General features: G+C 70.8%; 53 protein-coding genes, 1 pseudogene and 1 riboswitch (1 of these 55 cut by a window edge). Of the genes and pseudogenes, 34 read left to right on the top strand and 20 right to left on the bottom strand.

What is annotated here, in order from left to right; translation table 11 throughout:
- From argF to DS837_RS21040, 4 genes are all read left to right on the top strand, one after another.
- Positions 1-811: the 3' portion of an ornithine carbamoyltransferase gene (gene argF / locus DS837_RS21055; protein WP_149166541.1), read on the top strand. Its footprint begins 104 nt before the window's first position; 811 of the gene's 915 nt are visible here — the last part of the coding sequence; the start codon falls outside the window, past its left edge; it ends in the stop codon at positions 809-811.
- Positions 812-922: 111 nt separating this feature from the next.
- Positions 923-1,870: an Hsp33 family molecular chaperone gene (locus DS837_RS21050; RefSeq protein WP_247890055.1), complete on the top strand. Its 948-nt coding sequence runs from the start codon at positions 923-925 to the stop codon at positions 1,868-1,870.
- Positions 1,871-1,949: 79 nt separating this feature from the next.
- Positions 1,950-2,537, top strand: a complete 588-nt coding sequence (locus tag DS837_RS21045) for a hypothetical protein (protein WP_149166539.1) — start codon at positions 1,950-1,952, stop codon at positions 2,535-2,537.
- Positions 2,538-3,041: 504 nt separating this feature from the next.
- The gene (locus DS837_RS21040; protein WP_149166538.1) at positions 3,042-3,713 is read left to right on the top strand and encodes a hypothetical protein; all 672 of its coding nucleotides are present in this window, start codon (positions 3,042-3,044) and stop codon (positions 3,711-3,713) included.
- 128 nt (positions 3,714-3,841) lie between these two features.
- Here DS837_RS21040 and ahcY read toward each other — a convergent pair whose 3' ends face one another.
- Positions 3,842-5,146, bottom strand: a complete 1,305-nt coding sequence (ahcY, locus tag DS837_RS21035; RefSeq protein WP_137104541.1) for an adenosylhomocysteinase — start codon at positions 5,144-5,146, stop codon at positions 3,842-3,844.
- Between the two features lie 219 nt (positions 5,147-5,365).
- Between ahcY and DS837_RS21030 the strand changes: the two genes are divergently transcribed.
- The 8 genes from DS837_RS21030 to DS837_RS20995 all read left to right on the top strand — a co-directional run bounded on the left by DS837_RS21030 (position 5,366) and on the right by DS837_RS20995 (position 14,199).
- Positions 5,366-6,124 carry a phosphatase PAP2 family protein gene (locus DS837_RS21030; RefSeq protein WP_149166537.1) on the top strand — a complete coding sequence of 253 codons (759 nt, stop codon included), beginning with the start codon at positions 5,366-5,368 and terminating at the stop codon, positions 6,122-6,124.
- A 53-nt stretch (positions 6,125-6,177) separates the two neighbouring features.
- Positions 6,178-6,768, top strand: a complete 591-nt coding sequence (locus DS837_RS21025; protein ID WP_247890054.1) for a hypothetical protein — start codon at positions 6,178-6,180, stop codon at positions 6,766-6,768.
- 22 nt (positions 6,769-6,790) lie between these two features.
- Positions 6,791-7,162 carry a hypothetical protein gene (locus tag DS837_RS21020; protein ID WP_149166536.1) on the top strand — a complete coding sequence of 124 codons (372 nt, stop codon included), beginning with the start codon at positions 6,791-6,793 and terminating at the stop codon, positions 7,160-7,162.
- Positions 7,163-7,301: 139 nt separating this feature from the next.
- Complete coding sequence (locus DS837_RS21015) at positions 7,302-8,828, top strand: glycosyl transferase family protein (protein ID WP_149166535.1); 1,527 nt, start codon at positions 7,302-7,304, stop codon at positions 8,826-8,828.
- A 370-nt stretch (positions 8,829-9,198) separates the two neighbouring features.
- Positions 9,199-11,502 (top strand): TonB-dependent receptor, encoded by a 2,304-nt coding sequence (locus DS837_RS21010; RefSeq protein WP_149166534.1) that lies wholly within the window; start codon positions 9,199-9,201, stop codon positions 11,500-11,502.
- Positions 11,503-11,583: 81 nt separating this feature from the next.
- Positions 11,584-12,270: a Fe2+-dependent dioxygenase gene (locus DS837_RS21005; RefSeq protein WP_119509850.1), complete on the top strand. Its 687-nt coding sequence runs from the start codon at positions 11,584-11,586 to the stop codon at positions 12,268-12,270.
- Positions 12,270-12,989 (top strand): tetratricopeptide repeat protein, encoded by a 720-nt coding sequence (locus DS837_RS21000; RefSeq protein ID WP_149166533.1) that lies wholly within the window; start codon positions 12,270-12,272, stop codon positions 12,987-12,989. Before DS837_RS21005 ends, DS837_RS21000 begins: the two co-directional genes overlap by 1 nt.
- 121 nt (positions 12,990-13,110) lie before the next feature.
- The gene (locus tag DS837_RS20995) at positions 13,111-14,199 is read left to right on the top strand and encodes an alpha-hydroxy acid oxidase (protein ID WP_149166532.1); all 1,089 of its coding nucleotides are present in this window, start codon (positions 13,111-13,113) and stop codon (positions 14,197-14,199) included.
- Positions 14,200-14,359: 160 nt separating this feature from the next.
- Here DS837_RS20995 and DS837_RS20990 read toward each other — a convergent pair whose 3' ends face one another.
- The 4 genes from DS837_RS20990 to DS837_RS20975 are packed head-to-tail and all read right to left on the bottom strand — an operon-like array spanning position 14,360 to position 17,995.
- Positions 14,360-15,118, bottom strand: a complete 759-nt coding sequence (locus tag DS837_RS20990; protein ID WP_149166531.1) for an iron ABC transporter ATP-binding protein — start codon at positions 15,116-15,118, stop codon at positions 14,360-14,362.
- On the bottom strand, positions 15,115-16,098 hold the full coding sequence (locus DS837_RS20985; RefSeq protein WP_170295934.1) for an iron chelate uptake ABC transporter family permease subunit: 984 nt from the start codon (positions 16,096-16,098) through the stop codon (positions 15,115-15,117). Before DS837_RS20985 ends, DS837_RS20990 begins: the two co-directional genes overlap by 4 nt.
- A complete protein-coding gene (locus tag DS837_RS20980; RefSeq protein WP_211102370.1) occupies positions 16,088-17,062 on the bottom strand; it encodes an ABC transporter permease in 975 nt (324 codons plus the stop codon). The genes DS837_RS20985 and DS837_RS20980 overlap by 11 nt, the downstream gene beginning before the upstream one ends.
- Positions 17,063-17,065: 3 nt before the next feature.
- Positions 17,066-17,995, bottom strand: coding sequence for a siderophore ABC transporter substrate-binding protein (locus DS837_RS20975; RefSeq protein ID WP_149166530.1), 930 nt, complete (start codon positions 17,993-17,995; stop codon positions 17,066-17,068).
- Positions 17,996-18,353: 358 nt separating this feature from the next.
- On the opposite strand from DS837_RS20975, the gene DS837_RS20970 reads away from it, so the two are divergent.
- The 6 genes from DS837_RS20970 to DS837_RS20945 all read left to right on the top strand — a co-directional run bounded on the left by DS837_RS20970 (position 18,354) and on the right by DS837_RS20945 (position 26,167).
- Complete coding sequence (locus DS837_RS20970) at positions 18,354-18,983, top strand: PadR family transcriptional regulator (RefSeq protein WP_247890053.1); 630 nt, start codon at positions 18,354-18,356, stop codon at positions 18,981-18,983.
- Between the two features lie 54 nt (positions 18,984-19,037).
- Positions 19,038-19,364: a DUF2218 domain-containing protein gene (locus DS837_RS20965; RefSeq protein ID WP_149166529.1), complete on the top strand. Its 327-nt coding sequence runs from the start codon at positions 19,038-19,040 to the stop codon at positions 19,362-19,364.
- 145 nt (positions 19,365-19,509) lie between these two features.
- On the top strand, positions 19,510-21,036 hold the full coding sequence (locus DS837_RS20960) for a bifunctional metallophosphatase/5'-nucleotidase (RefSeq protein WP_149166528.1): 1,527 nt from the start codon (positions 19,510-19,512) through the stop codon (positions 21,034-21,036).
- Positions 21,036-24,071: a hybrid sensor histidine kinase/response regulator gene (locus tag DS837_RS20955; RefSeq protein WP_247890052.1), complete on the top strand. Its 3,036-nt coding sequence runs from the start codon at positions 21,036-21,038 to the stop codon at positions 24,069-24,071. The genes DS837_RS20960 and DS837_RS20955 overlap by 1 nt, the downstream gene beginning before the upstream one ends.
- Complete coding sequence (locus DS837_RS20950) at positions 24,068-25,267, top strand: sensor histidine kinase (RefSeq protein WP_170295933.1); 1,200 nt, start codon at positions 24,068-24,070, stop codon at positions 25,265-25,267. Before DS837_RS20955 ends, DS837_RS20950 begins: the two co-directional genes overlap by 4 nt.
- A gap of 60 nt (positions 25,268-25,327) precedes the next feature.
- A complete protein-coding gene (locus tag DS837_RS20945) occupies positions 25,328-26,167 on the top strand; it encodes an isocitrate lyase/PEP mutase family protein (RefSeq protein WP_149166525.1) in 840 nt (279 codons plus the stop codon).
- A 51-nt stretch (positions 26,168-26,218) separates the two neighbouring features.
- Here the strand turns inward: DS837_RS20945 and DS837_RS20940 are convergent, their stop codons facing one another.
- The 3 genes from DS837_RS20940 to DS837_RS20930 form a co-directional block, all read right to left on the bottom strand.
- Complete coding sequence (locus tag DS837_RS20940) at positions 26,219-27,466, bottom strand: extracellular catalytic domain type 1 short-chain-length polyhydroxyalkanoate depolymerase (RefSeq protein WP_149166524.1); 1,248 nt, start codon at positions 27,464-27,466, stop codon at positions 26,219-26,221.
- A 77-nt stretch (positions 27,467-27,543) separates the two neighbouring features.
- Positions 27,544-27,963 (bottom strand): CopG family transcriptional regulator, encoded by a 420-nt coding sequence (locus DS837_RS20935; protein ID WP_149166523.1) that lies wholly within the window; start codon positions 27,961-27,963, stop codon positions 27,544-27,546.
- A gap of 187 nt (positions 27,964-28,150) precedes the next feature.
- The gene (locus tag DS837_RS20930; protein WP_247890066.1) at positions 28,151-29,179 is read right to left on the bottom strand and encodes a TerC family protein; all 1,029 of its coding nucleotides are present in this window, start codon (positions 29,177-29,179) and stop codon (positions 28,151-28,153) included.
- A 557-nt stretch (positions 29,180-29,736) separates the two neighbouring features.
- Positions 29,737-29,955, top strand: a riboswitch (cobalamin riboswitch).
- Positions 29,956-30,071: 116 nt separating this feature from the next.
- Between DS837_RS20930 and DS837_RS20925 the strand changes: the two genes are divergently transcribed.
- From DS837_RS20925 to DS837_RS20870, 13 genes are all read left to right on the top strand, one after another.
- Positions 30,072-32,000: a TonB-dependent receptor plug domain-containing protein gene (locus tag DS837_RS20925; protein WP_149166521.1), complete on the top strand. Its 1,929-nt coding sequence runs from the start codon at positions 30,072-30,074 to the stop codon at positions 31,998-32,000.
- A complete protein-coding gene (locus DS837_RS20920; protein ID WP_149166520.1) occupies positions 31,997-32,845 on the top strand; it encodes an ABC transporter substrate-binding protein in 849 nt (282 codons plus the stop codon). The genes DS837_RS20925 and DS837_RS20920 overlap by 4 nt, the downstream gene beginning before the upstream one ends.
- On the top strand, positions 32,842-33,849 hold the full coding sequence (locus DS837_RS20915) for a FecCD family ABC transporter permease (protein WP_149166519.1): 1,008 nt from the start codon (positions 32,842-32,844) through the stop codon (positions 33,847-33,849). Before DS837_RS20920 ends, DS837_RS20915 begins: the two co-directional genes overlap by 4 nt.
- Positions 33,849-34,652 (top strand): ABC transporter ATP-binding protein, encoded by an 804-nt coding sequence (locus DS837_RS20910; RefSeq protein WP_149166518.1) that lies wholly within the window; start codon positions 33,849-33,851, stop codon positions 34,650-34,652. Before DS837_RS20915 ends, DS837_RS20910 begins: the two co-directional genes overlap by 1 nt.
- Entirely contained in the window at positions 34,649-35,362 is a 714-nt protein-coding gene (locus DS837_RS20905; RefSeq protein ID WP_149166517.1) for a DUF6925 family protein, read from the top strand. Before DS837_RS20910 ends, DS837_RS20905 begins: the two co-directional genes overlap by 4 nt.
- Before the next feature lie 210 nt (positions 35,363-35,572).
- The gene (locus DS837_RS32135; protein ID WP_170295932.1) at positions 35,573-35,737 is read left to right on the top strand and encodes a hypothetical protein; all 165 of its coding nucleotides are present in this window, start codon (positions 35,573-35,575) and stop codon (positions 35,735-35,737) included.
- Between the two features lie 49 nt (positions 35,738-35,786).
- Positions 35,787-36,266 carry an HMA2 domain-containing protein gene (locus tag DS837_RS20900; protein ID WP_149166516.1) on the top strand — a complete coding sequence of 160 codons (480 nt, stop codon included), beginning with the start codon at positions 35,787-35,789 and terminating at the stop codon, positions 36,264-36,266.
- A 17-nt stretch (positions 36,267-36,283) separates the two neighbouring features.
- On the top strand, positions 36,284-36,625 hold the full coding sequence (locus tag DS837_RS20895) for a cation transporter (RefSeq protein ID WP_149166515.1): 342 nt from the start codon (positions 36,284-36,286) through the stop codon (positions 36,623-36,625).
- Positions 36,622-37,017, top strand: a complete 396-nt coding sequence (locus tag DS837_RS20890) for a hypothetical protein (protein ID WP_211102366.1) — start codon at positions 36,622-36,624, stop codon at positions 37,015-37,017. Before DS837_RS20895 ends, DS837_RS20890 begins: the two co-directional genes overlap by 4 nt.
- Positions 37,014-37,358 carry a hypothetical protein gene (locus DS837_RS20885; protein ID WP_149166514.1) on the top strand — a complete coding sequence of 115 codons (345 nt, stop codon included), beginning with the start codon at positions 37,014-37,016 and terminating at the stop codon, positions 37,356-37,358. The genes DS837_RS20890 and DS837_RS20885 overlap by 4 nt, the downstream gene beginning before the upstream one ends.
- Positions 37,351-37,713 (top strand): YtxH domain-containing protein, encoded by a 363-nt coding sequence (locus DS837_RS20880; protein ID WP_149166513.1) that lies wholly within the window; start codon positions 37,351-37,353, stop codon positions 37,711-37,713. Before DS837_RS20885 ends, DS837_RS20880 begins: the two co-directional genes overlap by 8 nt.
- The gene (locus DS837_RS20875) at positions 37,710-39,815 is read left to right on the top strand and encodes a heavy metal translocating P-type ATPase (RefSeq protein ID WP_149166512.1); all 2,106 of its coding nucleotides are present in this window, start codon (positions 37,710-37,712) and stop codon (positions 39,813-39,815) included. Before DS837_RS20880 ends, DS837_RS20875 begins: the two co-directional genes overlap by 4 nt.
- 145 nt (positions 39,816-39,960) lie before the next feature.
- A complete protein-coding gene (locus DS837_RS20870; RefSeq protein WP_149166511.1) occupies positions 39,961-40,503 on the top strand; it encodes a glycine zipper 2TM domain-containing protein in 543 nt (180 codons plus the stop codon).
- A 4-nt stretch (positions 40,504-40,507) separates the two neighbouring features.
- Here DS837_RS20870 and DS837_RS20865 read toward each other — a convergent pair whose 3' ends face one another.
- The 6 genes from DS837_RS20865 to DS837_RS20840 all read right to left on the bottom strand — a co-directional run bounded on the left by DS837_RS20865 (position 40,508) and on the right by DS837_RS20840 (position 48,390).
- A complete protein-coding gene (locus tag DS837_RS20865; RefSeq protein WP_149166510.1) occupies positions 40,508-41,536 on the bottom strand; it encodes a 4-(cytidine 5'-diphospho)-2-C-methyl-D-erythritol kinase in 1,029 nt (342 codons plus the stop codon).
- Positions 41,537-41,637: 101 nt separating this feature from the next.
- Positions 41,638-43,332 carry a tetratricopeptide repeat protein gene (locus tag DS837_RS20860; RefSeq protein WP_247890051.1) on the bottom strand — a complete coding sequence of 565 codons (1,695 nt, stop codon included), beginning with the start codon at positions 43,330-43,332 and terminating at the stop codon, positions 41,638-41,640.
- 190 nt (positions 43,333-43,522) lie between these two features.
- Positions 43,523-44,518, bottom strand: coding sequence for an aminoglycoside phosphotransferase family protein (locus DS837_RS20855; RefSeq protein WP_149166509.1), 996 nt, complete (start codon positions 44,516-44,518; stop codon positions 43,523-43,525).
- Positions 44,519-44,568: 50 nt separating this feature from the next.
- Complete coding sequence (moaB, locus tag DS837_RS20850) at positions 44,569-45,105, bottom strand: molybdenum cofactor biosynthesis protein B (protein ID WP_149166508.1); 537 nt, start codon at positions 45,103-45,105, stop codon at positions 44,569-44,571.
- Complete coding sequence (locus tag DS837_RS20845; RefSeq protein ID WP_149166507.1) at positions 45,092-47,062, bottom strand: lytic transglycosylase domain-containing protein; 1,971 nt, start codon at positions 47,060-47,062, stop codon at positions 45,092-45,094. The genes moaB and DS837_RS20845 overlap by 14 nt, the downstream gene beginning before the upstream one ends.
- Before the next feature lie 461 nt (positions 47,063-47,523).
- Entirely contained in the window at positions 47,524-48,390 is an 867-nt protein-coding gene (locus tag DS837_RS20840; RefSeq protein WP_149166506.1) for a uracil-DNA glycosylase, read from the bottom strand.
- 145 nt (positions 48,391-48,535) lie between these two features.
- Between DS837_RS20840 and DS837_RS20835 the strand changes: the two genes are divergently transcribed.
- Positions 48,536-50,185, top strand: a complete 1,650-nt coding sequence (locus tag DS837_RS20835) for an electron transfer flavoprotein-ubiquinone oxidoreductase (RefSeq protein ID WP_149166505.1) — start codon at positions 48,536-48,538, stop codon at positions 50,183-50,185.
- Between the two features lie 20 nt (positions 50,186-50,205).
- On the opposite strand, the gene DS837_RS20830 is transcribed toward DS837_RS20835, so the two are convergent.
- Positions 50,206-52,452, bottom strand: a complete 2,247-nt coding sequence (locus tag DS837_RS20830; protein WP_247890050.1) for a helicase-related protein — start codon at positions 52,450-52,452, stop codon at positions 50,206-50,208.
- A gap of 113 nt (positions 52,453-52,565) precedes the next feature.
- Here DS837_RS20830 and DS837_RS32795 point away from each other — a divergent pair, with 113 nt between their 5' ends.
- Positions 52,566-53,015 carry a hypothetical protein gene (locus tag DS837_RS32795; RefSeq protein ID WP_247889694.1) on the top strand — a complete coding sequence of 150 codons (450 nt, stop codon included), beginning with the start codon at positions 52,566-52,568 and terminating at the stop codon, positions 53,013-53,015.
- A gap of 25 nt (positions 53,016-53,040) precedes the next feature.
- Here the strand turns inward: DS837_RS32795 and DS837_RS33130 are convergent, their stop codons facing one another.
- Complete coding sequence (locus DS837_RS33130) at positions 53,041-53,169, bottom strand: hypothetical protein (RefSeq protein ID WP_014197696.1); 129 nt, start codon at positions 53,167-53,169, stop codon at positions 53,041-53,043.
- 153 nt (positions 53,170-53,322) lie between these two features.
- Here DS837_RS33130 and DS837_RS20820 point away from each other — a divergent pair, with 153 nt between their 5' ends.
- Positions 53,323-53,823: a hypothetical protein gene (locus DS837_RS20820; protein WP_149166504.1), complete on the top strand. Its 501-nt coding sequence runs from the start codon at positions 53,323-53,325 to the stop codon at positions 53,821-53,823.
- 19 nt (positions 53,824-53,842) lie between these two features.
- On the opposite strand, the gene DS837_RS20815 is transcribed toward DS837_RS20820, so the two are convergent.
- The 4 genes and pseudogenes from DS837_RS20815 to DS837_RS32410 all read right to left on the bottom strand — a co-directional run.
- Positions 53,843-54,607 (bottom strand): Crp/Fnr family transcriptional regulator, encoded by a 765-nt coding sequence (locus DS837_RS20815; RefSeq protein ID WP_149166503.1) that lies wholly within the window; start codon positions 54,605-54,607, stop codon positions 53,843-53,845.
- Positions 54,608-54,844: 237 nt separating this feature from the next.
- Entirely contained in the window at positions 54,845-55,186 is a 342-nt protein-coding gene (locus DS837_RS20810) for a Gas vesicle protein V (RefSeq protein WP_149166502.1), read from the bottom strand.
- Between the two features lie 120 nt (positions 55,187-55,306).
- Positions 55,307-55,792 carry a hypothetical protein gene (locus tag DS837_RS32415; RefSeq protein ID WP_211102365.1) on the bottom strand — a complete coding sequence of 162 codons (486 nt, stop codon included), beginning with the start codon at positions 55,790-55,792 and terminating at the stop codon, positions 55,307-55,309.
- 68 nt (positions 55,793-55,860) lie between these two features.
- A pseudogene (locus tag DS837_RS32410) lies at positions 55,861-56,116 on the bottom strand (hypothetical protein); the annotation flags it as partial.

Genomic DNA, 56,116 nt, shown 5'->3' with positions numbered 1-56,116 from the left:
CCGCTCGCTGTTCGCGGGCCGCACGCTGGCGATGATCTTCGAGAAGCCGTCGACCCGCACCCGCGTCTCCTTCGAGGTGGGCATGCGCCAGCTCGGCGGCGACGTGGTGGTGCTGAAGCCTGACGACATGCAGCTCGGCCGCGGCGAGACCATCGGCGACACCGCCCGCGTGCTGTCGCGCTACGTGGACGCGGTGATGGTCCGCACCATGGGCGAGGAGCGCGTGCAGGAGCTGGCCGAGTTCGCCTCGGTGCCGATCATCAACGGCCTGACCGACCAGTCGCACCCCTGCCAGATCATGGCCGACGTGATGACCTTCGAGGAGCATCGCGGCCCCATCGAGGGGCGCACGGTGGCCTGGATCGGCGACGTCAACAACGTGGCGGTGAGCTGGGTCCATGTGGCGGTGCGCCTCGGCGTGGAGATCCGCCTCGGCTGCCCGGAGGTCTACGGCCCAGCGCCGGAGCTGCTCGACTGGGTGAAGCGCGAGGGCGGGCGGATCACCGTCACCACCTCGCCGGAGGAGGCCGTGCGCGGCGCCGACTGCGTGGTCACCGACGCCTGGGCCTCGATGCACAACACCGACGTGGACGAGCGGGCGGCGATCCTGTCGCCCTATCAGGTGAACGAGGCGCTGATGGCCTTGGCTGCCCCCGACGCCCTGTTCATGCACTGCCTGCCCGCCCACCGCGGGGAGGAAGTGACCGACGGGGTGATCGACGGCCGGCACTCGGTCGTCTGGGACGAGGCGGAAAATCGCCTGCACGCCCAGAAGGCCATACTGGCATGGTGCCTCGGCGCCACTATTTAAGAGCACTCGGGGCTGAGAGCCCTTGGAATTGGAGTCATGGCCCGGCGCCGCCCCCCGCGATGAGCGGGATGGCGGCGCCGGGCCATGGCCTGTCGTAACTTCGAGGACATCATGGACGATCCTTCCGTCCAACCGATCACCGACGATCTCGTTTTGCCCTTCCAGATCGAGGCGTCGCGCCTGCGCGGCCGCATGGTGAAGCTGGGCCCCGCGCTGGACGAAATCCTGACCCGCCACGCCTATCCGGAGCCGGTCGCACGCTTCCTGGCCGAGACGATGACGCTCGCCATGCTGCTGTCCAGCATGCTGAAGTACGACGGCATCTTCACGCTCCAGACCAAGGGCGACGGGCCGGTCCGGCTGATGGTGGCGGACATCACCTCGGTCGGCGACATCCGCGCCTACGCCCAGTTCGACGAGGAAGCGCTGGCCAAGGCCGCCGACGACGTGGCCATCGCCCCGGCGCCGGCCCTGCTCGGCAAGGGCCACATCGCCTTCACCGTGGACCAGGGGCCGAACACCGAGCGCTACCAGGGCATCGTCGAGCTGTACGGCAAGACGCTGGCCGACTGCGTGCAGCATTATTTCCGCCAGTCGGAGCAGATCGACACCGGCCTGACCGTGTCGGTGGACCAGGAAACCCTGCCGGACGGCAGCAAGGGCGCCTGGCGGGCCGGCGGCATCATGATCCAGCGCCTGCCGCAGGATGCGACCGAAAAGGTGCTCGGCTCCGGCGACGAGGATGCGTGGCGCCGCGCCATGGTCCTGCTGTCCAGCACCACCGGCGACGAGCTTCTCGACCCGGAACTGGCGGCCAGTGCGCTGCTGTTCCGCCTGTTCCACGAGGACGGCGTGCGGGTGTGGCAGCCCAAGGCCCTGCGCTTCGGCTGCCGCTGCTCGCGTGAGCGGGTGTCGGACATGCTGTCCAGCCTGCCGCGGGACGAGGTGCAGGATCTGAAGATCGACGACGGGCGGGTCGAGGTGGTCTGCCAGTTCTGTTCCACCGCCTACCACTTCGACGACGCGGACCTCGACCGGGTCTACGGGACGGCGAAGTAGGGGGCTCCAGGTTCCGGATGCGCTAATGAGGCGGCGCGGCTATAGTGCCGCGCCGTTTTTCCGTCTCACCGGAGCGATCATGCCCACCCGCCGTTTCGTTCTCGCCGCCGCACTCGCCACCATGGCCCTGACGGCCTGCCAGAGCACGCCGCCGCGTCCGGCGGCCCGGCCCATCGACTATTCCAACTTCGGCCCGATCGTCCTGAACGCGGGCGGCGTCGACGTGGTGGACGCCCACCGTCCCGCCGGCACGGCCGTCGACCAGCGCATCCCCCTGCCGCCCGCCGAGGCGGTGCGCCGCTGGGCCAACGAGCGGCTGCAGGCCGCCGGCGGGCCGGGCCGCGTGCGGGTCACCATCCGCGACGCCAGCATCGTCGAGGTCCAGCTTCCCAAGACCGGCGGGGTAAAAGGTTACTTCACCAACGATCAGGCCCAGCGCTACGACGGCCGGATCGAGGTCGAGATCAGCGGCGAGCTGCCCGGCGAGACGACCTACCGCGGCATGACCAAGGCAACGGTGACGCAGTCCACCACGGTGCCGGAGAACATCTCGGTGGCCGACCGTGAGGCGACCCTGCAGGACCTCGTCCGCCGCATGATGGACGACCTGAATGCCCGGCTGGACGCCGGCATCCGCAAGGACTTGGCGCCGATGGTGCGGCGCTGACGCAGTCTCCGCCGCCATCTCCGACACCGTCTAGGCGGAAGGGCTGAGTGGAACGGCGTGGTCGAAAGGCGGAGGCCTTGGGGTTGCCCAGGGCCTTTTGCCGCGGCGCATAAGATGAAAATCAGTGTTGCGATACCCGCAAGTTCGGATTAGCCTTGATCGATCGTCAGGGTGCTCCCGAGTGGGAAGCCATTTTGTTTTTTCCGGGGGCGGGTGCACAATGGCTCTTTCGGCCTTCCAAGAGACGAACGATTCCGCCGCAGACACACCGACCCAAGGCGCGATCCGCACAAACTCCCGCGTTGCGCCGACAAGGACCGAACGGACCGGTGACGCGACGTCGCACAATCTCGGAACCGCGTACCTGAACGCGCCCCGTCCGGAGCGTATGATGCCGGGTGAGGGGGCCAAAGTCACCATGTTCGATGCCCTTCTTCCGGCGGGGTTGCGCCAAGCGCTGGACCAGCACATCAACCGGAACCGCATCGGGTAACGCCATCCTTCATGGGGAGACACGTCGATTATCTGCGCGAGCCCGTCGCGCACGCTTACGCGGTTGCCGCGATCGCGTCAACGGGACGTGCAATACCCCTCGACGACCTCAACTTTTTCCTGGCCGACGACCTGACGCGCGACATCGCGGATCGCAGCAATTCCAGCCAGCCCCTTTTCGTCGCCTACGAGACCACCTTGCGGTCATTGCGGCGCGATCCCGGCACGTCGGGTCGCGCCTATGCGCTGCTGTGCGCCTGTTCGGGAATCACCTACCAGACGGTTCTGGCCGATCAGGCTTGGGTGGAAAGGATGCCCGATCCCATCGACGGCTCCTTCGACTTCCAGGGGGTGGGGCGGCGCTTTTTCCGGGCGGCCTTCGCCGCGGTCCTGGTGGGCCGCCTGTGGGGGCAGATCTCCTCCCGGGCCGTCGAGCGCGACCGCGACCTCTTCCAGCGGCTGAGTCTGAGAGTGGCCACGGAAGAGCAGGTCGCTTTGGAGTGTGCCGCGCTCGCGCGGGATCTGGTCGGCGTTCCCGGTATCGCCGCGCCCGATAACCTCATCCTGATGCAGGCGTTCGACGACGCGTTGGCCCGTTCAGCGGGGGGCACGCTGGTGCAGCGCATGGAGGCGGTTCACACGGCAGTCCGGGGGCTGATCGACGATCTGTGTCGGCGCCGCTGAGAGGATGGCTTGGAGATGGTTTGGCGATCGCCTGAACGGGGCGTCGCGACGGTGCCATGAAAAAGGGCCGCCCCTTGGGGCGGCCCTTTCCGTTCCGATCCGTTTGGACCCGGTCCGCCTTGGCCCGCTTAGTAGCGGTAGTGGTCCGGCTTGAACGGGCCTTCGACCTTCACGCCGATGTACTCGGCCTGCTTGGCGGACAGCGTGGTCAGCTTGGCGCCGATCTTGTCCAGATGCAGGCGGGCGACCTTCTCGTCCAGGTGCTTCGGCAGGACGTAGACCTTGTTCTCGTAGCTGGCGGCGTTGGTCCACAGCTCGATCTGGGCCAGCACCTGGTTGGTGAAACTGGCGCTCATCACGAAGCTCGGGTGGCCGGTGGCGCAGCCCAGGTTCACGAGGCGGCCCTGGGCCAGGACGATCAGGCGCTTGCCGTCGGGGAAGACGACCTCGTCAACCTGCGGCTTGACTTCTTCCCACTTGTAGTTGCGGAGAGCCTCGATCTGGATCTCGCTGTCGAAGTGGCCGATGTTGCAGACGATGGCGCGGTCCTTCATCTGGCGCATGTGGTCCAGCGTGATCACGTCCACGTTGCCGGTCGCGGTGACGAAGATGTCGCCCTGCGGGGCGGCCTCGTCCATCGTCACGACCTGATAGCCTTCCATGGCGGCCTGGAGCGCGGTGATCGGGTCGATCTCCGTCACCAGGACGCGCGCGCCCTGCGAGCGCAGCGAGGCGGCCGAGCCCTTGCCCACGTCGCCGTAGCCGGCGACCACGGCGACCTTGCCGGCCACCATCACGTCGGTGGCGCGCTTGATGCCGTCGACCAGCGACTCGCGGCAGCCGTAGAGGTTGTCGAACTTCGACTTGGTGACGCTGTCGTTCACGTTGATGGCCGGAACCTTCAGCGTGCCCTTCTTCATCATCTCATAGAGACGATGGACGCCGGTGGTGGTCTCCTCCGACAGGCCGCGGACCTCGGCCAGCATCTCCGGATACTTGTCGTGCATGATCTGGGTGACGTCGCCGCCGTCGTCCAGGATCATGTTCGGGGTCCAGCCATCGGGACCGCGCAGGGTCTGCTCGATGCACCACCAGAACTCCTCCTCCGTCTCGCCCTTCCAGGCGAAGACCGGGATGCCGGCGGCGGCGATGGCGGCGGCGGCCTGGTCCTGGGTCGAGAAGATGTTGCAGGACGACCAGCGGACGGTCGCGCCGAGAGCGGTCAGCGTCTCGATCAGCACGGCGGTCTGGATGGTCATGTGCAGGCAGCCGACGATGCGGGCGCCGGCCAGCGGCTTCGTCTCGCCGAACTCCGCGCGCAGCGCCATCAGGCCGGGCATCTCGGTCTCGGCGATGGTGATTTCCTTGCGGCCCCACTCGGCGAGGCTGATGTCCTTGACCTTGTAGTCGGTGAAGTTGGCGGGCGCGGCCATCGGGGGGTCTCCTGGGCGGCTGTTTGCGGTACAGCAATGATGAGGGGCGGGCACACCGGCCCGCTGTGGCGTTGGTGTAGCAGCGCATTCGGAACCCCGCAAGCATAAAGATATCTTTATGTTTGCGGGGTTGACCATTCGGCGACGTCCGCTGCGGCCCGGCGGACCTTTTCCCCGGAGGCCGGCGTTCCCATAACCGGTCTGCGACCGACGGGAGGCATGGGACGGGCGATGGCGCTGGCAGGATTGAGGGCACCCGGCTTCTGGACGAGGCTCGGCCGGCACGAGTTGCGGCTTCTCGTCGGCATGGCGGTCAGCGCCGGGCTGATCCTGGCCTTCGCCCTGCTGGCCGGCGAGGTGATCGAGGGCGAGACGGCGGCCTTCGACCGCGCGGTGCTGATGGCGCTGCGGGTGGCCGGCGATCCGACGACGCCGCTGGGGCCGCCCTGGCTTCACAACGCGGCGCGCGATGTCACGGCGCTGGGCAGCATTACGGTGCTGTCGCTGATCACCGCGGTGACGGTGGGCTTCCTGCTGCTTCGGGGAAAGCGCGGGGCGTCGCTTCTCGTGCTGTTGTCGGTCGGCGGCGGCATGGCGATCAGCGGCCTGCTGAAGAACCAGATCGGACGGGAGCGTCCGGACATCGTTCCCCACGGCGACATCGTCTTCACCGCCAGTTTCCCCAGCGGCCATTCGCTTCTGTCGGCGGTCGTCTTCCTGACGCTGGGCGCGATGCTGGCGCGCTTCGTCGAGGGAAGGCGGCAGAAGGCCTACGTGCTCGTCGTGGCGATGGCGGTGACGTTGCTGGTCGGCTGCAGCCGCGTCTATCTGGGCGTCCATTGGCCGACCGACGTCCTGGCGGGCTGGTGCGTCGGGGCGGGATGGGCCGCGCTGTGCTGGCTCGTCGCCCTGTGGCTGCAAAGACGCGGTGCGGTCGAACCGGAGGGTGAAGCCGGAACGGTGCCGGATCGCACTTGACCCCGCCCGGCCTCAGCCGATATTTCGGGTTATCCCGTCGTTCAACCCACTGCATGTCGATGCCCGAAGGCGCCCTGGACCGTGAAACCCTGCAAGCTGTCGGCGTGCTGAAGCGCGCCGTGGACGAGGCGCGGGTGCCGGGCGTGCTGGAGTTCCGGATGCTGTCCAGCGCGCTGGACCGCACGCTGGAAACGGAAGACGTGCATGAACTGAACGAGGCCAAGCGCGTTTACGAGACGTTGGACGGCGAATGCCGGACGCTGGTCGTGGAGCGCGCCACCACCTTGGCCCGTGCCGAGGCCGCCGAACGGCGGGCGCCGCATGGGGAAGGGGAGGCCGAGGTCGCCCCCATCGCTGCGGCGAAGCCGCAACCCCCGGCGTCGCCGCCTTTGGCGCCTCCTCCCGGGGCGCCGCCCGGCCTGCGCGGCGGCAGGACCATGCGTCCGGCCACCGGTTTCCTGGCGGCGCTGAACGGCGTTCGCTCCGCCTCGCGGAGCCAGCCGCCGGGGCAACCAAAGGCGGACGGCGCTTCCGACAGCCGCGCCACCGCGAAGTCGCGGCTGATGGCGGCGGTGGAGGAGCGGCGCGAGAGCGACCAGGGCGCGCGGCTCCATTCCGGCGGGCCGCCATCGGACAGCGACTGACAGAGATGAGGATGATCAGGGAATGACAGCGTTCAGGGTCGGGGATCAGGTGACGATCCACAACAGCCAGACCGGCCCCGAGAGGATCGCCACCGTCGATGCCTTCACCGAGGGCAACCGCTGCATGGTGCTGTCCGACGGCACCAAATGGCGGGCGGACGGCCAGCGCCAGTGGCGCGTCGGCAGCAGCTATTACAAGGGGCCGGTGGTCGAGCGGACGCGGCCCGGCGACGTCGACATCGTGACCCGGCGCCGCGCCATCGGCGTGATCCGCAAATTCGCCCAGGACCTGAACATGGACAGCCCGTTCGACGCGGCGGCGCTGACCCGTATCGTCGAGCGGATTCAGGCGGAGCAGGCTGCGGCCCCCAAGCCCGCAGCGTCCGAGGACTGAGCTTCCGAAGCCGCCGGCCCCTTTCCGTCGTGGGAGGGGACGGGCGCTCCGTGCGTGTTGCGTTAGTATGCGAATGCGTATCATTATCATGGTATGCAGCCGTGAACCGGCCAGGCAACCGCATTCGGGCTGAACTCACATGACGGTCAAGAGGAAGGACGGAACGCCGCATCCGAAACCGGAGGCGTCTGCTCAGGGCAAGGCCGTTCCCCGCGACCAGGAAAATCGGCTGTCCCGTGGCCGTCTGATCGTCGCGCTGGACGCGCTGCTGTCGAAACGGAACGTCACGCTGGCCGCCCGCGACCTCGGTCTGCAGACATCGGCGCTCAGCCGGCTCCTGGGGCAGATGCGCGAGGCGTTCGGCGATCCCCTGTTCATCCGCTCCGGCCGCGGCCTGGTGCCCACGCCGTTCGCCGAAGCGTTGCGCCCGCGCGTCCAGGCGATGGCCCGCGGGATCGACGCTCTGTTCGAGCCGGCGGCGGAACGCCCGGCGCTCGACGAAACCTTCGATCCGCGCTGGAACGTGCCGACCGGCATCGCGGCGCCGCCGCTCCAGGTGCGGCCCGCCGGCCTGCTGGAGGGGCAACCGTCGCCGGCCCGGGTCGACGCGAAACTGCAGGGGATCGGGCCGGATGCCCCTGCGCAGGACCGTCTGGCCCGCCACATCGGCGTGCTGGGCATCGCCGGGGGCGGCCATGGCCGCCCGCTGACCGCCGAGGAGGCGGAGGAGGCGATGACCATCATCCTGGCGGGTGAGGCCGATCCGGTGCAGGTCGGCGCGCTTCTCGGCATGATGCGGATGCGCGGCTCGACCGCGCCGGAACTGGCCGGGATGGTGCGGGCGATGCGGGCGCACGTCGCCGCCGGGCTGGGCCGGACGATCCAGGCGGACATCGACTGGCCCTGCTTCACTTCGCCCAACTACCACAACCCGCCCTGGTTCTTTCACGCCGCCCGGCTGGTCGCGCAGGCCGGCCACCGGGTGCTGCTGCACGGCGGCACGGGCTGCAGCGCGGCGTCCGGCCGGTACGAGTTCATCGCGCCCACCGTGGGCATCCCGGTCTGCACCAACGCGCGGGAGATCGCGGCGGCTCTGGCGGCGCAGCGGATCGCCTACGCCCCGCTCGCCGCCCTGTCCCCTCAGATCTACCGGCTGATCGGCCTGCACCGGCTGACCCAGACCCGTTCCGCCGTGTTCGAGGCCGTGCATCTGCTGAAGCCGGCCAAGACCAAGACCTCCCTGCTGGGCGCGGCCAAGCCGACCTACCGGGAACTGCACCGCGACGCCGCCCGCATCCTGGGCTGGAAGCACATGGCCGTGCTGGGCAGCGTGCGCGACGTCGCCCAGTTCACGCCCTTCCGCCCGTCCTCCATCCACCGGCTGGTCAACGGCGCGGCGGAGGACCTCCTCCTGCCCGCCTGCATGGAGGAGCCGCCGCCGACGCCGCGCCCGCGCGGCACCAGCCTGGAATATTGGCAGGGGGTGTGGACCGGTGCGGTGCGCGACGCGCGGGCGGAGCGCATCATCGTCGGTACCGCCGCCTTCGCCCTGTTCGCCCTTCCCGGCGCCGCCGGGCCGGCCTTCGCCGACGCCCTGCGGCTGGCCGAACAGCTCTGGAAGGCCCGTCTCGGGCAGGGCGCGATGGCGGTCCGGATTCCGTCCTGACGGACAAAAGACGTTCGGGCCGCGGCGCTCCCCCATATTGAGAATAATTCTTATTATCGGAGTTGCTGCTTTGCAACAGCCCGGTTTCGCACACTCCCGCGCGATCCTCTGAAAACGCCTGAACAGACATTTTAAATCGTTGTAGCACATATGAAAAGCGGGTGTCGGCCCACGTCTGGGCGGGCTGCCGGAGGGTCCCTCATGGGCCTCCGCCAAACGACATATCCCCGCATGCGACGGGGCTGAACAAGGGTGATTTTGCAATTTAGAATTATTCTGAATGATCGCCGTTGAAGGGGGCGCCTCCCCGCTTGGTAGATACCCGCCGCTGATCGGCGCATCCGCCACGACGTTTTTTCGGGAGAGCCTCATGTTGCAATCGAATGTCCCCGACCGCCTCCGACCCATCATCGCCGGTGCCGCCGCGACGGCGGGGCTGGCGATGTCCTTCTCCACCCTGGCGACGGTGGCCGAGGCGCAGACGGCCGGTGCCGGGGCCGGTTCGGGGACCGGGACCGCGCCGGGCACCGCGGCCGGTGACGCCACCGTTCTCGACCCGGTGCGGGTCGGCGCCGACCGTCCGGCCGACACCGGCAACGTGAACGCCAAGCCCACCGGCATCTCCCGCCTGCCCGACACGGTCAAGGACACGCCCCGCGTCGTCAACGTCGTTCCGGAAGAGATCATCGAGCAGCAGCGCGCCACGACCCTGGAACAGGTCCTGCGCAACGTCCCCGGGATCACCATCTCGACCGGCGAGGGTAACGGCGGCCAGAACGGCGACCAGTTCCGCATCCGCGGCCTGACCGCCCGCGGCGACATCTACACCGACGGCCTGAAGGACTTCGGCGTCTACACCCACGACGTCTTCAACACCGAGTCCGTGCAGGTCTTCAAGGGCCCGTCGGGCAACGGCTTCGGTGTCGGCAACTCCGGCGGCGTCATCAACCAGGGCACCAAGAAGGCCGGGCTGGACAAGCGCTACAACGTCGAGCAGTCGGTCGGTTCCGGCCCCACCTACCGCACCACGGTGGACGTGAACCAGCCGATCAACGAGACGACGGCGCTGCGCTTCAACGGTCTGTACCACGACCAGGACGTCGCCGACCGCGACGAGGTCGAGGCCAAGCGCAAGGGCTTCGCCGCCGACCTCGGCGTCGGGCTGGGCACCCCGACGACCTGGCACCTGAACTATTCCTATTTGAACGGCGAGAAGACGCCGGACATGGGCCAGCCCATGATCCGCGGCCGCGACGGCATCGTCCGACCGGCGCCCGAGTTCGGGCTCGACCGGTCCACGTCCTACGTCCGCAATCTGGACCGTGACGACACCGACAACCACATCGTCACCTCGACCCTGGCCCACGAAGTCAGCAAGACCCTGTCCTTCTACAACGACAGCCGCTACAGCCATTACGAGCGCGATTTCGTTTCCACGGCCCCCTCGGCGCTGACCGCCGCGGCCAACACCGCCTTCCTGAACGGCGGCAACCCGGTGATCGGCTATGGGGCCGGTGGCGGCATGGCCTTCAAGCAGAAGGGCTGGGGCGTCCAGAACGTTGCGGGTGTGAAGGCGGAGGGCAATTTCCTCGGCCTGTACCACAAGGTGAACGGCGGCCTGGACCTCAGCTACCAGAAGGACGAGCGGCGCGGCGGCACCTGGGTCAACCGCACCAACACCCAGACCATCCGCAATCCCAGCCACAGCTATCCGGCCAACGCCTTCATCACCTACCCGGCGACCGGCGTGCGCGAGTCCAGCGTCGCCAACACCGGCCTGTTCGTCACCGACCGCGTGTGGCTGTTCGACCAGCTTTCGGTGCAGGGCGGCCTGCGCTGGGATTACTTCCGCACCACCTTCAAGTCCGCCGACCCGGCGGTGATCGGTGGCAACGAGAGCACCCGCACGCTCAGCCCGTCGGCCAGCCTGATCTACGAGCCGACCAAGGACGTGTCGCTGTACGTCTCCTACGCGCGCTCCAACAAGCCGATCGGCGTGGACATCGCGGCGCAGGTCACCAACGGCACGGCGGAAACCCCGCGCAACGGGCGTGACTTCGATCCGGAAAAGACCGACCTCTACGAGATCGGCGGCAAGGCCGACTTCCTCGGCGGGCGGCTGGGTCTGAACGGCGCGCTGTTCCAGATCGAGAAGAGCAACACCTACTCCGTCGATCCGGCCACCGGCACGGTCACCGACGGCTTTTCCGAAGCCGGTCTCGGCACCCGCATCCGCGGTTTCGAGGCCGGGGTGAGCGGCAAGGTGGTCGAGGGCTGGAGCGTCTACGCCAGCTACGCCTACCTCGACGGCGAGATCAAGGAGTCGCGGACCAACGCGGCGGTCGTTGGCAACGAGGCGCCGAACGTGCCGAAGAACAACGCCAGCCTGTGGTCGACCTACGAGTTCGCCCCCGGCGTCGTGCCCGGCAAGGTCATGGTCGGCGGCGGCATCCAGTACGCCTCGGAATATTGGGCCGACAGCGCCAACACCGCCCGCGTGCCGGAGACGGTCTCGCTGGACAGCGTGGTGTCCTACGAGATCAACAACCTGTCCCTGGCGCTCAACGCCTACAACCTGACCGACCACCGCAACTACGCCTCGGCCTTCAACGCGTCGCGCGCGGTGCCGGCCTCGGGCCGCACCTTCATGCTGACCGCCGGCGTCACCTTCTGATCCCGGCCAGGCCGGACCGTGTCCCGGACCATCCTCCGGGGGCCGGTCCGGCCTTCTTCTTCTGCAAAAGGATTCCTCCCTGTGCTTCTGCAAATCCCCGACGTTCTGACCGCCGACGAGGTCGCCCACTGCCGCGCGGTGCTGGAGGCGTCGCCCTGGGTCGATGGCCGCGTCACCGCGGGCTCCCAGGCGGTGCTGGCCAAGAACAACCTGCAGATCCCGGAGGAGAGCGACACCGCCCGCGAGTTGGGCGTGGTCATCCTGAAGGCGCTGGGCCGCAACCCGGCCTTCAATTCGGCGGCCCTGCCGCTGCGCGTCCTGCCGCCCATGTTCAACCGCTACGACCTGGACATGACCTACGGCAACCATGTGGACAACGCCATCCGGGCCATTCCGGGCACCGGCGGCCTGCGCATGCGGGCTGACGTCTCCACCACGATCTTCCTCAGCGACCCCGGCGAGTATGACGGCGGCGATCTGGTCGTCGAGGACACCTACGGCACCAAGGGCGTGAAGCTGCCGGCGGGGCACGCGGTGGTCTATCCGTCCAGCAGCCTGCACCGGGTGACCCCGGTGACGCGCGGCTCGCGCTGGGCCTCCTTCTTCTTCACCCAGTCGCTGGTCAAGGACGACGGGCTGCGGGCGATGCTCTACGACCTCGACGTCGCGATCATCGACCTGCGCCGGGAGCTGGGCGACCAGCACCCGTCCGTTCTGGCTCTGGTGAACCACTACCACAACCTGCTGCGGCGCTGGGCGGAGGTGTGATGGCCGGCATCGCTTCCTGTTCGACGGAAGGGCCGGGCATCATCGACGTGCAGCTCGCCCTGGGGCAGCAATGCCTCGACCGCGGCGGTGCCGCGCGGGCGCAGGCGATGGAGTGGTTCCGCATCGCCGCGCGCAGCGGCGACGCCCGCGCCGTGAACATGCTGGGCCGCTGCCACGAGCACGGCTGGGGCGTGCCCGCCGACCCCGTCCAGGCCGCTGCCCATTACCGCCGGGCCGCCGAGCTGGGCGATGCTTGGGCGCTGTTCAATCTGGCCGACCTGCACTGCCGCGGCGTGGGCGTTCCGGCGGACGACGCCGAAGCCTACCGCCTCTACGCCGCCGCCGCCCGCCAGGGCAACGTGAAGGCGCTGAACATGCTCGGCCTGTTCCACGAGGCCGGGCGCGCCGTGGCCGAGGACGGGGCGGGCGCCCGCCAGCTCTTCCAGGCCGCCGCCGAGGGCGGGGACTGCTGGGGCCGCTTCAACCACGCCCGCCTGCTGTTCCAGGACGGGCGGACGGAGGCGGCGCTGGCGTGGTTCGCGCGGGCGCTGGAAACCGGTTTCCCCGACTTTTACCGCGGCATGGCCGCCGCCCTGGCCGACCAGCCCGACCCGCGCCTGCGCGCCCTGGCGCGGCGGGCGGGCGAGTTGGCGGAGGGCGGCTGTCCCTCTCCCGTCCCGGGAGAGGGAAGGGGCCTGCGCGACGCGCGGGAAGGGTGAGGGTACGGCCAAGGATTGGTTCTTTGATTCTCGGCTTTACCCTCACCCGCCCGCTTCGCGGGCACCCTCTCCCGGGACGGGAGAGGGGTTTGGCGGCACGTGCGTTTGAAGGATTCCCGCGATGAGCGTTCCCGCCGACACCGTCTCGCTTTACGACTACGAGCGCCACTTCACCGCCCGCGTCGATGCGGCGACCCGCGCCTACATCGCGGGGACCGGGGCGGACGGCATCACCCGGCAGGCCAACCGCGACGCCTACGACTGGATGCGCCTGATGCCGCGGGCGCTGCGCGACCTGTCGGGGGCCAGCGCGGCGACGAGCCTGTTCGGGCAGGCCATGCCCTATCCCATCCTGATCGCGCCGATGGCCTTCCACCGGCTGGTCCATCGCGACGGGGAGCGGGCGACCGCGCAGGCGGCGGGCCTCACCGGCACCTGGATGACCGTCAGCACCCAGTCCAGCGTGACGCTGGAGGAGGTCGCGGCGGCGGCCGGCGGGCCGCTGTGGTTCCAGATCTACACCCAGCCGCGGCCCGAGGACACGCTGGCCCTGGTGCGGCGGGCGGAGGCGGCGGGCTACCGAGCGCTGGTGCTGACGGTGGACGCGCCGGTCAGCGGCCTGCGCAACATGGAGCAGCGCGCCGGCTTCCGTTTGCCGGACGGCATCGCCCCGGTCAATCTGGCCGGTCTGGCGCCGGACCCTTTCACCCCGTCGCGCCCCGGCAGTCCGGTCTTCCAGGGCATGCTGCACGCCGCCGCCACCTGGGACACGGTGCGTTGGCTGTGTGCCGAGACGCGGCTTCCGGTGCTGCTGAAGGGAATCATGAACCCCGACGACGTCGATCCCGCCGTCGCGGCGGGGGCGGCGGGGATCATCGTGTCGAACCATGGCGGGCGGACGCTCGACACGCTGCCCGCGGTGGCGGAGGTGCTGCCGCTGGTCGCCGCCCGCGCGGCGGGCCGCCTGCCCATCCTGGCGGACGGCGGCATCCGGCGCGGCACCGACATCCTGAAGGCCCTCGCGCTGGGCGCCGACGCGGTGCTGGTGGGCCAGCCGGTGCTGCACGCCCTGGCGGTCGGCGGCATGGCGGGCGTCGCCCACATGCTGACCATCCTGCAGACCGAACTGGAGGTCGCCATGGCGCTGAGCGGACGGGCGCGGCTGGCCGACATTGACCGTTCGGTGATCTTCGACCCGACGCATCGCTGATCGGATTTCCCTCTCCCGTCCCGGGAGAGGAAAGGGGCCCGCGCAATGCGCGGGAAGGGTGAGGGTACCGGCAACGGGCCAGTGCTTCGATCCTCGTGCGACCCTCACCCGGCCCTTTGGGCCACCCTCTCCCGGGGCGGGAGAGGGGAATTGGTGCTCTTTACTGGTAATACAGCGCGATGCGCTGGCCGGCGTTCTCCATCACCTGGGCCTCGACGCCGTAGACGTCGCGGATGACGTCGGGCGTGATGATGGCCTCCGGCGGACCCTGGTGCACCACCCGGCCGTCGCGCATCGCGACGATGCGGTCGGAGTAGCAGGAGGCGAAGTTGATGTCGTGCAGCACCAGCACGATGGTCTTGCCGAATTCGTCGGCGGTGCGGCGGAACAGCTTCATCATCGCCACGGCGTGCTTGACGTCGAGGTTGTTCAGCGGCTCGTCGAGCAGGATGTATTCGGTGTCCTGGCACAGCACCATGGCGATGAAGGCGCGCTGGCGCTGGCCGCCCGACAGCTCGTCCAGGAAGCGGCCGGCCAGCGGCTCCAGGTCCAGATAGCGCAGCGCGTTGCGGATGTGCTTGCGGTCCCCGTCGGTCAGGCGGCCCTTGCTGTGCGGGTAGCGGCCGAAGGCGACGAGGTCCTCCACCGTCAGGCGCGACATGATCTGGTTGTCCTGGCGCAGGATGGACAGGCGGCGGGCCAGCACCTCGCCCGGCGTGGTGGTCACGTCCAGCCCGTCGATCTCGACCGTGCCCGACGACATCGGCAGCAGGCGGCTGATGATCGACAGCAGGGTCGATTTGCCCGCCCCGTTCGCCCCGATCAGCGAGATCACCCCGCCCGCGGGAAGGGACAGGGACACCCCATCGACGACGACGGTGCCGTTGTAGCGCTTCGTGATGTTCTTGACGTCGATCATCGGGCCGACCCCCGCACCAGGATGAACAGGAAGGCGAGACCGCCCACGAACTCGATGACGATGCTGAGCGCGGCGTTGTAGCCGAACACCCGCTCCAGCACGAGCTGGCCGGCGACCAGGGTCAGCACGGCGAGCAGCACGGCGGCGGGCAGGATCAGCGCGTGCCGGTGCGAGCGGATCACCAGATAGGCGAGGTTGGCGACCAGCAGCCCGAAGAAGGTCACCGGCCCGACCAGCGCCGTGGACACCGACACCAGGATGGACACCATCACCAGCACCGCCATCACCGCACGCCGATGCTCCACGCCGAGGTTGATCGCCGCGTCGCGCCCCAGCGCCAGCACGTCGAAGGTGCGCCGCCACCGCCAACCGGCCAGCGACACCGCCAGCACGACCAGCGCCGACACCGTCAGCAGCTCGACGTCCACCCGGTTGAAGTTGGCGAACAGCCGGTCCTGCACGGTCAGGAACTCGTTGGGGTCGATGATGCGCTGAAGGAAGTTGGTCACGCTGCGGAACAGCACGCCGAACACGATGCCGACGAGCAGCAGCAGATGCAGGCTGCGCCGGTTGTCGCTCCGCCCCGCCCCATTGAACAGCCACCAATAGAGCAGGCCGGAGAAGACGACCATCGACGCCACCTCCACGCCGAAGCGCAGACGCGGATCAAGCGTGGCGACGAGGCCGCTGCCGAACTGGAAGACCAGCACTGTCTGGATCAGCCGGTACAGATAGTCGAACCCCATCACCGACGGGGTGAGGATGCGGTTGTTGGTGATCGTCTGGAACAGCACGGTCGACACGGCGACGGCGTAGCCGACCAGCACCATCGCGGCGATCTTGGTGCCGCGGAAGGCCAGGATGAAGTCCCACTTGCCGCGCGCGCCCAGAGTCATGAACAGCGCGATCGACAGCAGGGTCAGCGCCGACAGGCCGCCCAGGACGACCATCGGCGACAGGATGCGGCGGTCAGCCGGCATGGCCGTTCCTCCGCAGCAGGAGATAGAGGAACAGGGCGCTGCCGATGACCCCCATCATCGTCCCGATCGGAATCTCGTAGGGATGGATCACCAGCCGCCCGGCGATGTCGCAGGCCAGCACCAGCCCGGCCCCCATCAGCGCGACCCAGGGCAGGGACCCGCGCATATTGTCGCCGCGGACGAGGCTGACGACGTTGGGGACGATCAGCCCGAGGAAGGGGATCATGCCGCAGGTCGCGATCACCGCCGCGGTGGTCATCGACACGATGACCAGACCCAGCGCCATCACCTTGCGGTGGTCGATGCCCAGGTTGGTGGCGACGTCCCGCCCCATCCCGGCGACGGTGAAGCGGTCCGCCGCCAGATAAGCGACGCCGGTCAGGGCGGCACTGAGCCACAGCAGCTCGTAGCGGCCGAGCAGGATGGCGGAGAAGTCCCCCGTCTCCCAACCGCGCACCGACTGGATCAGGTCCTGGCGGTAGGCCACGAACTCGGTCATCGCCGTGATGACCCCGCCCAGCATGATGCCGACCAGCGGCACGACCAGCGGCGAGCGCAGCGGCACCTGCCGCAGGATCGCCAGGAACAGCCCCGTCCCCGCCAGCGCGCACAGGCTGGCGACGGCCATGCGCCCGAACACCGGCATCTCCGGCGCCAGCAGCGAGACCATCATCATGCCGAAGATGGCCGATTCCGCGGTCCCGGCGGTGGAGGGCTCGACAAAGCGGTTGCGCACCAGCATCTGGAGGAGCAGGCCGGACACCGCCATGGCGGCGCCGGCGAGGATCAGCGCCAGCGTCCGGGGAATCCGGCTGACCAGCAGGACCTGCGTGGCCTGGTCCGGGGCGCCGCCGAACAGCGCCGCGAGGCTGACGTCGCTGACGCCGACGAACAGGCTCCAGACGGCCAGCAGGCCAATGCCCACGGTCGCCAGCGGGAGTGTGGCGATTGGCAGGGTCTTCACGGATCAGGACTTCTTGGACAGCGCCGCCAGGAGATCGTCCACGTCCTGCTGGAGCGCCGACAGCCCGCCACCGACGATGTACCAGTTGCCGCCGTTCAGATAGACGACCTGGTTCTTCTGCCAGGCGGTGGTGCGGCGGACGATGTCGTTGTCGAGGAACTGCCGGGCCGGCTTGCCGTCCTGCCCGATGGCGGCGTCGCGGTCGATCACGAACAGCCAGTCCGGGTTGGTCTCCAGGATGAATTCGAAGGAGATGGCCTGCCCGTGGTTGGCGACCTTCAGGTCGGGGGCGGCGGGCTGGATGCCGAACTCCGTGTGCAGGATGCCGAAGCGCGACCCCGGACCGTAGGCGCTCATCTTGCCGCCGGTGGTCAGGACCAGCAGGCCCTTGCCGGCGTTGCCCGCCACCGCCTTCAGTTCGGCGATGGAGGCGCGCAGCCGGTCCAACCTCTGCTTGACCTCGGCGGTCTTGCCGAAGATGCGGCCCAGCGTCTCGATGTTGGCGATCGAGCTGGCCAGGAAGTCGGTCTGGTCGGTCGTCATGTCGAGCGTCGGCGCGATGCGCGACAGCTCGGCGTATTTCGGGGCCGACCGGCCCCCGGCGATGATCAGGCCGGGCTCGGCGGCGTTCACCGCCTCGTAGTCCGGCTCGAACAGGGTGCCGATCTTTGCGTAGGACGGCCCGTCATACTTGGCGAGGTGCGGCGGCTTCAGCCCCGTGGGCACCCCGGCGATCGCGACGCCCAGAGCGTCGAGCGTGTCCAGCGAGGTCATGTCGAAGACCAGGACGGGGTCGAGCTTCGGGGGAAGCCGGGTCTCGCCCTGCGCGTGCCGCACCGTCATGTCCTGGGCGTGGCCGGGAACGGGCGCCAGGGCGGCGAGGCCGACCACGGCGGCGGTCATGGCGAGGGCGTGGCGTCGGGTCAGCTTCATCCTTGACTCTCCTTCAACTTTGCCGGGACGGCCTATGCCGGAAGGGCGGGCGCACTGTGGTCCCGAACGCGGCGGATCGTCAATGCGAATCGCTCGCATTCGCAGTATGCTTGCCGGGCGTGGCTGAGGATTCCCGCTTTCCCTCTCCCGTCCCGGGAGAGGGAGGGACCCGCCGCGAAGCGGGGGGAGGGTGAGGGTGCTGGCAAGGTTCAGCGATTTGATCCTCGCGTCACCCTCACCCGGCGCCTCTGGCGCCACCCTCTCCCGGGGCGGGAGAGGGAATAAGCGTCTCGGGGGCTTGTGTCTCGACATGTCACGATATATCTTAGACCTATCGAAACACAGTGGAGCCCCTGTCATGAGGTTTTTCCCGAATCCCTTCTGCGGCCGGATGCGCCGCCATCATCCCGGCCCGCACGGCGACGGCCCCCATGGTGGCGGTCCCCGTCACGGCGGCGGCCGTCACGCCGCGGAGGCCGGCTGGGGCCATGAGCGTCACGAGCGGCGCGGTGGGCGCGGCGGCCGACGCGGCGTCTTCGAGGCGCCGGAGCTGCGGCTGGTCCTTCTGAAGCTGATCGCCGACGAGCCGCGGCACGGCTACGACCTGATCCGCGCCGTCGAGGAGCTGACCGGCGGCGGCTATGTGCCCAGCCCCGGCGTGATCTACCCGACCCTGTCGCTGCTGGAGGAGATGGGCCACATCGCCAAGGCGGACGCCGAAGGCGCGCGCAAGCCCTTCGCCGTGACCCCGGAGGGCACCGCCCAGCTCGCCCAGGACGCGGCCACCGTCGACGCCCTGTTCGCCCGCCTCGCCGCCCTGGCAACCCGGCGGGCCCACACCGATGGCGCCCCGATCCGCCGCGCCATGGAGAATCTGAAGGCCGTGCTGATGCACCGGCTGGGGCGCGAGGGCGTCGACGCGGACACGGTGCACGCCGCCGTCTCGATCATCGACGAGGCGGCCCAGCGGATCGAACGTCTTCCCTGAATTACCGGCCTAAATTACCGGCCTGAATCACCGGTACCAAACAGAAGGATCGTCATGAGACACGCCAGCAGCGTCCGCGTCCCGACCCCCAACGGCAGCCGCTACCTCCAGCAGCTCTGCAAGCACTGGGCGCACAATCTGACGGTGGAGTACACGCCGGAGGCGGGGAGCGTCGTCTTCCCGCACAACGCCCGCGGCGCCGATTGGCCGGGTGATGCCACCCTGACGCTCCAGGCCGGGCCGGACGCGCTGGACTGCCGGTTGGACGCCAGTTCCGCGGAACACCTCGCCGCCCTCAAGGGCGCGCTGGAGCGCCACCTCGACCGCTTCGCCTTCCGCGAGGTGCCGCTGGCTTATCCCTGGCGGGACGAGGCGGCCTGATCCGGCCGTTCCTCTTGTCCTTGTTCTGACAGGGGATTTTTGTCACCGGAATGTTCCCCGGCATGCATGGATATGCCTTGAACTCCCCCACCCGAATACGGGAAGAACCATCCTGAAGAAACAGGGGTGGCCGGAGGGGGTTTCCATGCCGAAGCGCGGCAATGGTGGGGTGGGGCGTTTTTCCGGCTGGCGTGCCGTCCTGGGCGCCTGCGCCGTCGCGGCGCTCGGCGCTGTCGCGCCGGCCGCGTCGGCGGCGGAGCTGTCGATCGTCTTCACCTCGACGATGGCCGACATCGAGCCGGTGGAGGGCGAGGGCGGCCTCGCCAACCTCGCCACGCTGCTGCGCACCAAGCGGGCGGAGGGCAACACGCTGTTCCTGCACGGCGGCGCGTCGCTGACCGCGGGCGTCCTGTCCACCTTCGACCGCGGCGCCCACATGATCGATCTGCTGAACGAGCTTCAGCCCGACATGATGGCGGTGACCAAGCGCGACCTCGGCTTCGGCAAGGACGAGCTGACCCTGCGCAGCTACGAGGCGCGCTTTCCCTTCGTCAGCGCCACCACCATCGACCGCAACACCGGCAAGGTGATGGAGGGGCTGGAGCCGTCGGTGCTGCTCGAGACGCCGGTGGGCAAGATCGGCGTGGTCTCGGCGATCTCGCCGGAACTGACGGTGCAGTACATCGTGCCGGACATCGAGGTGCGCCCGCCCGCCTCGATCGCCGCGGAGGCCCGCGCGCTGCGCGCCCAGGGCGCCGACTATGTGGTCGCCATCCTGGACAACGCCCCGGAGGCGGTGGAGGCGCTGCGCGGCGAGCCCGCCATCGACGCGCTGCTCCAACTTTCCGCCACCGGCAAGGACGTGCTGGAGGCCAATACAGGAAAAGTCTTCGGCGTCCACGTCAACGTGAAGGGATCGGCCTTCGTCCTGCGGCTGGACGGCGACGGCAAGGCGCCGCCCGCGCTGGCCGGCGCAGACATCGTGCCGCTCGCCGGGCTGCCGCCGGACGCCGCGATGGAAAAGCGGGTCGGCGTCTATCTGGCCCGGCTGTCGGAACTGCTGGACATCAACATCGGGACGACGGCGACCCCGCTCGACACCCGCCGCGCCGCGATACGCACCAGCGAGAACGCCTTCGCGTCGCTGATCGCCGACGCCATGCGCGGCCATTTCAACACCGACGTGGCCTTCATCAACGGCGGCAACATCCGCGGCAACCGCCAGTACGAGGCGGGGACCATGCTGACCCGCCGCGACATCCAGCGCGAATTGCCCTTCCGCGACACCATCATCGCCGTGACCCTGCCGGGCAAGGCCCTGCGCGAGGCGCTGGAGGTCAGCGCCGCCGGGGTGGACAACCAGAAGGGCAGCTTCCTCCACCCCTCCAACATGGCGGTGGTCTACGACCTGAAGCAGCCGGCGGGCAGCCGCGTCGTCTCCGTCACGGTGGGCGGCAAGCCGCTCGACCCGAACGCCACCTATTCGGTCGCCCTGCCCACCTATCTGGCCCAGGGCGGCGACGGCTACGGCATGCTGAAGTCGCCGGGCGCTTCCTCCCCCTCCTCCTCCTCCGGGAGCGGCGGCAAGCTGCTGTGGGAGATCATGGCCCAGCACCTGACCGACCGCGGGACGGTGTCGCCCCGCCTCGACGGCCGCATCACCGAGCGTTGATGACGAGCCGGCCCGCCACGACCGCGCCGGCCCCGCGCGCCCCCTTCCGGGGCGGCGTCGGGCGGCGCGTCGGGCTGGGCCTGCTGGTGATGGTGGGTGTGCTGCTGGGCGTGTCAGGCACGGCGCTCTACGACCTCGCGCAATTCCGGCACGCCCTGTCGGACCTGTCCAACGGGGCGTTGCCGCGCATCACCACCGGGGCGGTGCTGAACGGCGGCCTGCAGCAGGTGCTGTCGCAGGCGACCCGGCTGGGCGGGGCGACCAGCCATCCCGAACGGCGGGTCACCCTGGCCGAGCTGACGGCCAACCTGACGGCGGTCACCCGGTCGGCCCAGGCCCTGTCGGACATCGAGGGTGGCGCCACGCTGGCCGGCGTCCTGGGGACTCTCGTCCCGACGCTGGCGGACCTCGACCGGCTGGTCGCCGAGCGCATCGACGCGGCGGCGCGGAGCGACGATGCGCTTGACGAGACCCGGCGCCTGTCGGCGGAGGCCGGCGCTCTGGTCGCCGCCGTGCTGCCGACCCTGCCGGCGGACCGGCTGGGGCCGTTGACCGCCTGGACCAACACGGTCAACCGCGTGCTGAACGAGAGCACCCACGCCGGCAACAGCCGTTTCCAGCGCGAGATCGCGCGCGCCCAGCGGGACGCGGCGGCGGCGCTGTCGGCCCTGCCGGCGCTCCACGCCGGGCTGCCGCCGGAGCAGGCGGAACGTTTCGCCGCCCTGCACCGGCGGCTGGAGACGGCGCTGCTCGGCCCGACCGGCCTGCTGCCTAGCCTGATGGAGCGGCAGGCGGCCATCGCCCGCAGCAAGGCGCTGACCAACCAGGTGCTGGTGATGGTCGAGGAGGTCGTGAAGATCGCCCACGCGCTGTTCGAACGGATCAACGCGGCGGCGGCGGATGAGGCGGACGGGCTGTCGGAACTGGCCGCGACGCAGAACCGCATCCTGGTCGGGCTGGGCGCGCTGGGCTTCCTGGTGGCGCTCGGCGTGTATCTGTACCTGCGCCGCTTCCTGACCCTGCGTCTGGTCCGGCTGAACGACGCGGTGCTCGACCGGGTCGAGGGGCGGGAGACGCCGCTGCCCGACGGCGGCACCGACGAGATCGCGACCATCTCCCGTTCGATCCGCCATTTCCTCGACGAGATCGCGCGCCGCCAGCAGCAGGTGGAGGAGGCCCGCCGCCGCGCCGAGGAGGCGTCGCGCGCCAAGGGCGACTTCCTGGCGAACATGAGCCACGAGATCCGCACGCCGATGAACGCCATCCTCGGCCTCAGCCACCTTGCCCTGCGCGCCGGGCCGCCGCCGCGCCAGCGCGGCTACCTGACGCGCATCCGCGCCTCGGCCACCGCGCTGCTCGGCATCATCAACGACATCCTCGACGTCTCGAAGATCGAGGCGGGCATGCTGACGCTGGAGCGCGTGCCCTTCGATCTGTCGGCCGTGCTCGACATGGTGGCCGGCACCGCCGCCCTCTCCGCCGAGGAGAAGGGGCTGGCCCTGCGGCTGGAGGTCGCTCCCGACGTGCCGACCGCCCTGCTGGGCGACCCGCTGCGGCTTGGACAGGTGCTCCTCAACCTCGTCAACAACGCGGTGAAGTTCACTGAGAGCGGCAGCGTGGTCCTCGGCGTGAGCGCCGCGGCGCGAGGGGAGGTGGATGCGGAAACCGAGCTGCGCTTCGCCGTGCGCGACACCGGCATCGGCATGACGGCGGAGCAGGTCGCCCGCCTGTTCCAGCCCTTTGCCCAGGCCGACAGCTCGACCACCCGGCGCTATGGCGGGACCGGGCTGGGATTGGCGATCAGCCGGCGGCTGGCCGTCATGATGGGCGGCGGCATCGCCGTGGACAGCGCGCCCGGCCTGGGCAGCACCTTCCGCTTCACGGTCGCGGTCGGCGTGCAGAACGGCGCCACCGCGGCGCTGTCCGCCCTGGCCGATCCAGGGCTTGCGGGCTTGCAGGTGGACGAGCCGCTGCGCGGCCTGCGCGTGCTGGTCGCCGACGACAACGCCGTGAACCGGATGGTCGCGCGGGAGTTGCTGGAGGACGCCGGGCTGGCCGTCACCGCGGTCGGCAGCGGCGGGGAGGCGGTGCGGCTGGCGCTGGAGCCGGGGGCGGGCTACGCCGCGCTGCTGACCGATGTCCAGATGCCGGACATGGACGGCTTCGCGGTGGCGCGGGCGATCCGCCGCCATGTGGGTCCCGACCGCCTGCCGATCATCGCCATGACCGCCCACGCCCTGGAGGAGGAGCGGCGGCGTTGTCTGGACGCGGGCATGGACGACCACATTGCCAAACCGGTGGAGCCGCACCGCCTCGTCGCCGTGCTGAACCGCTGGCTGAAGCCGTTCGGGCGGCGGGAGGCTTTGCCGGTTGCCGAGTTCGTAGAGACGGATGCCGGGCTTCCCGACTCGTTGGAGGGATTCGACCTCGCCCCGGCGCTGGCGCGGATGAACGGGCGGACGCGCACGCTGCGCCGGGCGATCCTGGACTTCCTCGACCGCTACGGCGACGCGCCGGTCCGGCTGGAGCATGTGCGCAGCGCGGGAGACGGGCCGGCGCTGGAGCGTTACGCCCACGGGCTGCGCGGCAGCGCCGGAACGGTCGGCGCGATGGCCGCCAGCGCTGCCGCCGCGGCGCTGGAGCTGGCGGCGCGCGAGGAGCGGTGGGAGGCGATGCCGGGGCTCGTGGCCGACCTGTCCGCCGCGCTCGGTCCCGCGCTGGCTTCGGCGGAAACGCTGCGCGCCGCGGAGATGGCCGTGGAGGCCGTGCCGGACATCCCGATGGCTCCTCTGGTCAGCCCGGAAGGGCTGGAGGAGGCGCTGCATTCACTGGAGGAGGCGTTGCGCAGCGGCAGCCTGTCGGCGGCAGCCCGCTTCGCCGCTCTGCGCGGCCTGCTGGCCGGGCGCGGCCATGACGAGGCGGTGGACAAGGTGGGGCGGGCCGTGGAAGCGTTGGACTTCGCCGCCGCCCGCGCGGCGCTGGAACGGCTCACCGCCGCATGCAACAGGGAACGGGACCGGGAGACGACGCCGTGAGCGGTGGTCACATTCTGATCGTCGATGACGACACGGCCAACATCCGCGCGCTCGCCAGCGTGCTGGAGGACCGGCACGAGGTGCGCTTCGCGACCTCCGGCCGCCGCGCGCTGGAGCTGGCCTCCGCCGACCCGCCGGAGCTGGTGCTGCTCGACGTGATGATGCCGGGGCTGGACGGCTACGCGGTGTGCCGCCTGCTGAAGACCGATCCGGCCACCGCCGACGTTCCGGTGATCTTCATCACCTCCCTGTCCAGCCCCGAGGAGGAGGCCTTCGGGCTGGAGACCGGGGCCGTCGATTACGTGACCAAGCCCTTCAGCCCGGCCATCGTGCGCGCCCGCGTCGCCACCCACCTGTCGCTGCGCCGGGCCAACCGCAGCCTGAAGGACGAGAACCAGCATCTGGAGGCGCTGGTCCGCGAGCGCACGCGCAAGCTGGCCCAGGCCCAGCGCGAGAAGATGGCGGCGCTGCGCCAGATGGTCGCCGGCGTGGCCCACGAGATCAACACGCCCATCGGCGTGGCGCTGGGCAGCGCGTCCCATCTCGGCGACCGGGTCGCCGCGATGACGGAGCGGCTGGCCGCCAACCAGCTCCGCCGTGCCGAGCTGGAGCGCTTCCTGGCCAGCGCCGGGGAACTGGCCGCCCTGCTGTCCGGCACCATCGCCCGGGCCGGGGAGATCGTGCGCTGCTTCAAGGGAGTGGCGGCGGACCATGGCGGGCTGCGCCAGACCATCGCGCTGAAGCCCTTCCTGGAGCAGGTGACGGAGAGCCTGCGCCCGCAGTGGGAGCCGTTGGGGCACCGCATGGCGGTGGACTGCCCCGCCGACCTGCGCATGGTCAGCAACCCGGCGATCCTGTCCGCGATCCTGGAGCAGCTCGTCCGCAACGCGCTGGAGCACGCCTTTCCGGCGGGGCGGAGCGGGCTGGTGACGGTCGCGGCGGCGGCGGCCGGGCCGGACAAGATCCTGCTGTCGGTTGCCGATGACGGGGCTGGACTTGCCGACGGGACCGCCGGGCGCATCCTGGAGCCCTTCTTCACCACCCGCCGCGGCACCGGCTCGGTCGGGCTCGGCCTGAACATCGTGGACAATCTGGTGTCGGACCGGCTGGGCGGGTCCTTCACCATCGCCTCGCGCGCCGGGGGCGGCACCCTGGCGACCCTGCATCTGCCGGCCCGCACCCCGCCGGATTTGTGAGCGCCGTCCCGGGCCCTTGCGGCTGTCCGCGCTCTTGTCTCGCCTAGGAGGGAATCCGTGATGTCCGATCACCGCCAAGCCCGCGCTGCCTTCGCCGACCTTCACCGGACCGGCTGCTTCGTCATTCCCAATCCGTGGGACGTCGGAAGCGCTGCAATGCTGAAGCATCTCGGGTTCCGCGCGTTGGCCACCACCTCGGCGGGCTTCGCCTTCGCGCGGGGGCTTCCCGACGCCGATTGGGCGGTGCCCTGCGGCGACATGCTGGCCCACATCGCCGACATGGTCGGGGCAACCGACCTGCCGGTGAACGCCGATTTCGAGTCCGGCTATGCCCATGACTGCGAGGGTCTGGCGCGCAACGTGCGTCTCTGCGCCGACACCGGCGTGGCGGGCCTGTCGATCGAGGACGCCACGGGCGACCCCGCGAAGCCGCTGTACGACATCCACCATGCCGTCGAGCGGGTGGCCGCCGCGGCGGAGGCGTTGCGGGGAACCGGCGTCCTCCTGACCGCACGTTGCGAGTCCCTGCTGGTGAATCACCCGGCGGCCGTCGAGGAGGCGTTGCGCCGCTTGCCGGCCTACGCCGCAGCTGGAGCGGATGTCCTCTACGCGCCGGGCTTGCGGACCCCGGACGTCATCAAGGCGGCGGTCGACGCCGTCCATCCGAAACCACTCAACCTGCTGGTGTCGTCCCCGATCGGCCTGTCGGTGGAGCAGATCGCCGCCTTGGGCGTGCGGCGCATCAGCCTGGGCAGCGGGCTCAACCGCGCCGCCTGGGGCGGCTTCCTGCGGGCGGCCCGCATGCTGGCCGACCACGGGCGCTTCGACGCCCTCGACGAGGCCGAACCGTTCGATGCGCTGAACGGCTTCTTCCGGGCGCATGGCCGGCGAACGCCCTGAACGGCGGATCGCGGGCTTCCCGCGGACACGAGAAGCCCATCCCGGCGGGAGTTACCGCCCGGCCGACCGGCCTCGCGGGGCATCGAGGAAGAAGCGCAGCATCTCCCGTGACGCGTCCGGCCCGCGCGGATCGGTGTAGGAGCCGGCCGGGCTGCCCCCCGCCCAGGCGTGCCCGGCGCCCTGGATCGTCCATTGCTCGCACAGGGCAAGGCCGGAAGCGTCGGTGTGGATGCGGCGGCTGTAGCCATGCCCGCCCGGCACCTGGCCATGCTCCACCGTCGTCCGCAGCCCCGCCGCGCTCGCCCCGGATTGCGCGATGACGTCGTCGCCGTTGCGGGGATGAACCGTGCTGTCCCGATCGCCGTGAAAGACGATGGTCGGCACCGGGCGGGCGGACGGCCGCCCCACCGCTCCACCTCCCTGGCGCATGGCCGCGAAAGCGGAGGGAATGTCGTGGGCGGCGCCTTGGGGAAGGCCGGAATGGACCCCGACGGCGGCATAGAGATCGGGATAAGCCGCTCCCATGATGACCGCCGCCGCACCGCCGGCCGACAGGCCCGCGACGAACACACGGTCGGCGTCGACGGCATGGTCGCTCATGACCCGCCGGGTGATGCCCGCGATCAGCGAGGGCTCGCCGTCGCCGCGCCGCTGGTCGGCGGGGTTGAACCAGTTCCAGCACCTTTGGGCGTTGGCCGAGGACGGCTGCTCCGGGTAGACGACCAGACAGCCATGCTCCTCCGCCAGCCGGTTCATGCGGGTGCCGGCGGCGAAGTCGTCCGGCGACTGGGTGCAGCCATGCAGCATCACCACGAGGGGAAGCGGCTGGCCGTCGCGACGGTTGGCCGGAACATAGAGCTTGTAGGAGCGCGTTCCGGCCGCGTTGTCGTAGGACGCCGTCGTGAAGGAGGCGCCGTCCGGCAGCGGATCGGCGGCCGGCCGGGCGAGGCCGCCCACCCCGAGGTCGAGGCCCGCCGGCATGGCGCGGGCGGCGAGGCCGCGCAGGGTCTCGCCCAGGCCGGCGCGCGGTCCGGAATGGAACCGGCCTGCGAAGGCGCTGCCGGGCTTGAAGGCGTTGCCGGGCTTGAAGGCCGTGGCGCGGCGTGGCGGCGCATCCGGGATGTCCGGCGAGGCGTCCACCCGAAGCGGCTCGGCGTCGATGATGGTCGGGCCGGCGCCGGGAGGTGCCGCGGACTCCCCTCGCAGCAGGCGTTGAACGAGGGCGGTCGCCCCGGTGAGGTCGCCGGCTCGGGTGAGGCGCAGCGCCTCGGCCATTCCGGCGGGGACACGGTCGGTCATATCAGGAGCTTTCTGGGCTCGGACGGGGCAAGCGGGAAGGTCCCGTCCGTCGTCTTTCAGGAATGCGGCCTGCGCCCTCAGCGCATGCGGTCCGCAAGAGCCGCCTTGACGGCGCTGCTGGCGTGCAGCGCCCCCAGCACGGCGATCGACGCGATGGTGGCGCGGGCGAGGTCCGGGGTGACGTCCTGGGCGATCGTGGCCAAGCCGAGGACACGGATGTCGAGCATCTCGCCGGCATCCCGCGCCGCCTCCAGATCGCCGCGGCTGTAGTGGCGCAGGCCGAGATCGACGCGTTTGCGCGTCACGGCCTGCCGCAAGGCGTCGCCATGGCGGTCGATCTGGTTGCGGATGGCGGTGCGGATGAGGTCGGTGCGGTTCGCGTAGAACCCTTCCTGCACCAGGAGATCGATGTGGCCGAGGTCGACATAGCCGAGGTTGATCGTGATCTTCTCGCTGTCCCCAACCTTCGGCTTCTGATCGCGGGCGTTCTCTGACATCGTTTCACCATCCCATCACCATCCACTGGGATGGTAAATGGGGGCGTTGGCGCGTCGATCAAGGGGAGGGCGTCGTCATGGTGGCGAGCGGTTCACGACCGCGAAGCCAAGCGACTGTCCCGGCTTCCTGTCCGGGGAGGGGGTGGGACCGATCCACTGGACCGGACCCACCCCCTTGCCGCACGCCTTACTGGCCCTTGCCGTCCGAGGAGACGGCGGCCGCCTCGCTGGAGGAGGCCTGAGTGGAACCGCCGGCACCCTTCGCCGGGCTGCCGGGCACCCACCAGCGGCGGGCCTCAGCGTCCGCGCCATCCGGAGCCGCATCCGCACGGGTCTTCAGCATCGAGAAGACGATGGAACCGCCGACCAGGAAGGCCGTGATGCCCAGCGCCACCGCCGTCGGCATCTTGTAGATGTCCACCATCATCATCTTGGCGCCGACCACCACCAGAACCAGCGACAGGCCGTACTTCAGGTAATGGAAGCGGTGGATGATCGAGGCCAGCGCGAAGTAGAGGGCGCGCAGGCCGAGGATGGCGAAGACGTTGGAGGTCCAGACGATGAACGGGTCGGTGGTCACCGAGAAGACCGCCGGGATGGAGTCCACGGCGAAGACCAGATCGGTGAACTCGATCAGGATCAGCACGAGGAACAGCGGCGTCATCATCCGCACGCCGTCGCGCATCACGAAGAACTTCTGCCCCTCGTAGCCGTCGGTCATGCGGAAGCGGGAGCGGACGAACTTGACGATCCGGTTGTTCTCCATGTCCGGCTCGTCGTCCACCGACATCAGCATCTTGATGCCGCTGAAGATCAGGAAGGCGCCGAAGATGTAGATGATCCAGTGGAATTCCTGGATCAGCGCCGTGCCCGCCACGATCAGCACGCCGCGCATCACCAGCGCGCCCAGGATGCCCCAGAACAGCACCCGGTGCTGGTACTGCGGCGGCACCGCGAAATGCGTGAAGATCAGCGCGATGACAAAGATGTTGTCGACGCTCAGGCTGTATTCGATCAGGTAGCCGGTCAGGAATTCCAGCCCCTTTTCGGAGCCCTGAAAATGAAAGACGCCGGCCGCGAAAATCATCGCCAGCGTGGAATAGGCCGCACAGCGCATCAGCGCCTCGCGGCCGGAGATCACGTGGGATTTTTTGGAAAATACGCCAAGATCAAAGGCCAAAAGCACGGCAACGAAGACGGCGAAGCCGGCCCACATTAAAACGATCTGGTCCATGGAACTGTCCCTTGCTTCATGCACTCCGCTCCCGCAAGCGGAGACTTCGATCGTCACATGAGCAGTCCGACATCACCGATGCGCCACGGCGGGACGCATCGGCCAGAGGGGCCCGGACTGGAATCTCGACCGCAAGGTCTGCGGCCGACGGAAAAGCGCACGCAACGGCTCGGCCGCGGCGCGTCAGGACACCCGCCTCCATCGTTTGCCGTGGAGACGTGGCGGTCGGTCAGGATGTTGGTGTGGTGCGGTCCATGTCGATGTCTCCCAAAGGCCCGTCGGGGGCCATCGTCCGGCGGTGGACCTTGTGGGGGAGCGGGACCCAGGGGGGAGGATAGGGCCAGCTTCCGCAAGGCCGCGCCAAGGCGACGGCTCAATGGGAAGTCCGACATCACAGCGCCGGGCGACGCTGCCAGAGGGGCCCGGACCTCGACCGTCATGTAGTCAGGCCCCGGCCCGGCGACAAGAGGGGGCATGGCCTTCGCGACCCGTGATCGGCGTGTCGGCGGAATGCGGCTTGACCGGAGCCGTTCCGCCCGCGTAGCTTCGCACCCGACGGTTGCCCGAAAGGGCTGAAAATGGGAACACGGTGCGGACCCCGCGGCGATTGGCCGTGCGAGGGTTCTACGCCGGGGCTGCCCCCGCAACTGTAAGTGGCGAGTCGTCCATCGGAATGCCACTGGGATCGCGATCCTGGGAAGGCGATGGGCCGACGATAACCCGCGAGCCAGGAGACCTGCCGTCAGTCGTGGTCACACGCGAACACGTTCGGGCGGGGTGCACCGAAGGTCGTCGAACCGGGACTCCGTTCGCGGAGCGTCCGGTGGGACTTCGTTCGCGGTGACGTGCCACCGGCGTCCCGCCCGAGGTCTCAATGAGTGTCCGCGTTCCCCGCCTTCACCGGACGGCGTCCTTCGCCGCCCTTCTGGGAAGCCTTGTCCTTCCCGTGTCGGCGTTCCCCGCATCGGCCTTCGCCGATTCCCCCACCGTCACGACGCTTCCGCCGGTCTCGGTGACCGCCAACCGCGTCCCCACCGCCGCCGAGGAAACCGGCAGCGCCCTCACCGTCATCACCCGCGAGGAGATGGAGCAGCGCCAGACCCGCCTGCTGTCCGACGCACTGCGCGCGGTTCCCGGCGTTGCCGTCAACCGCAGCGGTCCGATGGGCACCCTGACCCAGCTGCGCATCCGCGGGTCGGAGGGCAACCAGACGCTTGTCCTGATCGACGGGATCGAGGTCAACGATCCCGCCGCCGGCTCCGAATACGATTTCGCCAACCTGCTGGCCGGCGACGTGGAGCGCGTCGAGGTGCTGCGCGGCCCGCAGAGCGCGCTCTACGGCTCCGACGCGGTCGGCGGCGTCGTCAACATCGTGACCCGCCGCGGCGCGGGCGCCCCCAAAATCCGCGCCGCCGTCGAGGGCGGGTCCTTCGGCACCGCCGCCGGGCGGGCCTCCTTCGGCACGGGAACCGACCGCTACGACCTGTTCCTCAGCGGCCAGGGCGTCACCAGCGACGGCGTGTCGGTTGCCGACCGGCGGCTCGGCAACCCGGAGAAGGACGGCTACCGCAACGGCACGCTGACCGGAAACGCCGCCGTCCGCCCGACCGAGCGCAGCGAGATCGCGGTGACCGGCCGCTACACCCGCTTCCGCACCGACACCGACGGCTTCGTCGGCGGGCGCGGCGCCGTCGATGACGGAACCAGCACCGCCGGGGAGCAATATTTCGGGCGCCTCCAGGGCAGGATCGCCCTTCTCGACGGGCGGTGGGAGCACATCGTCGGCCTGACCCATGGCCGCCAGCAGCGCGACTACCGCGACGACGCCAAGACGGTGACCAGCCGCTACGACGGGCGCAAGACCAAGGCCGACTACCAGACCAACCTGGCCTTGTCCGGCGGCCCCGCCGACCATGTGCTGACCGCCGCCGTGGAGCGTGAGGAGGACAAGGCGATCAGCCGCAGCAGCTTCTCCAGCTTCGACCGCTCCATCGGCTCCACCGGGCTGGTGGGCCAGTACAAGCTGGGCCTGTTCGACCGGCTGACCCTGACCGGCAGTGTCCGCCACGACGGGAACGACCTGTTCCGGGACGCCACCACATGGCGCACCACGGCGGCCTATCGCGTCGAGGACAGCGGAACGACGCTGCGCGCCTCCTACGGCACCGGCGTCAAGAATCCCACCCTGTTCGAGCTGTACGGCTACACCGCCACCTACGCCGGCAACCCGACCCTGAAACCGGAGCGGGCGCGCGGTTGGGACACCGGCTTCGATCAGGCGCTGTGGGGCACGCGGGCCGCCATGGACGGCACGTGGTTCGACCAGCGCATCCGCGACCTGATCACCGGCACCGGGCGGACCTCCGTCAACATGCCGGGCGAATCCCGCATCCGCGGCTTCGAGCTTGGCCTGTCGGTGGAGCCGCTGGACCGGCTGACCGTCCGCGGCTCCTACAGCTGGACCGACGGGGAGGACTCCGCAGGGGCGGAATTGGTGCGCCGGCCCAAGCAGCTCGCCAGCCTGACCGTCAATCACCGCTTCCTGGAGGACCGGGCGAACGCCAACCTCGGTGTAGTCTACAACGGGCGGTCCAGCGACTGGGCCTACGATCCCGTCTACAACCGACAGGTCGTCAACCTCGCGCCCTACACGCTGGTCAATCTGGCCGGCTCCTACGCGCTGTCCCAGGGGGTCGAACTCTTCGGGCGGGTGGAGAACCTGTTCGACCGCCAGTATCAGGAGGTCTGGACCTACGGCGCGCCGGGACGGGCCGGCTATCTCGGGCTGCGGCTGTCGCTGTGAGGCCCATCCGTCTCGGGCTGGCCGCCGCCCTCCTGCTGTGTGCGGGAGGGCCGGCGGCGGCGTGGGAGGCGCCGTCCGCAAAACCGCAGCGCATCGTCTCCCTGAATCTCTGCGCCGACGAGCTGCTGTTGCGGCTGGTCGGGCCGGAGCGCCTCGCCGCGGTGACGTGGCTGGCGCGCGATCCCCGCGCCTCCACGGTGGCGGACCGGGCGGCGCGGGTGCCGGTCAACCACGGGACGGCGGAGGAAATCCTGCCGCTCAACCCCGACCTGATCGTCGCCGGGCGCTACACCACGCGGGTCGCGGTCGGGCTGCTGACGCGGCTGGACGCGCCGCTGCTGGAGCTGGACGTCCCGCAGAGCGTGGACGGGGTGGCGGAGCAGATCCGCGGCCTCGCCCGCGCCGTCGGCGAGCCGGAGCGGGGCGAAGCGTTGGTCGCCGGCCTGTTCGCCCGCCTCGACGCCCTGCCCCCCGCGCCGCCGGGGCCGCGCCCGACCGCGGTGGTGCTGCGGCCCAACGGCTTCGTCGCCGGGTCCGGGTCGCTGGTGGACGAGCTTCTCACCCGCGCCGGGCTGGAGAACATGGCCGACCGCCTGCCACTGGGCAGCCAGGGCGCCCTGCCGCTGGAGGCCATCATCCTTGGCGGCGCGGATGTGCTGATCGTCGACGCCGCACCCGACGCCCCGCCATCGCTGGCCGGCGCCCTTCTGCATCACCCGGCCCTGAAAGCTCTAAAACATCAGGTCCGCACCCTGTCGCTGCCAACCCGCCTGTGGACCTGCCCCGGCCCGCAGATCGCCGAGGCCGCGGAGCGGCTGGCCGCTGCGCGGGAGGCCGTGCCATGAGCCGGGAGTCCCGCATCCCCTACGCCGCCCTGGTCGGCGGGCTGATGGGTCTGGCGCTGGCGCTCTGCGCGGTGTCGGCGGCGGTCGGCTATGTGCCGTTCGACCTGGGCGCCGCTTTGTCCGACTGGCTCGCCGGGCGCCCCACCCTGGGCGCGCTGGTGCTGGCCGAGCTGCGCCTGCCGCGCGCCCTGCTGGGCCTGCTGGTCGGCTTCAGCCTGGGGCTGACCGGCGCGGCGATGCAGGGCTGGCTGCGCAACCCGCTGGCCGAGCCGGGGCTGGTCGGCGTGTCGAGCGCCGCGGCGCTGGGCGCGGTGATCGTCTTCTACAGCGGCCTGTCCGCCGCGCTGTCGCTCGCCCTGCCGCTGGGCGGCATGGCGGGAGCCGCCACCGCCGCGGTGCTGCTGAACCTGATGGCGGCGCGGGGGGCCGGAACGACCACGCTGGTCATCGGCGGCATCGCCATCAACAGCCTTGCCGGGTCGCTGACCGCGCTGGCCCTCAACCTCGCCCCCAACCCCTACGCGGCGCTGGAGATCGTGTTCTGGCTGATGGGGTCGCTGGCCGACCGCGGCACCGACCAGCTCTGGCTCGTCCTGCCGCCGATGCTGGCGGGCTGGGCGCTCTGCCTGTCCGGGGCCCGCGCGCTCGACGCGCTGACGCTCGGGGAGGACGCGGCGCGCAGCCTGGGCTTCGACCTCACCGGCCTGCGCGTCCGGCTGATCGCCGGGGCGGCGCTGGCGGTGGGCAGCGCGGTGTCGGTCACCGGCGCCGTGGGCTTCGTCGGGCTGGTGGCGCCGCATCTGATGCGCCCGCTGGCCGGGGCGCGGCCGGGACGGCTGCTGCTGGTGGCGGGCCTCGCCGGGGCGTGCCTGACGCTCGCCGCGGACATCGCCGTCCGGCTGCTGCCGACGCGGCCGGAACTGAAGCTGGGCGTGGTCACCGCCCTGATCGGGGCGCCCTTCCTGATCGTCCTGATCGCCCGGCTGCGGCGGGAGGAGGCGTGATGCGCATCGAAACCCACGGCCTGTCCGCCAAAGCCGGCGGGCGGACGATCCTGACGGACATCCATCTCGCCATCGAGCCCGGCGCCTTCACCGGCCTGATCGGCCCGAACGGCGCCGGCAAGACGACCCTGCTGCGCCTCCTCGCCGGTCTCGCCGAGCCGGCGGCGGGCCGCGTCACCTTCGATGGCCGGACCGCCGCGCAGGTCGGACGGCGGGCGCTCGCCCGCGCCATCGCCTATCTGCCGCAGAGCGGCCCGGTGCACTGGCCGCTGCGCGCCGAGGCGCTGGTCCTGCTGGGCCGGCTGCCCCACCGTGGCCCGCTGGGCGGGGTCACCGCGGCGGACCGCGCGGCGGTGGAGCGGGCGCTGTCCACCGCCGACGCCGCGCACCTGCGCGGGCGGATCGTCGGCACCCTGTCGGGGGGCGAGCGGATGCGCGTCCTGCTGGCCCGCGCCCTGGCGACCGAGGCGCCCGTGCTGCTGGCCGACGAGCCGGTCGCCGCGCTCGACCCCGGTCATCAGCTCGCCTGCATGGCGCTGCTGCGCGACGCCGCCCGCCGGAGGAGCGGCGTGGTGGCGGTGCTGCATGACCTGACCCTGGCCGCCCGCTTCTGCGACCGGCTGATCCTTCTGTCGGACGGCGGCGTGCTGGCCGACGGGCCGCCCGACACAGTGCTGACCGACGACACCCTGCGCGCCGCCTACGGCATCGCCGCCCACCGTGGCGCGGCCGGCGGCGAGCCCTTCCTGCTTCCTTGGCACACCCTGCCATCCTCGACGCCAAAACCGGAGACGACCCGATGAGCGACCTGTCTTCCCTGCTGCGCGACGCGCTGAACGATCCGGCCACCGGCTGGAGCCTCGGCGCGTTCGGCGCCATCGCGGAGTTCATCCGCGACCCGGACGAACCCGTCGTCCTGCGCGGCGACGGCCCGGAGCTGGAGGCGCGGACCGCCCGCGGCGGGCTGCGCCTCCGCCCCGTCCCGGCCATCCGCCCTGTGCCCTACCGGACGCGCAACGGCGGCCTCGCCGTGGCCCTCTGCCTGCCCCGTCACGTCGGCGCCATGAACCGGCGCGGCGTGGTGACCGAGCTGGGTCCCGACCGCGAGGCCATCGCCGAAGCGGACCGCGGGACCCTGCTGTTCGACCTCGGGCTGGAGGTCTTCCAGACCGACGTCTGCGTGCGCAGCGCCGATCCCGCCACCATCGCCCGCCTCCGCGCGGTGGTCGGGACGGAGCTGCTGGCGCCGGGCAACCCTTTGCCGCCCGACCTGCCGGCGCTCAGCCCCGACCGGGTCTTCATCGGCCCCTTCGGGCGGATCGAGGTCAGCCAGCCGATTCCCCCGCCCAACGGCCGCAGCCCGGAGGGGCCGCACACCCACGTCCTGCCGAAGCTGCTGGCCCATGGCCGGACCCACGCGGCGACCGTCCCGATCCCGGACGGCTGGGTGCCAAGCCTGTACCTGTCCCCACCCGCCGGGTCCCACGCCGCGTGGGAGGAACTGGGGCGCTGAGTCCTTGCCCCCTTCCCAACCTTCTCCCCGCGAAGCTTTGCGCAATCCATGAACTTGCGCTGGGGATCTGCGCCGACAGCGGAGAAGGGTTGGGGTGGGGGCTTGCGGGAAGCTGGTAGGGGGACAACGTCGAAATGACTTGACGATCAGAAGCGGCGGAAAAGCGCGCGCTCGACGGCGTTCGCCTCCCAAACCCGTGTTCCCGTGATCATGGCCACCGAGCATGGCGCAGGGCTCGACCCGGATGGCCCACCCCTGCACTTCCTGGGTGAGGGCGCGGTTTTTCTGCAACGCGGCCTTGCGTCCGGCGCCGGTGCGGGAGCGCGGGAAATGTTTCACCATTATGAATTTATGGATATTCTGCGCAACCATTGAACGTCCCCGGCCGCGCCGGCGGATCGCGGCTGACGCAGGAGAACGGGCAATGACCGGACGGACCTCTCCCATCGCATCGGTGGTGCCGGGACGCATCCGCGTGCGCCACCCGTTGCTGCGCGGCAACGACCGCTTCCAGGAGGCGCTGGGCCGCCTGGAGGCTCTGGACACCATCCGGGTGACCGAGAGCAACCCGGCGGTGGGCAGCTTTCTGCTGAGCTACGACCCCGCCGTGATGACGCCGGATGACGCCCGGTCCCGGGTGGAGGCGCTGCTGTCGGCGGTTCTGCACCCCGCGGAGGCCCCGCCGCCGTCGGATGCTCCGGCTCCCGCCGCGGAGGGCAAGCCCGCCGCTCCGGACCTGAAATGGCGGATCAACCGCGCGGCCAAGATCGGGATGATGGGCAGCATGGCGGCGACCCTGGCGGCGTTGGGGGTGGGCAAACGCGTTCACGCCGGCTTCGGCACGCTGTTCGTCGCCTTCATGGTCGTGCACATGACCGTGCAGCGCAAACGCCTCTTCCAATGACGGACCGAAAACCGAGCATGCCCGACGATTTCCTGACCCGGCTGGCCGCCGCCCTGACCATCGCGCACCACATTCCGGGCCGGGTGCGGCTGAAGCTCGACGGCGCCGCGGAGCGCGGTCTGGCGGCGCTGGCCGACGACGCCAAGGCGCTGCACCGGGCGCTCACCGGGGCGGAGGGCATCCGCTCCATCGCGCTGAACCCGCTCGCCCGCTCCTGCACCATCGAATACGACCCCACGGTGATCCCGCCCTCGGCGTGGCCGGATCTGCTGCGTGGGGAATCCAGCGCGGCGGCCGGGACGCTGTTGCGCATCGCCACCGCCGGCATTGCGGGCGGTGCGCCCGAAAGGAGACCATGATGCTGCCGCTTCTGACCTTCGCGTCCGGCGTGATCGCCGGGGCCATCGGCGTCCGGATGATGAAGAACGCCAAGGCCAAGGCCGATCCCACGATCGCCGACCTTAGGCCCGCCGACCTCAAGACCGTCGATGTGAAGGCCGCCGCGCGCGAGGGCGCCGGCAAGGCCCAGACCGCGGTGCGCGAGGCCGCGGTCACCGGCCTGCTGGCCATCGAGCGGACCTCCGCCGGTCTGCGCTCCCGCCTCGCCACGCCGGTGGTGGAAGCCCCCGCGGATGCGGCGCCCGCCGAGGCGGAGCCGGTGAAGGACGATGCGGCGGAGGCGGCGAAGGAGGATGCGGCGGAGCCGGCGAAGACCGAGCCGACGCCGTCCGCCGCACCGGGGGCCGCGTGAAACGCGCGAAGCGGCGCGGCAAGGCGCGGGGCTCCGGCACGCTCGCCGCCGACTTCACGCGCGGCATGGTGGCGACCGGCCTGCTGACCGCCGTCCAGGACCGCTGGGTGACGGGCGCCGAGCCTCCCGCGCCGCGCACCATCCTGCGCCACGGCCTGCAGGGCGGTGCGGCGCTGGCCGCCGCCAGCGTCGCCGCCGCCGCCCTGCGCAACCGCGACTACGCGCGCCTTGCCCTGGCGGTTGCCGCCGGGGCGGCGGGCGTGGTCATGATCGAGCATCTGCTGAATCCGGCGGAAGAGCCGCCGCAGGAACTGCCGAAGAACGAGGACCTCCATGGCTAAGAAGACCAAGAAGGCGTTGAAGAAGCTGAAGAAGCAGCAGCGCCAGTACGAAGCCGCCATGGCCGCCGGCGGCGCCTCCATGGGAGGTGGCATGGGCGCCGGCATGGGTCGGGGGCAGGGGCTTCTCGGCGGGCTGAGCGGTCTTCTCCCGTCGCGCCGGTCCGAGCAGTTCCTGGTCGGGCTTCTGGTCGGGGCGGCGGCGGCCTATGTGCTGTCCGACGAGGAACTGCGCGGCAAGATCGTGAAGTCCGGCCTGAAGCTCTACGGCAACCTCGCCGGTGGCCTTGCCGAGATGAAGGAGCAGATGGCCGACCTCCAGGCCGAGCTGGAGGCGGAACAGGCCGGAGCCTCATGAGCGGCCTGCCCTGGTTCCTGCGGCTGGAGCCGGTCCATCGGGTTCCGGGGCGCATCCGGCTGCGCTACGCCTGCCGCCCCGGCGCCCCCGACGACGCGGCGACCCTGCACCGGGTGGTGGAGGCGGTCGCCGGGGTGACATCGGTTCGGGCCAGCCGCGCCGCGCGGTCGCTGGCCGTCCGCTACGATCCGGTGATGACCGACGCCACAACGCTGTGTCTCGCGCTGGCCGCCCTGCCGATTCCCGAACCGGCTCCGCCCGCCCCGACGGCCGAGGGCGGGGAGAATCACGGCGCGACGCTGGTCCGCAGCCTCGCCACGCTGGCCGGCGGCTTCCTGCTGCCCATGCCGCTGCGCCTGCCGCTGTCGCTGGCCGTCGCGATGCCGATGCTGCGCGAGGGCATGGCCATCTACGGGCGGGAGGGCGTCAACTCCCACGTGCTGGAAGCGGCGGCGGTGGCGATCTCTCTGGCGCGGCGGGATTTCACCGCGGCCAACACCACCGTCTTCATGCTGGCGCTCGGCGAATACATGGAGGAGTCCATCGCCCGCCGGTCGGACGCGCTGCTGAAGCGGCTGCTGCGCCCGTCGAGCGATCAGGTGTGGCTGCTGCGCGACGGGGTGGAGATCCAGGTGCCCGCCGACACCGTCCTGGTCGGCGACAGCGTGGTGATCGGCGCCGGGACGGTGATCCCGGTGGACGGCACGGTGCTGAGCGGGGAGGCGACCGTCAACGAGGCCGCCATGACCGGCGAGAGCGCCCCGGTGGTCAAGCAGCGCGGCTCCGCCGTCCTGTCCGGCACGCTGATGGAGGAAGGGCGGCTGGTCGTCTACGCCGAGCATGTCGGCAGCCACACCGCCGCCGCCCGCATCGCCGATTACGTCGAGCAGTCGCTGACCGCCAAGAGCGAGGCGCAACTCGACGCGGCGCGCTTGGCCGACCGGCTGGTGCCCACGGTGCTGAAGCTGGCCGGCGGCTCCTTCCTGATGACCGGCGACTGGCGCAGCGCCGCGTCGGTGCTCCAGGCCGACTATTCCTGCGCGCTGAAGCTGGCGACCCCGGTGGCCTTCAAGTCGGCCATGTACGGGGCGGGGCAGGCGGGCATCCTGATCAAGGGCGCCAACGCGCTGGAGCGGCTGGCCCAGGCCGACACGGTGATCTTCGACAAGACCGGCACGCTGACCACCGGCGACCTGCAGGTGACCGATTCCATCGCCTTCGACCTGACCTTCAGCCCCGACGACCTGATCTGCCTCGCCGCCTCGGTGGAGGAGCATTACTTCCACCCGCTGGCGATGGCCGTGGTCAACGCCGCCAAGGAGACGCACAACCGCCACTTCGACCATCAGGAGGTGAAGTTCATCGTCGCCCACGGGGTGGCCAGCGTCATCGACGGCAAGCGCATCGTCGTCGGCTCCCGCCACTTCATCGAGGACGACGAGGGCATCGACACCACGGCGCACCGCGCGGCCATCGACGCGCTGCACCATGACGGAAAGACGCTGCTGTTCATCGGCTTCGGCGGGGTGCTGGCCGGCGTGCTGGCGCTGAAGGACAGCGTGCGCGCGGCCAGTGCCGCGACCATCGCGCGGCTGCGGCGGGCCGGGGTGAAGCGGGTGCTGATGCTGACCGGCGACCACCGCGACCGCGCCGCCGAGCTGGCCGCGGAACTGCATCTCGACGGCTTCCACGCCGATCTGCTGCCCACCGACAAGGCCCGCATCATCGAGGATCTGAGCCGCGACGGCGCGCGCATCGCCTTCGTCGGCGACGGCATCAACGACGCCCCGGCGCTGGCCGGCGCCCATGTCGGCATCGCCATGCAGAAGGGGGCGGACATCGCCCGGCTGACCGCCGACGTGGCGCTTCTGGAGGACCGGATCGAGCGGGTGGCCGACGCCAAGGAGACGGCGAACGCCGCCATGGTGCTGATCGCCCGCAACTACCGCCTGACGGTCGGGCTGAACAGCGCGATCCTCGGCGCCGCCGCGCTGGGCCTGCTGTCCCCGGTGGGGACCGCGGTGCTGCACAACGGGACCACGATCGGGATTCTGCTCAACGCGCTGCGTCGCGCGCCGGCCGCGGGCCTGCCCTCTCCCTGAACCTGGGTCAGAACCAGGATGTCAGGGCCGGGATGGGCTACCCCGTTCGCGCGCACCCAAAATTGTCACGCGCCCGCCGCCCGTCGGATGGATGAAGTCGCCGACCCCGGATGTTCATTCGGGTGAGACGCATCCTGGAGCCATCATGACGCACATCCGTTTCGCCCCCAAATCCCTCGCCATCGCGCTGCTGGCCGGCGTGGCGGCCCTGGGCGCGGGGGTGTCCCCGGTCCTCGCCGACCCGCCGGACTGGGCGCCGGCCCATGGCTGGCGCGCCAAGCAGGAGCGCCATCATGAGCGCGAACGCCACGAGCGTGGCCGCCACCACGAGCATGGCTACATCGACGGCGGCTATGGCGACGGGCGCGTGGTGATCGTCCGCCGGCCCCCGCCGGTGGTGGTCTACCAGGAGCCGCCGGTCGTGCACTACGCCCCGGCCCCCGTCTACATCGAGGAACCGCCCCCGGTGATCGTCCAGCAGCGGCCGCGCGTGGTGCGCGCCGCGCCGCAAGTGGTGGAATGCGGGCCGCTCGACGGCGATCTGGTCGGCGTGTTGGGCGGGGCGGCGGTCGGCGGGCTGGTCGGCTCGCAGTTCGGGCGCGGCGATGGCAAGCTGGCGGCGACCGCCGCCGGCACGCTGGGCGGCGCCATGCTGGGCGGCGCGATGACCCGCGGCGGTGGCTGCTGACCCCTCAGCCCACGCCCCAGCCGCCGGTGTCCGGGAAGGGAACCGGCGGGGCCGGGGCCGTGGTGACCGTAGACGGCGCCGTCAGCCCCTCGGGCAGCGGCGGCGCGTCCGCCGGGGTTGGCAGAAGACGGGCGGCCTTCGCCCACCAGCGCGGCTGCGCCGCTTGGATCGACCGGACGGCGGCGGCGGCCTGCTCCGCATCCGCATAGAGGCCGAAGCAGGTCGCCCCGCTGCCCGACAGGCGGGCCAGCAGGCAACCGCCGGTGCCCTCCAGCGCCGCCAGCACCCCGGCGATCACCGGGGCGACGGTCAAAGCCGGTGCGGTCAGGTCGTTGCGCCGCTCCGCCAGCAGCGCGGCCAGCGCCGCGGCGTCGGCGGGGGCCTCGGTGAAGCGGGCCGGGGCCGAGAAGGAGCCACCGGAAGCGCCCTTGCGCGCCTTGAACACGGCGGGGGTCGGCACCGGTACGCCGGGGTTGACCAGCACCGCGAAGGTCTCCGGCAGGGCCGGCGCCTCCTCCAGCACTTCCCCCACGCCGCCGAAATAGCAGCTCCGCCCGGCGACGCAGACCGGCACGTCGGCGCCCAGCGACGCCGCGACCTCGTAGAGCCGCCGGTCGGCCACCGGCACGCCCCACAGCCGGGCCAGGGCGCGCAGCGTCGCCGCCGCGTCCGCCGAGCCGCCGCCAATCCCGGAGGCGATGGGCAGGACCTTCTCCAGCGTGATCATCGCGTCGGCCTCGCGCCCCAGCCGGGCGGCCAGCGCGTGGGCGGCCCGGATGACGAGGTTGTTCGCCGCATTCTCCCCCATCAAGGCCGGGCCGAAGGGGCCGGAGATGGCCAGCCGCGGCCCGACCGGCGGCAGGTCCACCCCGCGCAGCGCGATCCGCGCCACGCCCGGCTGCACCGTCACCCGGTCCGCCACGTCGGCGAAGGCGACGAGGCTGTCCAACTCGTGATAGCCGTCGTCCCGGCGGCCCACCACATGCAGATAGAGGTTCAGCTTGGCCGGCGCGGCCTCGGCGATGGCGCTCATGGTCGGGTCCCCCGAAACGAAAAGCCCTTCTTCCCGGCAGGGGGAAGAAGGGCTTTATGCGGCATGGGTGCGGCGAGCGCCAGAGCCTATGCAGGCGCCGCTTACTGAAGCTTCGGCGCGGCGGCCTCGGCGGCCTTGGGGTCCACCAGACCCTTGTCAAGCTTGGCCCGGATGTCCTCCTTCTGCGGCTCCTCCTCCGCGGTGCGGAGCGCGCGGGTCCATTGGAAGCGGGCCTCGTTGCGGCGCCCGACGCGCCAGTAGGCGTCGCCGAGATGGTCGTTGATGGTGGCGTCGGTCGGCTTCAACTCCACCGCGCGCTCCAGCTTCTCCACCGCCCCTTCGAAATCGCCGGTGCGGTAGAGCGCCCAGCCCAGGCTGTCGACGATGTAGCCGTCCTTGGGGCGCAGGGCGACGGCTTTCTCGATCATCTTTTTAGCCTCCTCCAGGTTCAGCCCGCGGTCGACGTAGCTGTAACCCAGATAATTCAGCAGGAAGGCCTCGTCCGGCTTCAGCGCCAGCGCCGCCCGCAGGTCGCGCTCGGCGTCCGGCCAACGGTCCACCTTGTCGTAGGACATGGCGCGGGCGTAGAGCACCGCCCAATGCCGCTCCTCCGGCGTGCCGATGCGCTCCAGCGCCTTGCTGTAGCTGTCGGCGGCCTCGCCGTAACGCTTGGCGACGCGGTACAGGTCGCCGAGCCGGATCAGCGCGTCGGTGCGCTCCGGACGCTCGGCGGACAGGGCGGAGAAGGCGGCGATGGCGTCGTCGGTGCGCTCCAGCCGGGCGAGGCTCTCGGCGGCGCGCAGGCGGGCGGTCCAGCCCAGCACCGGGTCCTTCTCCAGCGCCTGGAACTCGACCAGCGCGTCGGCGTGGTGGTCGCGGTTCTCCATGATGTCGCCGATCATCAGCCGCGCCAGGGACAGGTCGGGGCGCAGGTGAAGGGCGATCCGCCCGAACAGCAGGGCGGTCTCCTCCGCCCCCTCGTGATGGATGGCGCTGCCCAGGTCGAACAAGGCCTCCGCCAGCCCCTGCTTGGCGTCGGACACCACCGGGGCGGCGGCCTTGCCCTCGTCCAGCGCCTTCAGCGCCGGTTCGACCATCAGGCTGTCGGGATTGCCGGCGCGGAAGGACTCGTACAACTTGCGGGCCTCGTCCTTGCGGCCGGTGCGCTCGTAGAAGCTGCCGACGATCTGGATGACGCGCAGCGGCGCCTCCTTGTCGATCACACGGGCGAAACGCTCCCCGGCGGCGTCCTTGCGCCCGCCCAACTCCAGCACCAGACCGGCGTGCAGGTCGTGCAGGGCGGCGAAGCCGCTGGCGGTGGAAAGCGGCTCCAGCGCCTTCAGCGCCGCGTCGGTCTTGCCCTCCGCGGCGGCCAGCCAGGCGTCGATCAGCGGGCCGATGTACTTCGCCATGCCTTCCTTGGGCATGCGCGCGGCCATGGCCTTGGCTTCCTTCAGCTTGCCGCGGGCCAGATTGTCGGAGGCCAGCAGGGCGATGGCCATCTGCGGGTCGTTGTCCTGCTCCAGCAGCCGCTTGGCGAGGTCGATGGCGGCGTCGAACTGCCCTTCGCCCAGCTTCAGCAGATAGGTGCGGCGCAGCAGGGTCAGGTCGCCGGGGTCGGCGGACAGGGCGTGCGCCATGAACAGGGCGGCGGCGGCCCAATCGTCCTGGCGCTGGGCGAAGCGCCCGGCCAGATAGCTGCCGGTCGCCGAGGTCAGCGACGGACGCTCCGTCGTTGCCGGGGCCGCGGCGGCGGCGTGGCCGGCCGGCAGGAGGCCCGCCGTGGAAAGGAGCAAGGCACCGAGCGCCGTCCGGCCAAACCGGGTCCGCCCAAATCGGAATGTCATCATGCCGCGTCCACCTGCACGCCTACGGAGTCCGGATCAGGAAAGCCTGAAACTCGATTCCTCAGTCTAACACCAACCGCGCGCAAGGGTTAACCACGCTGCGGCCCGAACCATCGCATGTCTCGGCCGCCCGTCGCCGTCAACGCCACTCGGCGGCGACCCGCCCGATGATCTCCGGGCGGAGGACGTCCAGCGCATGGGCGTCCATGTGGGCCGCCAGCGACTCCGGCATGTCCGGCGACAGGGCCGCCCCCTCCACCCGCCAGCGGGCCATCCAGGACAAGGTGCGCAGCCAGGTCAGCCGGCGCAAGGGCCGGCGCCACGGGCGCACCGCCTCGGCCAGCGCGGGTGGCACCGCCGCCTCCCAGGCCGCGTGGAACGCCGCGACCTCGTCCGGCGCCAGCACCGCCGCGACCTCCCGCTCCCACTTGGTGGAGCTGTAGAGGCTGGCATGGGCGAGGTCGATGGCCGGGTGGCCGTACTGGGCCTTCTCCAGATCGGTGAACCATGCCTTGCCGACGGCGTCGATCAGGAAGTTGCCGGGGTGGACGTCGCTGCCGACCAGCGTGATGGGGATCGGCGCCGCGCAGCGGAAGGCGCGGGCGTCGTCGAGTTCCCGCTCCAGCAGGGCGAGGACGTCCGGCGTCAGCCCGGCGCGCTCGAACCACACCGCCTGCCGCTCCACCTGGGCCAGGGTCGCCGCCACCGGGTCGGCGGGGGCGGGCAGGGGGGCACGCTCGCTTTCCGGCGGCAGGGGCAGGGCGTGCAGGGCGGCGAGTGCCCGCGCGATGGCCGGCATGTCGGCCGGCAGGCGCGGCGGGCGGCCGACGATCTCCGTCACCACCAGCGCGCCCATGGGCAGCTCCGGCCCCGGCGGCAGGACGGCGGCCAGTTCCGGCGTGTGGCCGCCGGGGGCGGCGCGGCGGAAGGCGGTGGCCTGCTGCTCCAGATTGGCGAAGGGGTCGAGCCCGAGCTGGCTCCAGCGCGGGACGCGGGCGACCAGGCCCTTTCCCGCCAGCCGCACATGGTCGTGCGCCACGCCCCGGCGCGGCATCGGTTCCAGAGCGCCGCGGGGCAAACCGGCGAAGGCCGGCAGCCGCGTCAGGGCGCCGTGAAGACCGGCGGTGCCAGTCAAACCTGAGGTGCCAGTCACACCTGAGGTGGCAGTCACACCTGAGGTGGCAGTCACACCTGATGCTCGCGCAGGCGCGGCATCAGTTCGACGAGGTTGCAGGGGCGATGCCGGTTGTCGAGCTGGAAGACCAGGATGTCGTCCCAGGCGTCGCGGCAGGCGCTGGGCGAACCCGGCAGGGCGAAGATGTAGGTGCCGTTGGCGACCCCGCCGGTCGCCCGGCTCTGGATCGTCGAGGTGCCGACCTTGGCGTAGCTGAGCTGGCGGAACAGCTCCCCGAAGCCGGGGATCGGCTTGTCGAACAGCGCCTCCACCGCCTCCGGGGTCACGTCGCGGCCGGTGACGCCGGTGCCGCCGGTGGTCAGCACCACGTCGATCTCCGGATCGGCGATCCAGGCCTGGACCTGGGCGCGGATGGCGGCGACGTCGTCCTTCACGATGGCGCGGGCGCCCAGCCGATGGCCGGTGCCGGTCAGCCGCTCCGCCAGCGCGTCGCCCGAGCGGTCGTCGGCCAGCGTGCGCGTGTCGGACACGGTCATGACGGCGATGTTGACGGGCAGGAACGGGCGGGATTCGTCAATTTTCGGCATCGGCGGATTCGGCGTGTTGCGCGACCTGGGTGGACCGGGCCGCCGGGAAGACATCCACCGGCATATAGACCGGCCAGCCGCCCGCCGCAACGGCGTCCAGCGATTCGATTTCCTGCCCCAGCCGCAGCCGGTAGATCCAGAAGTTGGCGACGACCTTCTCGACGTAGTTCCGCGTCTCGGCGTAGGGCAGGCTCTCGATGAAGAGAAGCGGGTCGTTGCCGATGTCCGACAGCTCCCGCCGCCAGCGCGCCAGCGTGCCGGGACCGGCGTTGTAGGCGGCGGCCAGCAGGAACAGGTTGTTGCCGATGTCCTGGCTGTTCAACAGCTCCGCCATGTAGCGCTGCCCAAGCTCCATGTTGGTGGATGGGTCGAACAGCCCGGCGCGGGCGGCGTCGGCCTCGCCGATGTCGGCGTTGCGCTCCTGCACATGCTGGGCGGTGGCCGGCATGATCTGCATCAGGCCGGTGGCCCCGGCGGAGCTGACCAGCCGCGGGTCGAAGCGCGATTCCTGCCGCATCACCGCGAAGACCAGCGCCCGGTCCACGGCGAAGCCGTCGCGCGGCTTCCAGTGCGGCACCGGGTAGAGGGCCGCCGTGTAGGGCGCGCCGTCCGGACCGGCCACCGCGTTGCCGACCTGGAGAGCCAGCCCCGGCAAACCGGCGCGGTCGGCCAGAGCCACCAACGCCTGCTCGGCCAGCGCGTCGCCGCGCGGGTGGATGCGGCGCAGCTCCAGCTCCGCCGCTTCGCGCTGGCCGGCCTGGATCAGGGCGATGGCGCGGGTGCCGCCGGGCAGGGCGGACAGCGCCTTCAGATGGTCCCCGGTCAGCTCCGGCGTGCGCCAGTTCAGGTCGCCCGAACCGCCCAGCTTGCGGTGGGCGAGCAGGCCATAGAAGGTGTGCGGATAGCGCGCCGCGGCGGCCAGATGGGCGCGGGCCTGGTCCTCGCGGCCCCGGCGGGCGTGGGCGCGGGCGGCCCAGAAGCCGGCGGCGGAGGCCAGCCAGGGCGACTGCGGGCCGGCCTCGGCCAGATTGGTGAAGTGGCGGGCGGCGCGGTCATACTGCTTCAGCCGCCAGGCGGCGAGGCCGGCGATCCAATGCGCCTCCGTCAGCGCCGGACCGGATCGGGCGGCACTGGCCGAGGCCAGCGACAGCGCCTGCGTCACGTCGCCGGAGTAATAGAGCGAGGCGGCGATCCGCGCCCGCGCCTGGTCATACTGCACCGAGTCGAGGCTGCGCCCAAAGTCGTCCTGGTTGAGCAGGGCGAGCGCCGCCCCCGGTTTGCCGGCGCGCAGCAGGTCGGTCACCCGGGACGGGGTGGTGTGGTTGGTGCGGCTGGCGGTTCGGCTGCGCGGGGCGACGGAGATCCTGGTCTTGTCCTCGGCGGCCTCGGCGCTCTTGTCCGGGTCGCCCTGCTCCTCGTCTGAGATGCTTTCCGGCAGCGGTTCGGGGCGCAGGCCGCCCAGCCGCTCCAGCGATCCGGTCAGCCGCTCCCCGTCGCTGCCGCGCGGCGGCTTCAGGGCGCGCTGCTGGCCGGCGGGGGCGCGCCGCTGGGCCAGCGCGTGGATGCGTTCCGCGCCCGGCAGGTCGCCGTAGCGCTGGAGCCAGCCGGCCAGCTCGTCGTAGCCGGCCTTGCGGTCGGGGTGCAGATAGCGCTGGCGCAGCACATGGCCCATCAGGCGGCGGTCGCGCAGCAGGCGGATTTCCCAATCGGCGCCTTCCCACTCGCCCCGTTCCTGGAGGGCGAAGATGCGCCGGTAATGGCGGGCATCCTCTTCCGTCAGCTGGACGGCGCGCGCGTCGGCGTCCGTCGCCAGAAGCAGGTTCTGCTCGGCACGATCGAATCCCGGCGGGACGACGGGTCGTCCATCCGGCGCGTGGATCACAAGGCCGGCCTGGGCCGGACGATAACCGCCCGTCGGGTCGGGTGCTGCGCACAGCGCCAGCGCCACCCCCGCCATTCCCAGGACCTTCCGCCGCAGCGAGACGGTATTTGCTGCGCTGCACAATATCCGGAACATGGTATTCGAATAACCGCAGTGGACGGGAATCGCAAGAAGATGATTCCCCAACAGCGGTCAAGCTCGTCCGTTCGTAAGGATTTTCAGCAACTTAGTGGGGGTAGAAAAATGGCCCTAGCCCGGTGGGAAGACCCATTTGGCATAAGGTCATGGGACTTTCTGTGCCGATTGGCGCAACGGCATAGCGGAGACTTGGTAAACCAACCCGATCTTTCGAAGTACTTGAGTAATGTTTGGAATGTCTAGGGATGTCGAATGTTCGAACGACCGCGCAAGAAAAGACGCAATAAGAGGAGCATTTTAGAAATCAGCGCCGTTAACCATCGCTGTGGCGGGTTTGCCCCCTCCCCTGCGTCAGCGGGGGAGGGCTGGGGTGGGGGCAAAACGACTCTTGCGGTGACTCAACCCGGAAAGCGCTGGCGCAGGGTCAGCAGGTCGCGCCACGCCTCGCGCTTGGCGATGGGGTTGCGCAGCAGATAGGCCGGGTGAAGCATCGGAATGACCGGCAGCGGGCCGGGCAGGCCGGGGGAGGCGTAGTCGAACCAGCGGCCGCGCAGGCGGGTGATGCCCTCCGCCCGGTTGAGCAGCGTCTTGGCGGAGGTGCCGCCCAGCGGCACGAGCACCTTCGGCCCGATCAGCTCGACGTGCCGCTCCAGGAAGGGCAGGCAGGCGGCGATCTCCGCCTGGGTCGGCGAGCGGTTGCCGGGCGGGCGCCAGGGCAGGATGTTGCTGATGTAGACCGTGCTGCGATCGAGCCCCACCTGGGCCAGCATGCGGTCGAGCAGCTTGCCGCTGACCCCGACGAAGGGCTTGCCCTGCCGGTCCTCGTCCTCGCCCGGCGCCTCGCCGATCAGCATGATGTCCGCGGCGGGGTTGCCGTCCGCGAAGACCGTGTTCATCGCCGTCGCCTTCAGCGGGCAGCCGTCGAAGGCGCGCAAGGCCGTTTCCAACTCCTCCAGGCTGCGCGCCTCGGCGGCGCGGGCGCGGGCGCTCGCCCCGGCCTCGCTGGCGCCCAGCGGCAGGTCCGCCGTGACGGGCGCACCGAACATCGACGCGCCGGACGGACCCCCGAACGCCGACCGCGACGCCGGCGCCGGGGCGGGGCGCGCCGCGGCGGGCGGCAGCGCGGACGCCCCGGCCGGCGCACGCGCCACCGCCGGCCGAGCGGCCAGCAACGCCCAGTCCAAAGGCTCGTCCCCGATCGCTTCGTCGCACCCGATGTCGACGTGCCAGCGCAGGGCGGCGAGGATGTCGGATTGGTCAATCATCGTTTGACCTTACCACGGGTCCTGTGGTCTTACATGGGCTTAGATATCCTTTTTGGCGGGTGCGAAAGGCATACGCCGTTCCGAAAGCCGCCGGACCCTGCGGAAATGGCCCCGGCGCTTCAATCAAGCGGGAGGCATGGGGACCATGGATCGCGATCCGCGCGAGGTGATGGAGTACGACGTTCTTGTCGTCGGAGCCGGCCCGTCGGGCCTGAGCGCGGCCATCCGCCTGAAACAGCTCGCCAACGAGGCGGGGCAGGAACTGTCGGTCTGCGTCGTCGAGAAGGGCTCGGAGGTCGGCGCCCACCTGCTCTCCGGCGCGGTGTTCGAGCCGCACGCGCTCGACGAGCTGATCCCCGACTGGAAGGAGAAGGGCGCGCCGCTCACCACCCCGGCGCGCGAGGACCGCTTCCTCTTCCTCACCGAGACCAAGGCGCTGAAGTCGCCCTTCGCCCCGCCGCAGATGCACAATCACGGCAACTACATCATCAGCCTGGGCAACCTCGCCCGCTGGATGGCCGGGCAGGCCGAGGAGCTGGGCGTCGAGATCTACCCCGGCTTCGCCGCGGCGGAGGTGCTCTACGACGACAGCGGTGCGGTCAAGGGGGTCGCCACCGGCGACATGGGCATCGGCAAGGACGGCGAGAAGACCGCCAACTACACGCCGGGCATGGAGTTGCACGCCAAGCAGACCATCTTCGCCGAGGGCTGCCGTGGCTCGCTGACCAAGACGCTGTTCGAGCGCTTCGACCTGCGCCGCGACGCCGATCCCCAGACCTACGGCATCGGCATCAAGGAGCTGTGGGAGGTCGATCCCGCCAAGTCGCAGCCCGGCCTGATCGTCCACACCATCGGCTGGCCGATGGACCCCAAGACCTACGGCGGCTCCTGGCTCTACCACATGGAGGGCAACCTGGTGTCGGTCGGCTTCGTGGTCGGTCTCGACTACGAAAACCCGCACCTGTCGCCCTTCGAGGAGTTCCAGCGCTACAAGACCCACCCGGCGATCCGCCCGACCTTCGAGGGCGGGCGGCGCATCGCCTACGGCGCGCGGGCGCTCAGCGAGGGCGGGTTCCAGTCGATCCCCAAGCTGACCTTCCCCGGCGGTCTGATCGTCGGCGACGCGGCGGGCTTCCTCAACGTGCCCAAGATCAAGGGCAACCACACCGCGATGAAGTCGGGCATGCTGGCGGCCGAAGCGGTGTTTGAGCTGCTGTCCGCCGAAGCGCCGGCGCGCGAGGCGGTGGCCTATCCGGAGAAGCTGAAGGCGTCCTGGGTGTGGTCGGAACTGCACGCGGTGCGCAACATCCGCCCCGGCTTCCAGAAGGGTCTGTGGGCGGGTCTGGCCAACGCGGCCTACGAGACGGCGACCAAGGGCAAGTCGCCCTGGACGCTGCACCACCGGCACGGCGACCACGAGACGCTGAAGAAGGCGTCGGAGATGCCGAAGATCGCCTATCCCAAACCCGACGGGGTGGTGTCGTTCGACCGTCTGTCCTCGGTGTATCTGTCGAACACCAACCACGAGGAGGACCAGCCGGCCCACCTGACGCTGAAGGACGCGTCGGTGCCGATCGCGGTCAATCTGGCGCTCTACGACGCGCCGGAGACGCGCTATTGCCCGGCGGGCGTGTACGAGATCGTGCGGGCGGAAGACGGCCGCGACCCGCGGCTGCAGATCAACGCGCAGAACTGCGTGCACTGCAAGACCTGCGACATCAAGGACCCCACCCAGAACATCAACTGGGTCGTCCCCGAGGGCGGCGGCGGGCCGAACTATCCGGGCGGGATGTAAGGACCGCCCCGGCCGCCCCTCTACCGCCGGGGGCCGAAGCGCTTGCGCGGGGCGCCGCGGAAACCGGCCTTGGGCGGCGGCTCGCGCCGCTGCCCGGCGGACCGCGCCCCGCGCGTGGCGAGCAGCTCGGCCAGACGCCGGCTGATCTCGCCGCGGCGGCCACGAACCGCCTCCCGCTCCGGGAACAGGGGCGGGAACTTGCGCGCCGCCCAGTAATACAGGTCGCAGGCCCGCGACAGCCCCTCCAGCGCCGCCCCGTCCAGCCCGTCCAACCGCGCCGGGACGAAGCGCCCGAGGGGAGACGGTTCCCCGGCCTCCACCGCGCCGAGGATGGCGGCAAGGATGCGGGCCTCCGCCTCGTCCTCCAGATCGGCGGGGACCAGCAGCAGGTCGAGCTTGGCCGGCAGGCTCAGCCGCCGCTCGTCCAGCATCACCGCCAGCCGCCGCATTCCGGACAGGTCGCCCACCCGGTAGGGCGACCCCGCCGTGCGGGCGTCGGCGAAGCAATCCAGCAGCAGGACCGTCTCCTCCGTCCCGATGTGCTCGGCCAGACGGGCCAGCATGGCGCGGGTCGGCCGCACGGTCAGCGGGGCGTCGGCGCGCAGCCGGCCGTCCGCCTTCTCCAGCAGAGTGCGCAGGGCCTGCGGCGTGCCCCGCCCGACCACGCCGAACTCCCCCGACTCGAACTTGCCGAAGCGCCCGGCGCGGCCGGCGATCTGCTTGACCTCCGTCGCGCTCAGCGGGCGGACGCTGGTCCCGTCGAACTTTTCCAGCGCAGTGAACAGCACGCGGCGGCAGGGCAGGTTCAACCCCATGCCGATGGCGTCGGTCGCCACCACCACGTCGGCCTCGCCGGACAGGAAGCGCGCCGCCTCGCGCCGCCGCACCTCCGGGGCCAGCGCGCCGTAGACCGCGGCGACCGACAGGCCCTTGGCGCGCAGCGTGTCGCGCACGGCATGGATCTCCCGTCGGGAAAAGGCGATCAGCGCGTCGCCGGGCTCCACCTCCTCCCAGTTCAGGCGGCGGTCGATCAGGGTCAGCGGCACCTTGCGCTCCAGCTCGATCACCTCCAGCCGCTCGCCGAGATGGGCCGCCACCCGCTCGACCAGCGGACGGGCCTCCGGGGCGCCCAGGATGTAGACGGTCTCCGCCGGCGCGCCCATCAGCGCCGCCGTCCAGGCCCATCCGCGATCGGGATCGGCGAGCATCTGGATTTCGTCGATCACCGCCACCTCCACCGGGCGGTCGGGGTCCATCACCTCGATGGTCGAGGCGGTGTGGCGGGCGCCCGGCGTCGCAATCGCCTCCTCGCCGGTCAGCAGGGAGGCGGGCGTGCCCTCGGCGTTCAGCCGCTCCATCACCTCCAGCGCCAGCAGGCGCAGCGGCGCCAGATAAATGCCGTCATAGGCACCCTTCAGCGCCTCGATGGCGTGGTGGGTCTTGCCGGAGTTGGTCGGGCCGATCACCAGCACCAGCCGCCGTCCCAGCCCGCGGGCCACCGGGAACAGCTTCTCGAAGCGGGCGAGGTCGAAGTGCCGGTCGACATAGGCGCGGCCGCGCGCCTCCGCCCGCTCGCGGCGCCAGACGGCGAACTCGCGGTCCCAGCGCTCCAGCAACTCGTCCACCCCGTGGCGGTTGCGGGCGGCGCGGGACAGCCGGTCGGCCAGCGACGCGAAGGTCCAGCCGTCATCCGCGCCGTCCGCCTCCCCGGCGTAGCGGTGCAGCCGGGCGGCGGCGCGCGACAGCGCGTCCTCCAGAGCTGTAGCCAGCGCCGGGTCGCCCTCCAGCCGCAGGGCCAGATCGTCGTCCGTCAGGTCAGCCAGTTCCATGGCGTCGAGCACGCGCGACACCTGGAGCCGCACCGGGGCGGGCAGGCCGGGCCAGGGCAGGTCCTCGCTGCGCACCGCCCGGACCCGCGTGCGGTCGTCCGCCGGGTGCAGGCTGGTCGACCAGCCCTCCAGCGCGCGGCGCCCCTGGGCGAGCAGGGCGTTGCGCCGCCGCGCGCGGTCGAGCGTGCCCTGGATTTCCAGCAACACCGCCTCGCGGCGCTCCACCGGGACCAGCAGGTCGCGCTTGCCCTTGGGCAGCGGCAGGCCGAGCGGCACCAGGCCCAGCCCCTCGCCATGGGCCACCCGAGCCACGCCCGCCGCGGCGGCGGACACCACGTCGGGGTGGGCGCTGGCCAGCTCGTGCACCAGATGCGGGTCGGCGGGCTCGCCATCTCCGGACGGGGCGGCGTTGGAAGTGTCGGGGGAGGTCATGTGCATAGGGCGTGGTCTCTGGAGAACTTTTCACAAATTCGCACTGGCGGTCCGTGGCCATCCATGTCATGAGCCACGTCCCGCAGGGGCAGTCCCGGCCCCGAGGCAGGCATCAAGCCATGACCAGACCGCTCCGCGCAAAGATTCTCCGACCCGACCTCGATCCGGCCGCCCGCAAGGGCGCCAGCGGGGAGAACCGCTGCCGCTGCTGCGGGCGGCCCGGCGGCGCCGTTGTGCGCTGCCTGCCGGACGGGCGCTGGTACGACGCCGCCGACCAGACCTGGCGCGACGGGCGCGGGCGGCGGGCGGCCTGGCCCGACGTGGTGGAGTATGCGGAGACCCGCGACGTGCAGGTCGTCGTCCGCCCGGTCCGCCCCTCCGGCAACCCGGAGGCCCGCCCGAAGAATCTCTGCCGCCGCTGCCACATGCAGGAGGAGGCGCTGCGCAACGCCATCCGCTCCCGCATCCGGGCGCGGATGCGCCGCGCGCTGGGCGACCTGTTCCTCGGCGACTATTCGGCGCCCGGCATCCTGGAGCGCGCGATGGCGCTCTACCGCCGCAAGCCCTGACCCTTAACTGACCCTCAAGGGGTCGCTACACGGGCTCCTGCGGCTCGCCGGGCATGGGCGGGGCCTCCACCGGTTCGTCCGGCGGGGCGTCGGGCGGCAGCGGCATGGGGATCGGAACGTCGGGTTCCTGCCGGGGCGGCGGGTAGGGGCTCATGTCCGGTCTCCGGTGATGGGGCGGGGTTGCCCTGTGGAAACACCGCCCCGCCGCATTCGCTCCGTTGGTTTCTCCACCGGTGCGGCGCATGACCAAAATCAAAGCGGCGGCCCGGCTCATCGCGGACAATGCCCGCGAAAGGATCGCCCGCCCATGCCCCGAAGTTTCATTCTCGCTCCGCTTGCCAAGACCCAGGCCGATCAGGCGCTGCCCGTCGTCCAGACCCTGCACCGTGACATGACGCTGGACGAGTGGCGGCAGGTGGCCGCCCTGTTCCTGCAGGACGGCGGCGATGGCGGGGTGATGGCCTGCGAGATGAGCGACGGCCACATCCGCGGCCTGTTCTGCTACCGAGTCAGCGCCGAAGGGATGATCCGCGTGCTGACGGTGCCGATCTTCATCGCGGTGGGGCTGTTCGACGCGGCGGTGACCTCGGCGGCGCAGGCCGACGGCATCGACCTGCTGGCGCGCAAGCTGGGCTGTTCGACGGTGGTGGTGGACGAGCGCGGCTGCGTCGTCGCGGCGACCGCGCCGAAGCTCGACGCCGCGGGCCTGTTCAGCCGGCTGGGCTACCGCCGGGTCGGGCAGGCCTTCGTGAAGGACGTGGCCGCGGGGTTCGGCGGCGAGGGCTATCCGGTGGCGGGCCGGGCCTGAAACGGAATGGAACGCGGGATCAGGCGGCGGCTTCGAGCACCGCCGGATTCTCGATGCGGATGCGGTCGTTGGTCAGGCGGGTGATCGCCCCGGCACCCTCCAGCTTGCGCAGCACGCGCGACAGCGTTTCGGGGCGCAGGCCGAGATAGGCGCCGATGTCCACCTTCGGCATGGGAAGGAAGACGCTGGGCGTGCCGTCGGCCAGGGGCCGCGACCGCCGCGACAAGGCGAGGAGGAAGCTGGACACCCGCTCCACCGCCGTCTTGCAACCGAGCAGCAGGATCTGGTCCTGCGCCGCCGACAGCTCGACCGAGGTCATGGCGAGCAGCCGCCCCTGGACCGCCGGGTGCCGCTCCATCAGGCGGCGCAGCGCCGTCCGCGACATCCGGCAGACGGTGGAGGCGGTGACCGTCTCCGCGGTGTAGGCGTAGCCCGTGCCCACGGCCAGCCCGATCACGTCGCCCGCGGTGGCGAAGCCGGTGATCTGCTGCCGGCCGTCCGGCAGGGTCTTGTAGAGCTTCAGCATGCCCGACATGACGGTGAAGACGGCCTCGGCCTCTTCCCCCTCCATCACCACCGGGGTCGCCGACAGCAGGTCCAGCGGGCGGGACGACGTCGACAGGGTCGGCAGATCCCCAGCGGCCAGGGCTCCGCACAGGCCCTTGCTCCGCGCCGAGCAGCCGGCGCAGCGGCCGGTCACCGTCTCCGCCGACCGCGGCTGCGGGGCGGGCATCGGCGGCGGAACGACGGCTGCGGTGGTGGTGGCGGCGACGGAGAAGGTCATGGCTGTACCTCTGGGCTGTCTCGCTTCGGCGCCATGGAGCGGCGCGCTCGCTTCGGACGTCCGGCCCAGACCAAAGCATCAGACTAAGGTCTTGGAACCGAGCCAAAGGTATGAGTTGTGACCAGGAGCCGCCCTGATCTGGATCAACCGGACCCGGGATCGATAGGTGACGGGGCGACCGGACAAGGCAACGGCCCGGAGGATGGTCCGGGCCGTGAGGCATGTTTTCGCTGAGGTTCAGAGGGTCCGGCCGGGCCGTCCGCGCGGCGGGAAGCGGCTGGAGGTGGCGCGCATGGTGCCGTCCGCCATCGGTATGGCCCCGGACTCCGCATCCTCCTCGTCGCCGCGGGGGCGGCGGGACTCGCGGTCCGTCACCCGCGCCGCCTCGGCGCGGGAGATCGAGGATTCCAGTTCGCGGATGCGCGCCTGCAGGCTGCCGACGACCGCAGCACCCGCCTGACGGGACTTGAACTGTTCGAGATCCTGCTTCAGGCGGAGCAGCTGACTTTTCTGTTCCGGGAGGCTCGGCCCGTCGCGGCGCTTCGTCACGCGATAGACTTTTTCGTCGAATCGGTTCACTGCGTTTCTCCTGTCTGCTCTTAAGCAGATTGGGTCGACGCGCCGCTGCACCATCGTTCGAATGGGATAGGCCCTGGATTTCCACCGCTGGTGGCAGCGGAAGCGGCCTCCTTCCGGCGGTCAGGGCATCCGTTCGTTGACGCTCCGCTCGGCGGCGACCGCAGCGGCCAGGGCGTCGCGGTAGCGGCGCAGCCGCGCGTAGGTCGGCCAGGCCATGCCGACCAGCGGGTCGCACCAGTGGACCAGCACCATCAGCCCCATCCCGGCGAATCCGCCGATCAGCGTGCCGGAGAGCAGGCCGGGCAAGGCGCCCAGGATCCAGGGATCGGACAGCCGCCCGGCGTCGTAGGCCTGCATCCCGGCCATCCCCAGCGTGGCCGCCAGGGCCAGCAGGATCCCGACACGGCCCGGCGCGTACCAGATCCGCAAATCCTCCCGAGTCAGCCCGTAATCCTCGGGCACCGGTCGCGCCATGGCGTCCGAGGCGCCGCCCGGGCGCGCGTCGCCATCCCGGGACGTGCCGGTTACCTCGACCGGGGTTCCGCCCCCTTCGATCACCCGCCAACGCCGCCGTGGGCAGCCGCCATCGTCTTCCAGCCGTTCCATCGCGCGATATTGCGCGGGCGGAGGGGATTCGGCAACGGCGCTGTTGCGCGGTGCTCTCGCCCGGAGATTCAGCCGGGGCGGCCTGCCGCCGATCCCGTACCGGCCGCCGGCCGGAAACCGCCATCGGACAGCATGGCCTCGCAGTCCGCCTCCTGGGCATACTTCACGATGCTGCCGTCCGCCAACCGCAAATCATAGATCGTGCCCCTGAGCGTGGTGTAGGAGTTGGGTCGCTCATTTGGTCTCCGGCTGGTCTGGCCGGGATTGTCAGGCAGCCACGTCGGGCAGGCTGACGAGGGGATCATCGCCGAGCGGGGCGATGGT

This window comes from Azospirillum brasilense (assembly GCF_008365405.1).
GTDB lineage: Bacteria > Pseudomonadota > Alphaproteobacteria > Azospirillales > Azospirillaceae > Azospirillum > Azospirillum brasilense_D.
Note: the sequence above shows the minus strand (reverse complement) of the source record. Positions and strands in the feature narration are given on the sequence as shown.

Coding starts and splice junctions, on each gene's coding strand:
- DS837_RS21050 (WP_247890055.1), top strand. CDS start 923: ATGGACGATCCTTCCGTCCAACCGATCACCGACGATCTCGTTTTGCCC.
- DS837_RS21045 (WP_149166539.1), top strand. CDS start 1,950: ATGCCCACCCGCCGTTTCGTTCTCGCCGCCGCACTCGCCACCATGGCC.
- DS837_RS21040 (WP_149166538.1), top strand. CDS start 3,042: ATGGGGAGACACGTCGATTATCTGCGCGAGCCCGTCGCGCACGCTTAC.
- ahcY (WP_137104541.1), bottom strand. CDS start 5,146: ATGGCCGCGCCCGCCAACTTCACCGACTACAAGGTCAAGGACATCAGC.
- DS837_RS21030 (WP_149166537.1), top strand. CDS start 5,366: ATGGGACGGGCGATGGCGCTGGCAGGATTGAGGGCACCCGGCTTCTGG.
- DS837_RS21025 (WP_247890054.1), top strand. CDS start 6,178: ATGTCGATGCCCGAAGGCGCCCTGGACCGTGAAACCCTGCAAGCTGTC.
- DS837_RS21020 (WP_149166536.1), top strand. CDS start 6,791: ATGACAGCGTTCAGGGTCGGGGATCAGGTGACGATCCACAACAGCCAG.
- DS837_RS21015 (WP_149166535.1), top strand. CDS start 7,302: ATGACGGTCAAGAGGAAGGACGGAACGCCGCATCCGAAACCGGAGGCG.
- DS837_RS21010 (WP_149166534.1), top strand. CDS start 9,199: ATGTTGCAATCGAATGTCCCCGACCGCCTCCGACCCATCATCGCCGGT.
- DS837_RS21000 (WP_149166533.1), top strand. CDS start 12,270: ATGGCCGGCATCGCTTCCTGTTCGACGGAAGGGCCGGGCATCATCGAC.
- DS837_RS20995 (WP_149166532.1), top strand. CDS start 13,111: ATGAGCGTTCCCGCCGACACCGTCTCGCTTTACGACTACGAGCGCCAC.
- DS837_RS20990 (WP_149166531.1), bottom strand. CDS start 15,118: ATGATCGACGTCAAGAACATCACGAAGCGCTACAACGGCACCGTCGTC.
- DS837_RS20985 (WP_170295934.1), bottom strand. CDS start 16,098: ATGCCGGCTGACCGCCGCATCCTGTCGCCGATGGTCGTCCTGGGCGGC.
- DS837_RS20975 (WP_149166530.1), bottom strand. CDS start 17,995: ATGAAGCTGACCCGACGCCACGCCCTCGCCATGACCGCCGCCGTGGTC.
- DS837_RS20970 (WP_247890053.1), top strand. CDS start 18,354: ATGAGGTTTTTCCCGAATCCCTTCTGCGGCCGGATGCGCCGCCATCAT.
- DS837_RS20965 (WP_149166529.1), top strand. CDS start 19,038: ATGAGACACGCCAGCAGCGTCCGCGTCCCGACCCCCAACGGCAGCCGC.
- DS837_RS20960 (WP_149166528.1), top strand. CDS start 19,510: ATGCCGAAGCGCGGCAATGGTGGGGTGGGGCGTTTTTCCGGCTGGCGT.
- DS837_RS20955 (WP_247890052.1), top strand. CDS start 21,036: ATGACGAGCCGGCCCGCCACGACCGCGCCGGCCCCGCGCGCCCCCTTC.
- DS837_RS20945 (WP_149166525.1), top strand. CDS start 25,328: ATGTCCGATCACCGCCAAGCCCGCGCTGCCTTCGCCGACCTTCACCGG.
- DS837_RS20940 (WP_149166524.1), bottom strand. CDS start 27,466: ATGACCGACCGTGTCCCCGCCGGAATGGCCGAGGCGCTGCGCCTCACC.
- DS837_RS20935 (WP_149166523.1), bottom strand. CDS start 27,963: ATGTCAGAGAACGCCCGCGATCAGAAGCCGAAGGTTGGGGACAGCGAG.
- DS837_RS20930 (WP_247890066.1), bottom strand. CDS start 29,179: ATGTGGGCCGGCTTCGCCGTCTTCGTTGCCGTGCTTTTGGCCTTTGAT.
- DS837_RS20925 (WP_149166521.1), top strand. CDS start 30,072: ATGAGTGTCCGCGTTCCCCGCCTTCACCGGACGGCGTCCTTCGCCGCC.
- DS837_RS20915 (WP_149166519.1), top strand. CDS start 32,842: ATGAGCCGGGAGTCCCGCATCCCCTACGCCGCCCTGGTCGGCGGGCTG.
- DS837_RS20910 (WP_149166518.1), top strand. CDS start 33,849: ATGCGCATCGAAACCCACGGCCTGTCCGCCAAAGCCGGCGGGCGGACG.
- DS837_RS20905 (WP_149166517.1), top strand. CDS start 34,649: ATGAGCGACCTGTCTTCCCTGCTGCGCGACGCGCTGAACGATCCGGCC.
- DS837_RS32135 (WP_170295932.1), top strand. CDS start 35,573: ATGGCCACCGAGCATGGCGCAGGGCTCGACCCGGATGGCCCACCCCTG.
- DS837_RS20900 (WP_149166516.1), top strand. CDS start 35,787: ATGACCGGACGGACCTCTCCCATCGCATCGGTGGTGCCGGGACGCATC.
- DS837_RS20895 (WP_149166515.1), top strand. CDS start 36,284: ATGCCCGACGATTTCCTGACCCGGCTGGCCGCCGCCCTGACCATCGCG.
- DS837_RS20890 (WP_211102366.1), top strand. CDS start 36,622: ATGATGCTGCCGCTTCTGACCTTCGCGTCCGGCGTGATCGCCGGGGCC.
- DS837_RS20880 (WP_149166513.1), top strand. CDS start 37,351: ATGGCTAAGAAGACCAAGAAGGCGTTGAAGAAGCTGAAGAAGCAGCAG.
- DS837_RS20875 (WP_149166512.1), top strand. CDS start 37,710: ATGAGCGGCCTGCCCTGGTTCCTGCGGCTGGAGCCGGTCCATCGGGTT.
- DS837_RS20870 (WP_149166511.1), top strand. CDS start 39,961: ATGACGCACATCCGTTTCGCCCCCAAATCCCTCGCCATCGCGCTGCTG.
- DS837_RS20865 (WP_149166510.1), bottom strand. CDS start 41,536: ATGAGCGCCATCGCCGAGGCCGCGCCGGCCAAGCTGAACCTCTATCTG.
- moaB (WP_149166508.1), bottom strand. CDS start 45,105: ATGCCGAAAATTGACGAATCCCGCCCGTTCCTGCCCGTCAACATCGCC.
- DS837_RS20845 (WP_149166507.1), bottom strand. CDS start 47,062: ATGGCGGGGGTGGCGCTGGCGCTGTGCGCAGCACCCGACCCGACGGGC.
- DS837_RS20840 (WP_149166506.1), bottom strand. CDS start 48,390: ATGATTGACCAATCCGACATCCTCGCCGCCCTGCGCTGGCACGTCGAC.
- DS837_RS20835 (WP_149166505.1), top strand. CDS start 48,536: ATGGATCGCGATCCGCGCGAGGTGATGGAGTACGACGTTCTTGTCGTC.
- DS837_RS20830 (WP_247890050.1), bottom strand. CDS start 52,452: ATGCACATGACCTCCCCCGACACTTCCAACGCCGCCCCGTCCGGAGAT.
- DS837_RS32795 (WP_247889694.1), top strand. CDS start 52,566: ATGACCAGACCGCTCCGCGCAAAGATTCTCCGACCCGACCTCGATCCG.
- DS837_RS33130 (WP_014197696.1), bottom strand. CDS start 53,169: ATGAGCCCCTACCCGCCGCCCCGGCAGGAACCCGACGTTCCGATCCCC.
- DS837_RS20820 (WP_149166504.1), top strand. CDS start 53,323: ATGCCCCGAAGTTTCATTCTCGCTCCGCTTGCCAAGACCCAGGCCGAT.
- DS837_RS20815 (WP_149166503.1), bottom strand. CDS start 54,607: ATGACCTTCTCCGTCGCCGCCACCACCACCGCAGCCGTCGTTCCGCCG.
- DS837_RS32415 (WP_211102365.1), bottom strand. CDS start 55,792: ATGGAACGGCTGGAAGACGATGGCGGCTGCCCACGGCGGCGTTGGCGG.